Annotated in this window: 54 protein-coding genes, 1 tRNA gene and 1 pseudogene (1 of these 56 cut by a window edge); 28 read left to right on the top strand and 28 right to left on the bottom strand. The window is 68.6% G+C overall.

Features of this window, described 5'->3' with window-relative positions:
- Positions 1–443, top strand: a 443-nt coding sequence (locus tag DEO45_RS16745; RefSeq protein WP_223250895.1) for a hypothetical protein, incomplete at its 5' end; no start/stop codon positions are given.
- A 122-nt stretch (positions 444–565) separates the two neighbouring features.
- Here DEO45_RS16745 and DEO45_RS14935 read toward each other — a convergent pair.
- From DEO45_RS14935 to DEO45_RS14965, 7 genes are all read right to left on the bottom strand, one after another.
- Positions 566–1,294 (bottom strand): UDP-2,3-diacylglucosamine diphosphatase, encoded by a 729-nt coding sequence (locus tag DEO45_RS14935; RefSeq protein ID WP_114345469.1) that lies wholly within the window; start codon positions 1,292–1,294, stop codon positions 566–568.
- Between the two features lie 8 nt (positions 1,295–1,302).
- Positions 1,303–2,022 carry a peptidylprolyl isomerase gene (locus DEO45_RS14940; protein WP_114345246.1) on the bottom strand — a complete coding sequence of 240 codons (720 nt, stop codon included), beginning with the start codon at positions 2,020–2,022 and terminating at the stop codon, positions 1,303–1,305.
- A gap of 69 nt (positions 2,023–2,091) precedes the next feature.
- A complete protein-coding gene (locus DEO45_RS14945) occupies positions 2,092–3,609 on the bottom strand; it encodes a Ppx/GppA phosphatase family protein (protein WP_114345248.1) in 1,518 nt (505 codons plus the stop codon).
- A gap of 81 nt (positions 3,610–3,690) precedes the next feature.
- The gene (ppk1, locus tag DEO45_RS14950; RefSeq protein ID WP_114345250.1) at positions 3,691–5,784 is read right to left on the bottom strand and encodes a polyphosphate kinase 1; all 2,094 of its coding nucleotides are present in this window, start codon (positions 5,782–5,784) and stop codon (positions 3,691–3,693) included.
- 54 nt (positions 5,785–5,838) lie between these two features.
- A complete protein-coding gene (gene phoR / locus DEO45_RS14955) occupies positions 5,839–7,107 on the bottom strand; it encodes a phosphate regulon sensor histidine kinase PhoR (RefSeq protein ID WP_114345252.1) in 1,269 nt (422 codons plus the stop codon).
- Positions 7,108–7,183: 76 nt separating this feature from the next.
- Complete coding sequence (gene phoB, locus DEO45_RS14960) at positions 7,184–7,873, bottom strand: phosphate regulon transcriptional regulator PhoB (RefSeq protein ID WP_114345254.1); 690 nt, start codon at positions 7,871–7,873, stop codon at positions 7,184–7,186.
- Between the two features lie 89 nt (positions 7,874–7,962).
- Positions 7,963–9,666: a M48 family metalloprotease gene (locus DEO45_RS14965; RefSeq protein ID WP_114345256.1), complete on the bottom strand. Its 1,704-nt coding sequence runs from the start codon at positions 9,664–9,666 to the stop codon at positions 7,963–7,965.
- Positions 9,667–9,792: 126 nt separating this feature from the next.
- On the opposite strand from DEO45_RS14965, the gene grxC reads away from it, so the two are divergent.
- From grxC to DEO45_RS14980, 3 genes are all read left to right on the top strand, one after another.
- Positions 9,793–10,056, top strand: a complete 264-nt coding sequence (grxC, locus tag DEO45_RS14970; protein ID WP_114345258.1) for a glutaredoxin 3 — start codon at positions 9,793–9,795, stop codon at positions 10,054–10,056.
- The gene (locus tag DEO45_RS14975) at positions 10,053–10,439 is read left to right on the top strand and encodes a carboxymuconolactone decarboxylase family protein (protein ID WP_114345260.1); all 387 of its coding nucleotides are present in this window, start codon (positions 10,053–10,055) and stop codon (positions 10,437–10,439) included. Before grxC ends, DEO45_RS14975 begins: the two co-directional genes overlap by 4 nt.
- A 190-nt stretch (positions 10,440–10,629) precedes the next feature.
- On the top strand, positions 10,630–11,643 hold the full coding sequence (locus DEO45_RS14980; protein WP_114345264.1) for an isocitrate dehydrogenase: 1,014 nt from the start codon (positions 10,630–10,632) through the stop codon (positions 11,641–11,643).
- A gap of 83 nt (positions 11,644–11,726) precedes the next feature.
- On the opposite strand, the gene DEO45_RS14985 is transcribed toward DEO45_RS14980, so the two are convergent.
- The 8 genes from DEO45_RS14985 to DEO45_RS15020 all read right to left on the bottom strand — a co-directional run bounded on the left by DEO45_RS14985 (position 11,727) and on the right by DEO45_RS15020 (position 18,815).
- Positions 11,727–12,182 carry a carboxymuconolactone decarboxylase family protein gene (locus DEO45_RS14985; protein WP_114345268.1) on the bottom strand — a complete coding sequence of 152 codons (456 nt, stop codon included), beginning with the start codon at positions 12,180–12,182 and terminating at the stop codon, positions 11,727–11,729.
- Between the two features lie 37 nt (positions 12,183–12,219).
- Entirely contained in the window at positions 12,220–13,122 is a 903-nt protein-coding gene (gene sigJ / locus DEO45_RS14990; RefSeq protein ID WP_114345270.1) for an RNA polymerase sigma factor SigJ, read from the bottom strand.
- Between the two features lie 57 nt (positions 13,123–13,179).
- Complete coding sequence (locus DEO45_RS14995) at positions 13,180–14,136, bottom strand: aspartyl/asparaginyl beta-hydroxylase domain-containing protein (RefSeq protein WP_114345272.1); 957 nt, start codon at positions 14,134–14,136, stop codon at positions 13,180–13,182.
- Between the two features lie 63 nt (positions 14,137–14,199).
- Positions 14,200–15,306, bottom strand: coding sequence for a class I SAM-dependent methyltransferase (locus tag DEO45_RS15000; RefSeq protein ID WP_114345274.1), 1,107 nt, complete (start codon positions 15,304–15,306; stop codon positions 14,200–14,202).
- A gap of 38 nt (positions 15,307–15,344) precedes the next feature.
- Positions 15,345–16,115 carry a bifunctional hydroxymethylpyrimidine kinase/phosphomethylpyrimidine kinase gene (thiD, locus tag DEO45_RS15005; RefSeq protein ID WP_189339773.1) on the bottom strand — a complete coding sequence of 257 codons (771 nt, stop codon included), beginning with the start codon at positions 16,113–16,115 and terminating at the stop codon, positions 15,345–15,347.
- A gap of 32 nt (positions 16,116–16,147) precedes the next feature.
- Entirely contained in the window at positions 16,148–17,530 is a 1,383-nt protein-coding gene (locus DEO45_RS15010) for a PhoH family protein (protein WP_114345279.1), read from the bottom strand.
- A gap of 55 nt (positions 17,531–17,585) precedes the next feature.
- Positions 17,586–18,047, bottom strand: a complete 462-nt coding sequence (locus DEO45_RS15015; protein ID WP_114345282.1) for a peroxiredoxin — start codon at positions 18,045–18,047, stop codon at positions 17,586–17,588.
- Positions 18,048–18,296: 249 nt separating this feature from the next.
- Positions 18,297–18,815 carry a glycine cleavage system protein R gene (locus DEO45_RS15020; protein WP_114345471.1) on the bottom strand — a complete coding sequence of 173 codons (519 nt, stop codon included), beginning with the start codon at positions 18,813–18,815 and terminating at the stop codon, positions 18,297–18,299.
- Positions 18,816–18,989: 174 nt separating this feature from the next.
- Between DEO45_RS15020 and dapA the strand changes: the two genes are divergently transcribed.
- Together dapA and DEO45_RS15030 are read left to right on the top strand one after the other, a co-directional pair.
- Complete coding sequence (gene dapA, locus DEO45_RS15025; RefSeq protein ID WP_114345285.1) at positions 18,990–19,868, top strand: 4-hydroxy-tetrahydrodipicolinate synthase; 879 nt, start codon at positions 18,990–18,992, stop codon at positions 19,866–19,868.
- Between the two features lie 51 nt (positions 19,869–19,919).
- The gene (locus DEO45_RS15030; RefSeq protein WP_114345288.1) at positions 19,920–20,510 is read left to right on the top strand and encodes a hypothetical protein; all 591 of its coding nucleotides are present in this window, start codon (positions 19,920–19,922) and stop codon (positions 20,508–20,510) included.
- A gap of 66 nt (positions 20,511–20,576) precedes the next feature.
- On the opposite strand, the gene fdxA is transcribed toward DEO45_RS15030, so the two are convergent.
- Positions 20,577–20,900, bottom strand: coding sequence for a ferredoxin FdxA (fdxA, locus tag DEO45_RS15035; RefSeq protein WP_114345291.1), 324 nt, complete (start codon positions 20,898–20,900; stop codon positions 20,577–20,579).
- A gap of 243 nt (positions 20,901–21,143) precedes the next feature.
- Positions 21,144–21,219 (bottom strand) — tRNA-Glu (locus tag DEO45_RS15040).
- A 191-nt stretch (positions 21,220–21,410) separates the two neighbouring features.
- Here DEO45_RS15040 and pcnB point away from each other — a divergent pair.
- From pcnB to panD, 5 genes are all read left to right on the top strand, one after another.
- Complete coding sequence (gene pcnB, locus DEO45_RS15045; RefSeq protein ID WP_114345294.1) at positions 21,411–22,766, top strand: polynucleotide adenylyltransferase PcnB; 1,356 nt, start codon at positions 21,411–21,413, stop codon at positions 22,764–22,766.
- Complete coding sequence (gene folK, locus DEO45_RS15050; protein WP_114345296.1) at positions 22,763–23,242, top strand: 2-amino-4-hydroxy-6-hydroxymethyldihydropteridine diphosphokinase; 480 nt, start codon at positions 22,763–22,765, stop codon at positions 23,240–23,242. Before pcnB ends, folK begins: the two co-directional genes overlap by 4 nt.
- A gap of 56 nt (positions 23,243–23,298) precedes the next feature.
- A complete protein-coding gene (gene panB, locus DEO45_RS15055; protein WP_114345299.1) occupies positions 23,299–24,129 on the top strand; it encodes a 3-methyl-2-oxobutanoate hydroxymethyltransferase in 831 nt (276 codons plus the stop codon).
- 16 nt (positions 24,130–24,145) lie between these two features.
- A complete protein-coding gene (gene panC / locus DEO45_RS15060) occupies positions 24,146–24,991 on the top strand; it encodes a pantoate--beta-alanine ligase (protein ID WP_114345301.1) in 846 nt (281 codons plus the stop codon).
- Between the two features lie 101 nt (positions 24,992–25,092).
- Positions 25,093–25,485: an aspartate 1-decarboxylase gene (gene panD, locus DEO45_RS15065; protein ID WP_114345303.1), complete on the top strand. Its 393-nt coding sequence runs from the start codon at positions 25,093–25,095 to the stop codon at positions 25,483–25,485.
- Positions 25,486–25,501: 16 nt separating this feature from the next.
- On the opposite strand, the gene queG is transcribed toward panD, so the two are convergent.
- Positions 25,502–26,596 (bottom strand): tRNA epoxyqueuosine(34) reductase QueG, encoded by a 1,095-nt coding sequence (queG, locus tag DEO45_RS15070; RefSeq protein WP_114345305.1) that lies wholly within the window; start codon positions 26,594–26,596, stop codon positions 25,502–25,504.
- Positions 26,597–26,611: 15 nt separating this feature from the next.
- On the opposite strand from queG, the gene DEO45_RS15075 reads away from it, so the two are divergent.
- The 6 genes from DEO45_RS15075 to DEO45_RS16850 all read left to right on the top strand — a co-directional run bounded on the left by DEO45_RS15075 (position 26,612) and on the right by DEO45_RS16850 (position 33,453).
- The gene (locus DEO45_RS15075; RefSeq protein WP_114345307.1) at positions 26,612–28,111 is read left to right on the top strand and encodes an NAD(P)H-hydrate dehydratase; all 1,500 of its coding nucleotides are present in this window, start codon (positions 26,612–26,614) and stop codon (positions 28,109–28,111) included.
- Positions 28,104–28,577, top strand: a complete 474-nt coding sequence (gene tsaE / locus DEO45_RS15080; RefSeq protein ID WP_114345310.1) for a tRNA (adenosine(37)-N6)-threonylcarbamoyltransferase complex ATPase subunit type 1 TsaE — start codon at positions 28,104–28,106, stop codon at positions 28,575–28,577. Before DEO45_RS15075 ends, tsaE begins: the two co-directional genes overlap by 8 nt.
- A gap of 163 nt (positions 28,578–28,740) precedes the next feature.
- Positions 28,741–30,267 (top strand): N-acetylmuramoyl-L-alanine amidase, encoded by a 1,527-nt coding sequence (locus tag DEO45_RS15085; protein WP_114345313.1) that lies wholly within the window; start codon positions 28,741–28,743, stop codon positions 30,265–30,267.
- A 44-nt stretch (positions 30,268–30,311) separates the two neighbouring features.
- Complete coding sequence (gene mutL / locus DEO45_RS15090) at positions 30,312–32,114, top strand: DNA mismatch repair endonuclease MutL (protein WP_114345315.1); 1,803 nt, start codon at positions 30,312–30,314, stop codon at positions 32,112–32,114.
- A gap of 36 nt (positions 32,115–32,150) precedes the next feature.
- Positions 32,151–33,059, top strand: coding sequence for a DUF1684 domain-containing protein (locus tag DEO45_RS15095; protein ID WP_114345324.1), 909 nt, complete (start codon positions 32,151–32,153; stop codon positions 33,057–33,059).
- Positions 33,043–33,453, top strand: a complete 411-nt coding sequence (locus DEO45_RS16850; protein WP_428992453.1) for a DUF1684 domain-containing protein — start codon at positions 33,043–33,045, stop codon at positions 33,451–33,453. The genes DEO45_RS15095 and DEO45_RS16850 overlap by 17 nt, the downstream gene beginning before the upstream one ends.
- On the opposite strand, the gene DEO45_RS15105 is transcribed toward DEO45_RS16850, so the two are convergent.
- A complete protein-coding gene (locus tag DEO45_RS15105; RefSeq protein ID WP_114345326.1) occupies positions 33,440–34,222 on the bottom strand; it encodes an enoyl-CoA hydratase/isomerase family protein in 783 nt (260 codons plus the stop codon). The two genes, DEO45_RS16850 and DEO45_RS15105, sit on opposite strands and share 14 nt — an antisense overlap.
- Before the next feature lie 167 nt (positions 34,223–34,389).
- Between DEO45_RS15105 and DEO45_RS15110 the strand changes: the two genes are divergently transcribed.
- The 3 genes and pseudogenes from DEO45_RS15110 (at position 34,390) to DEO45_RS15125 (ending at position 36,775) form a co-directional block, all read left to right on the top strand.
- Positions 34,390–35,118 (top strand): FKBP-type peptidyl-prolyl cis-trans isomerase, encoded by a 729-nt coding sequence (locus tag DEO45_RS15110; RefSeq protein ID WP_114345477.1) that lies wholly within the window; start codon positions 34,390–34,392, stop codon positions 35,116–35,118.
- 27 nt (positions 35,119–35,145) lie between these two features.
- A pseudogene (locus tag DEO45_RS15120) lies at positions 35,146–35,930 on the top strand (NUDIX hydrolase).
- On the top strand, positions 35,927–36,775 hold the full coding sequence (locus DEO45_RS15125) for a sulfurtransferase (RefSeq protein ID WP_114345333.1): 849 nt from the start codon (positions 35,927–35,929) through the stop codon (positions 36,773–36,775). The pseudogene DEO45_RS15120 and the gene DEO45_RS15125 overlap by 4 nt, the downstream one beginning before the upstream one ends.
- Before the next feature lie 64 nt (positions 36,776–36,839).
- Here DEO45_RS15125 and DEO45_RS15130 read toward each other — a convergent pair whose 3' ends face one another.
- Together DEO45_RS15130 and DEO45_RS15135 are read right to left on the bottom strand one after the other, a co-directional pair.
- Positions 36,840–37,604 (bottom strand): enoyl-CoA hydratase/isomerase family protein, encoded by a 765-nt coding sequence (locus DEO45_RS15130; RefSeq protein WP_114345336.1) that lies wholly within the window; start codon positions 37,602–37,604, stop codon positions 36,840–36,842.
- An 18-nt stretch (positions 37,605–37,622) separates the two neighbouring features.
- A complete protein-coding gene (locus DEO45_RS15135) occupies positions 37,623–39,083 on the bottom strand; it encodes a DUF4139 domain-containing protein (RefSeq protein ID WP_114345479.1) in 1,461 nt (486 codons plus the stop codon).
- 191 nt (positions 39,084–39,274) lie between these two features.
- On the opposite strand from DEO45_RS15135, the gene DEO45_RS15140 reads away from it, so the two are divergent.
- Entirely contained in the window at positions 39,275–39,775 is a 501-nt protein-coding gene (locus DEO45_RS15140) for a GNAT family N-acetyltransferase (RefSeq protein WP_114345338.1), read from the top strand.
- Between the two features lie 13 nt (positions 39,776–39,788).
- On the opposite strand, the gene DEO45_RS15145 is transcribed toward DEO45_RS15140, so the two are convergent.
- Together DEO45_RS15145 and uvrA are read right to left on the bottom strand one after the other, a co-directional pair.
- Positions 39,789–40,241 (bottom strand): acyl-CoA thioesterase, encoded by a 453-nt coding sequence (locus DEO45_RS15145; RefSeq protein WP_114345341.1) that lies wholly within the window; start codon positions 40,239–40,241, stop codon positions 39,789–39,791.
- Positions 40,238–43,171, bottom strand: coding sequence for an excinuclease ABC subunit UvrA (gene uvrA / locus DEO45_RS15150; protein WP_114345343.1), 2,934 nt, complete (start codon positions 43,169–43,171; stop codon positions 40,238–40,240). Before uvrA ends, DEO45_RS15145 begins: the two co-directional genes overlap by 4 nt.
- 149 nt (positions 43,172–43,320) lie before the next feature.
- Between uvrA and DEO45_RS15155 the strand changes: the two genes are divergently transcribed.
- The 6 genes from DEO45_RS15155 (at position 43,321) to DEO45_RS15180 (ending at position 47,228) form a co-directional block, all read left to right on the top strand.
- Positions 43,321–43,947: a DUF2059 domain-containing protein gene (locus DEO45_RS15155; protein ID WP_114345346.1), complete on the top strand. Its 627-nt coding sequence runs from the start codon at positions 43,321–43,323 to the stop codon at positions 43,945–43,947.
- A gap of 110 nt (positions 43,948–44,057) precedes the next feature.
- Positions 44,058–44,372 carry a 50S ribosomal protein L21 gene (rplU, locus tag DEO45_RS15160; protein ID WP_114345348.1) on the top strand — a complete coding sequence of 105 codons (315 nt, stop codon included), beginning with the start codon at positions 44,058–44,060 and terminating at the stop codon, positions 44,370–44,372.
- Positions 44,373–44,391: 19 nt separating this feature from the next.
- Positions 44,392–44,649, top strand: a complete 258-nt coding sequence (rpmA, locus tag DEO45_RS15165) for a 50S ribosomal protein L27 (protein WP_068095676.1) — start codon at positions 44,392–44,394, stop codon at positions 44,647–44,649.
- 166 nt (positions 44,650–44,815) lie between these two features.
- A complete protein-coding gene (cgtA, locus tag DEO45_RS15170) occupies positions 44,816–45,895 on the top strand; it encodes an Obg family GTPase CgtA (RefSeq protein WP_114345351.1) in 1,080 nt (359 codons plus the stop codon).
- A 204-nt stretch (positions 45,896–46,099) separates the two neighbouring features.
- Complete coding sequence (locus DEO45_RS15175; RefSeq protein ID WP_114345354.1) at positions 46,100–46,423, top strand: cupredoxin domain-containing protein; 324 nt, start codon at positions 46,100–46,102, stop codon at positions 46,421–46,423.
- A 4-nt stretch (positions 46,424–46,427) separates the two neighbouring features.
- On the top strand, positions 46,428–47,228 hold the full coding sequence (locus DEO45_RS15180) for an FTR1 family iron permease (protein ID WP_114345357.1): 801 nt from the start codon (positions 46,428–46,430) through the stop codon (positions 47,226–47,228).
- 1 nt (position 47,229) lies between these two features.
- On the opposite strand, the gene DEO45_RS15185 is transcribed toward DEO45_RS15180, so the two are convergent.
- From DEO45_RS15185 to DEO45_RS15195, 3 genes are all read right to left on the bottom strand, one after another.
- Positions 47,230–48,837 (bottom strand): carboxyl transferase domain-containing protein, encoded by a 1,608-nt coding sequence (locus DEO45_RS15185; RefSeq protein ID WP_114345360.1) that lies wholly within the window; start codon positions 48,835–48,837, stop codon positions 47,230–47,232.
- 154 nt (positions 48,838–48,991) lie between these two features.
- Positions 48,992–49,363, bottom strand: coding sequence for a hypothetical protein (locus DEO45_RS15190; protein ID WP_114345363.1), 372 nt, complete (start codon positions 49,361–49,363; stop codon positions 48,992–48,994).
- A gap of 162 nt (positions 49,364–49,525) precedes the next feature.
- The gene (locus DEO45_RS15195) at positions 49,526–50,710 is read right to left on the bottom strand and encodes an acetyl-CoA C-acyltransferase (RefSeq protein ID WP_114345365.1); all 1,185 of its coding nucleotides are present in this window, start codon (positions 50,708–50,710) and stop codon (positions 49,526–49,528) included.
- A gap of 222 nt (positions 50,711–50,932) precedes the next feature.
- Here DEO45_RS15195 and DEO45_RS15200 point away from each other — a divergent pair, with 222 nt between their 5' ends.
- The gene (locus DEO45_RS15200; protein WP_114345367.1) at positions 50,933–53,794 is read left to right on the top strand and encodes an autotransporter serine protease; all 2,862 of its coding nucleotides are present in this window, start codon (positions 50,933–50,935) and stop codon (positions 53,792–53,794) included.
- A 66-nt stretch (positions 53,795–53,860) separates the two neighbouring features.
- Here DEO45_RS15200 and DEO45_RS15205 read toward each other — a convergent pair whose 3' ends face one another.
- Positions 53,861–55,018 (bottom strand): isovaleryl-CoA dehydrogenase, encoded by a 1,158-nt coding sequence (locus DEO45_RS15205; protein WP_114345370.1) that lies wholly within the window; start codon positions 55,016–55,018, stop codon positions 53,861–53,863.
- Between the two features lie 121 nt (positions 55,019–55,139).
- On the bottom strand, positions 55,140–55,666 hold the final stretch of the coding sequence (locus DEO45_RS15210; protein ID WP_114345373.1) for a Glu/Leu/Phe/Val dehydrogenase dimerization domain-containing protein. 577 nt of this gene lie beyond the right edge of the window; the window shows 527 of its 1,104 coding nt (coding positions 578–1,104); its start codon lies beyond the right edge, outside the window; the stop codon is at positions 55,140–55,142.

Here is a 55,666-nt window from a genome sequence, read left to right on the forward strand (position 1 = left end):
GGCAGCAACGATTCCACACATGGCAAAACTTCCTTCTGCTGAATGCGAAATTCGGGCGCTGTCGACGGGCAGCCCTTCCGGGGCGGCCGATCACGTCGAATTTTCGTGACGCGAGTCTGCTGTCGTGGCAACGCAGCGGTTGGATCAACCGCCTTGCTCATCCTGCGACCCGGTGGGTTCATCGAGTCGATGCGGGTAATCAGGCCGAGCCGTCTGCCGTTGGCCACGATGGCGGCATGCATGCGCCCGAGGCCGGTACGGTAGAGCCTCGGTCGTCCTGCAGGTCGGTCATCATGGCAGCGGAAACCGGCGCCGCGAAAATCCGCTCCAGCGGCATGCGGATGCATCATTCCGCCCGACTCGTCGGCGGTGACGGGGAGATCGTGGTCGCCTCGCCGACAGTCGCGATCCACGCTATAACCCGATGCGTGTATGTGTGGTGATAAACGGTTCTGCTCGATCACCACGGTGTCGCAGCGGGGTTCTGCCGGCCGCTGGGATACGCCCCGATATGCTTTTCGCCGCATTGGCCGAACGCCATCCTGCGCGTCATTCGGCGTTTCCTTCAGCCGGATGCAAGCCCGCGAAGCTCGACGCCGTCGTTGTCCACACGCAGCACCGAACCGTGCTCATACCAGTCGCCGAGCACGATCCGCTCGGCGGGATCGCCGTCCAGCTCGAATGAATGCACGGCTGGCCGGTGCGTATGTCCGTGGATCAGCCGGGTCACATGCGCCTTGCGCATGGTCTCGGCCACGGTTCCGGCATTGACGTCCATGATGCTTTCCATGGTGCTGCCGGTATGCGCCTTGCTGTCCGCGCGGGCCCGGGCGGCGAAGGCGCGGCGGGCCTCCAGCGGCATCGCCAGGATCTGCGCCTGCCATTCGGGCGTGCGCACCTGCCGGCGCACCGCCTGGTAGGCGAGATCGTCGGTGCACAGCACGTCGCCGTGCATCAGCAGGGTAGGGCGGCCGTGGATGTCGTGCACGGTGCCGTCGTCGAGCAGGGTCAGGCCGGCGCGTCCGGCGAACGCCGGGCCGAGCAGGAAGTCGCGGTTGCCGGCCATGAAGTACACCGGTACGCCGGCGTCGCGCACGGCGCGGCTGGCGGCGGCGATGCGCGCGGGCAGTTCGGCATCGTCGTCGTCGCCGATCCATGCCTCGACCAGGTCACCAAGGATGTACAGCGCGTCGGCGCCGCGGACCTCGGCGCCGGCCAGGTAGCGTTCGAACAGCGCGGTGATCTGCGGGCGGGCGGGGTCCAGGTGCAGGTCGGCGATGAACAGGGTGGCCATCGCGCCGGTCAACCGTTGCCGGCGTGCTTGCCGGCTTTCCCGCGCGGCTTCGGCGCGACCGGTGCGGCTGCGGCGGGTGCGGGTTTTGCCGGAGCGGCGTTGCTGGCGGCGGGTGCCGCAGGCTCCTCGCCGACGACGTGGGCGTTCTTGATCAGCACCAGCGGATCCGGCACGTCGGCGGCGAACGGACCGAGCGCCCGTGTGGGCAGGGCGGCGATCTTGTCGACCACGTCCATGCCCTTGAGCACCCTGCCGAACACGGTATAGCCCCAGGTCAGCCCGCTCTGCGTGCCGGCAAAGTCGAGCCGGCGGTTGTCGACCAGGTTGAAGAAGAATTGCGCGGTGCCGGAGTTCGGGTCGGCACCGCGGGCGACCGCCACCGTGCCGCGCAGGTTGGACAGGCCGTTGTCCGCCTCGCTGGGCACTGCCGAGCGGGTGCGCTTGGGCTGCAGGTCGCGGGTGTACAGGCCGCCCTGCACCAGGTAGCCGGGGATGGCCCGATGCAGCAAGGTACCGTCGTAAAAGCCGTCGCGGACGTACTGCAGGAAGTTGGCCACGCTCTTCGGCGCCTTGTCCGGGTACAGCTCCAGCGTGATGTCGCCCTGCGAGGTGCTGAGCACGACCTGCGGCGGTGGCGCGGCAGCGGCGCCGGTTGCCGGTTTGGCGGTCTGCGCCGCCAGCGTCGGCGGCAGGATCAGGAGCAGCGTGGCGAGCAGGAATTTCGACATGGCATCAAAAGACAAGGTCTGGGCGTCCGGGCATGATACGCGGCTGCGACGGAAGCTGGGCCGTCATGGTCAGTTGCTGGAGATGTCCAGCTTCACGCCCAGTTCGCTCATCGGTGACTGTTCCTGCTGCAGGTCGGCCTCGCTCAGCGGATGCTGTTCGAACCAGGTCAGCGGCAGGGTCAGGCGCAGCGACTTGCTGGTGGCGGCGAGCTTCATCTGCGGCAGCGACTCGGCCCGGCGCGCGCGGCGGAACAGCACGGCCAGGCGCAGCAATGCGGTGGTGTAGCGGGCGAGCTGGCGGTAGCGTTGCGGCAGTGCGGCCAATACCGCCTTGTCCGGTTTGCGCCGGTGCATCTCGACCACCGCCGCCAGCAGCTGCTGTTCCTGCCGCGAGAAGCCGGCCAGGTCGGCGTGACGCAGGATGTAGGCACCGTGGTGATGGTGCTGGCTGTGGGCGATGGCCAGGCCGATCTCATGTACGCGCGAAGCCCACGACAGCCATTCGCGGGCGTCGGCATCCAGTTTCCAGGCGCGGGCAACCTGGTCGAACAGCATCAGCGCGGTGGCCTCCACCCGCCGCGCCTGGGCGCGGTCGACGCCGTAGCGGTTGGCCAGGGCGTCGATGCTGGCGGTGCGCGGGTCGCTGCCGCCGGCGCGGCCGAGCAGGTCCCACAGCAGGCCTTCGCGCATCGAGCTTTCGCACACGCGCAGCCGCTCGATGCCGAGCGCGGCGAACGCCGCCTCGAAGATCACCACGCCGCCGGCAAGCACCGGCGCACGCTCCTCGACCAGGCCGGGCAGCTTGAGCGTGCCGATCTGGCCGTGGCCGATCAGCACGTCGCGCAGCGCGGCGAGCGATGCCGGGGTGATCCCGTCGTCGGAGAACTTCATCGCCTGCACCACCGCGCCGATCGACTTGGCGGTGCCGGACGAGCCGTAGGCGTCCTGCCAGCCCGACTCGCGGTAGTCCTCGGCGAACTGCTGCAGCAGCACGCCGATCTCGCCGAGCGCGCGTTGCCAGCGCTTGCGGTTGATCTTGCCGCCGGGGAAGAAGCGCATGGTCGAGGCGATGCAGCCGGCCTGCACGCTCTCGGTGTGCAGCGGCGCCAGCCCGCGGCCGATGATGAACTCGGTGCTGCCGCCGCCGACGTCGATGACCAGCCGCGGTTCGCGCGTGGCGGGCAGGTCGTGCGCCGCGCCGAGGAAGATCAGGCGGCCTTCCTCGCGGCCGGAGACCACCTCGATCGGGTGGCCGAGGGCCGCCTCGGCGGCGGTCAGGAAGGTTTGCGGCGAGGCCAGCCGGCGCACCGTGTTGGTCGCCACCGCACGCACCCGCATCGACGGCAGGCCGGCGATGCGCTGGCCGAAACGGGCCAGGCAGGCCAGCGCGCGGGCGCGCCGCTCGGCGTCCAGGGTGCCGTCGGCGCGCAGGCCGGCGGCCATCCGCACGGTGTCGCGCAGGCGGTCGATCACCCGCGGCTCGCCGTGCTCCATGCGGGCCACCACCAGGTGGAAGCTGTTCGAGCCCATGTCCACCGCGGCGAGCAGTTCGCCGTCGCGGATCGGTGTCTGTTCGGCTGGACTCACGCCCGGGCTCCCGCATCGGCCAGGCGCGGATTCTCGCACGGGCACGTGCCATGGGCGAAATGGTGCGTCATGCGGTGCAGCTCATTTGCAGTAGAGCTCGATCAGGCCCTGCTGCGCGCTGTAGGGCGGGTCATCGCCGGGTTCGGCGCGGGTGTAGCGGCCGTCGTCGCCGAGCAGCCACGCCTGGGTGTTGTCGGCCAGGCTGTTGGCCAGGGTTTCCTCGAACACGCGCGCGGCCAGTTCGGGGTCGAGGATCGGGAATGCCACCTCGATCCGCCGCCGCAGGTTGCGTTCCATCCAGTCCGCGCTGGCGCAGTAGATTTCCGCCTCGCCGTCGTTGGCGAACCAGTACACCCGGCTGTGCTCGAGGAAGCGGCCCACGATCGAGCGCACGCGGATGCGCTCGGAAATGCCCTGCAGGCATGGGCGCAGGGTGCACGCGCCGCGCACGATCAGGTCGATCTCCACACCTGCCTGCGAGGCGCGGTACAGCGCCTCGATCACGCGCGCGTCGTTCAGCGCGTTGAGCTTGGCGACGATGCGGGCGGGGCGGCCGGCCTCGGCGTGTGCGGTCTCGCGCTCGATCTTCGCCAGCACGCTGGGGTAGAGCGTGAACGGCGAATGCAGCAGCCGCTTCAGTTCGATGATCGGACCCAGCCCGGAAAGCTGCTGGAATACCTTGTGCAGGTCCTCGCCGATCTCCGGGTTCGCCGTCATCAGCCCGATGTCGGTGTACATCCGGCTGTTGGCCTGGTGGTAGTTGCCGGTGGACAGGTGCACGTAGCGGCGAAGCGTGTCGCCCTCGCGGCGCACGATCAGCATCATCTTGGCGTGGGTCTTGTAGCCGACCACGCCGTACACCACCTGCACGCCCGCCTCCTGCAGGCGCGTGGCGAGGCGGATGTTGGCCTCCTCGTCGAAACGCGCGCGCAGCTCGATCACCACGGTGACGTCCTTGCCGTTGCGTGCGGCCTCCACCAGCAGGTCGACCAGCGGGGTGTCCTCGCCGGCGCGGTACAGGGTCTGCTTGATCGCCAGCACCTGCGGGTCGGCGGCGGCCTGGCGCAGCAGGTCGATCACCGCGGCGAAGCTCTGGTACGGGTGGTGCAGCAGCACGTCGTGCTGGCCGATCAGCTCGAACTTGTTGCGGCCGCTCTCGAGTGCCGCCGGCAGCTGCGGGTTGAAGCGGGGGAATTTCAGCTCCGGCCGGTCCAGCCAGTCGTAGATCAATCCGGCGCGGATGATGTTGACCGGGCCGTCGCAGCGGTACACGTCGGTCTCTTCCAGCTGGAAGTTCTCGATCAGCATCGCGGTGATCGCCTTCGGGCAATCGTTGGCGATCTCCAGACGCACCGGCCGCGCATAGCCGCGGCCGACCAGCTCCTCGCTGAGCGCGAGGGCGAGGTTCTCCACCTCGGCCTCCTCGACGATCAGCTCGCTGTTGCGGGTGACCCGGAACTGGTATGCGCCGACCACCTTGAGGCCGGGGAACATCAGGTCGGCGAACGCCTGCAGCAGCTCGGCGAGGAACACGAAATGGTCGCCGGGTCCGCTGACCTCGGCCGGCACACGGATGATCCGCGGCAGCGAGCGCGGCGCGCGCACCAGCGCCATGTGGCCCTCGTGGCCGAACGCGTCACGGCCTTTCAGCACCACGGCGATGTTCAGCGTCTTGTTGAGGATGCGCGGGAACGGGTGCGCCGGGTCCAGCCCCAGCGGCGACAGCACCGGCAGCACCTCGTGCTCGAAGTAGCCGTGCAGCCAGCGGCGCTGGCGGGGACTCCATTGCTTGCGGGTGAGGATGTGGATCTGCTCGGCGTCCAGCTGCGGGGCGAGCTGCTCCTGCCATGCCGTGTACTGTTCGCTGACCAGGTCCAGCACGCGGCTGCGGATGCGCGCCAGCAGCTCGCCCGAAGCCAGCCCGTCCGGTCCCGGTGCGGCCGAGCCGTAGGCGTGGTGGCGCTTGAGCGTCGCCACCCGCACCTCGAAGAATTCGTCGAGGTTGTTCGCCACGATGCTCAGGTAGCGCAGCCGCTCCAGCAACGGCACGGAGTCGTCGCGCGCCATCGCCAGCACGCGGAAATTGAACTCCAGGGCAGCCAGCTCGCGGCTGAGGTACAGCCCGGGCGCGGTCAGGTCGGTGGCATCGGGCGGGACGGGGGCGGGCGGGCGCATGCCTCATTCTGGCGCATGGCGAGGGCCAAATGCATGCGTCGCCGCCGCAAGCCTTCAGGTTTCGTCGTTGTTGCCGGGGGGGAGAAGGCGCGCCATGCCGAAATGGCAGGAGAAGGTGGAGCCCACTCCCGGGGCGCTCTGGATTTGCAGCTGGGCCTGGTGCAGGTTCAGCACGTGCTTGACGATCGACAGGCCCAGTCCGGTGCCGCCGGTATCGCGCGAGCGGCTGGAGGAAACCCGATAGAAGCGCTCGGTGAGGCGGGCCAGGTGCGAGGCCGGGATGCCGAAGCCGGTGTCGCTGACCGAGTACACCGCGCCGGCGGGTTCGCGCTGCCAGCGGATGGTGATGCTGCCGCCCGCAGGGGTGTAGCGCACCGCGTTGCTGGCCAGGTTCGACAGCGCGCTGTGCAGATCTTTCGGCGAGCCGAGCAGGTCGACCCCGGCGGAGGATTCCAGCACGATGCGATGGCGGCCCTGGCTGAGCGCCTCGGCCTCCTTGCGCACGGTCGCCAGCAGGGCTTCCATCGGCACCCGCTCGTCGACGACCTCGTGCTGGGTCTCCAGCCGCGACAGGGTCAGCAGATCCTCGACGATCTGGCCCATCCGCTTCGACTGCGCGCGCATCTCGCCCAGCACCGGGGCCAGCTCGGGCACGTCTTCGGGGTCGAGCAGTTCCAGGTAGCCGTGGATCACCGTCAACGGCGTGCGCAATTCGTGCGACACGTTGGAGACAAAATCGCGGCGGGTCTGTTCGAGCCGGTTCAGGTGGCTGACGTCGTGCGCCAGCAGCAGTTGCTCATGGTCGCCGAGCGGCAGCAGGCTGAGGTTGATCTGGCTGTTCGCCTGCCCCGGCGCGCTGGCGTCGTTGAGCGGCTCGCGCGCTCCGTCGCGCAGCCAGTCGGCGAGTTCGGAGCCGGCCAGCCGCTGCGACAGGGATACCCCGCGGTCCTGCGGCCGGCGCAGCCCGAGCAGGTTCTCGGCAGCATGGTTGAACCAGCGGATCTGCTGCTGTTCGTCGAGCAGCACCACGGCGTCGGGCAACTTGCTTACGGCGTTGCGCAGGTCGCGCAGATTCGAGGCGAGGCGGCGGGATCGCGTCATGAAGCGGTCATGCTGGAGGGAGGTGGCGGTCGCGGATGCATCCATCATGATCTGGTCTTGATGACGGATCCGCGTCAGCAGCAAGACGACTTCGGCGATGGCGACCAGGGCGATGCCGGCCGCCGGGTGACCGCCGGCCAGCCAGCCCAGCAGCGCACCGCCGCCCAGGCCGGCAGCCAGCGTGGCGGGCAGTTTCCAGGGAGGCGTGGCGGACGGGCTCATGCGGCGCGGAGGCTCGGGGCGGCGGGGGCCCAGCATCGGCAAAAGGCGCCGCCGCCGCAAGCCGGCTCGCGCCGGCTCAAATGCTGGTCGAGAAACGGTAGCCGGTACCGCGCACGGTCTGCACCAGCTCGTCCAGCTTCCACGGCTCCAGCGTCTTGCGCAGGCGGCGGATGTGCACGTCGACGGTGCGCTCCTCCACGTACACGCTGCCGCCCCAGACGTGGTCGAGCAGCTGCGTGCGCGAGTAGACGCGCTCGGGATGGGTCATGAAGAAGTACAGCAGGCGGTATTCGGTGGGACCGATCGGCACCGGCTCGTCGCCGGCGAAGACCCGGTGCGCCGGACCGTCGATGCGCAGGCCGCCGAGTTCGACCACGCCGGAGCCGTCGTCGCCCTGGCTGCGCCGCAGCACGGCCTTGATCCGGGCGACCAGTTCGCGGGTGGAGAACGGCTTGACCACGTAGTCGTCGACACCGGCCTCGAGGCCGTTGACGCGGTCCATCTCCTCGCCGCGCGCGGTGAGCATGATGATCGGGACCTCGCGGCTGAGCTCCTCCTTGCGCAGGCGCCGTGCCAGCTCCAGTCCGCTGGTGCCGGGCAGCATCCAGTCGAGCAGGATCAGGTCTGGGACCTGTTCGGCGATCGCCATCTGGGCGGCGCGCGAGTCGGCCGCCTGCATCGCGTCCATGCCGGCCTTGCGCAGGGCAAAGGCGATCATTTCGCGGATCGAGGTCTCGTCTTCGACGATCAGGATGCGTTTGTGCACGCCGGGGTCCGCAGTGTCTTGTGACCGTGATATTGCAATGGATGAATGTTACGTGTCGATGACATGGGGCCGGCTCGAAGGGATCCGGGTTATCCCGGCGGCCGCACGGCGCCGTCCGGGCCGGCGCCGAGGCTGAAGCACAGCCGGCTGTCGCAGCCGCCGTCGGGCCGCAGCTGCTGCTGCCGCCCGTCAGGGTTGTCTTCGGTCTTGATCTTGCGCTTGTGCAGCTCCAGCACCAGCGGGGTCAGTTCGCTGATGCGCGCCTGGATGCGCGCCCGCGCGTAGTAGTCCAGGTCGTCGCGCTTGAGCAGCCGCTTGAGCTGTTCCATCGCGTCGAACGGCCGGCCGGAGTAGTAGCTGGCATCGGCGAACGCCTCGCCGGCGCGCACGCTGTCGCCGGCCTTCTCGCTGGCGCGGGCGTAGGCGCTGTAGACCTCGGGCTCGCTGGCATCGTCCAGCAGCGGACGCAGCAGGTTCGCGGCGAGGCTGGCCTGCGCCTTGTCGCCGCCGGCGGTAAGCGCCTTGGCGTAGGCGAGCGCGACGGCACGGTTGCGCGGCGACTGGGTATTGAGCTCGGTATACATCGCCAGCGCCGCGGCGTGCTGCCCGGCCTGCAGGCGGGCGTCGGCCAGCGCCAGCTTCAGGATCAGGTTGTCCGGATGGGACTGCAGCAGCGGCTGCAACTCCCCGGCCGCGATGGCGCCGCGCCCGCTGCGGGTAAGCGCCAGGGCGTAGCCGTAGCGGTTCGCCGGCGTGTCGAAATCGGGGCGGGACTGCAGGCTGGCGCTGTAGTAGGTGGCCAGCTTGGTCGCGTCGCCGGCCAGCACGCGCACGCGCTCGCGCATCAGCGCGTAGGTGTCGAGGCCGCCGCGCACCGACGGCCGCAGCAGGGTGGCGGGATCCTTCACGAACGCGATCGGAGCTGTGCTTTTCTCCCACTGCAGCTTGTCCATGGCGGTGCCGGACGGGCGCAGCTTCTGCGCCGCGGCCAGTGCGCCGGCGCGCGCCTTGGCATCGCTGATGCGCATCGTCGTCACCGGGTGCGTCTGCAGCAGGGCCGGCACGTCCTCGCCGCCGGCGCCGGCACTCATCGCGTCCTGCATGCGCTGGAAGAAGCCGGCCATCGCGTTCGGGTCGAAGCCGGCCTTGGCCAGCGTCTGGATACCCACGCGATCGGCCTCGATCTCGTCCTTGCGGGTGAAGTTGATCGACTTCTGCGCGATCAGCCCCTGGCCGCCGGCCAGCACCGCCATCGGCGCGTCGCCGCCGTGGCCGCCGGCGCCGGCGACGATCGCGCCCAGCAGCACCAGCGCCATCAGCGGCGCGTCCTTTCTGGAATCCTCGAACGCGCGCTGCAGGTGGTTCTGGGTGATGTGGCCGATCTCGTGGGCGATCACGCCGGCCAGCTCGCTCTCGTCCCGGGTGATCGTCATCAGCCCGGCGTTTACCGCGATGTAGCCGCCGGGCGCGGCGAACGCGTTGATCTCCTGGTCCTTGACGACGAAGAACGTGAAGTGCTCTTTCGGCTTGTCGCTGCTGGCGGCCAGCCGGTAGCCGAGGTCGTTGATGTAGTCGTCCAGCAGCGGGTCGTCCACCACCATGTCCAGGGCGCGCATCTGGCGCAGCATCGAGGCACCGTAGTCCTGCGCCTCCTGCGGCGAGATCAGCGCGTTGGCCGAGCTGCCCAGGTCGGGCAGGCGCACGTTGTCCTGGGCGCCGGCGGCGCAGGCCAGCGCGGCGGTGATCAGCGCCGTCAGCAGGCGCGGGATGGGGCGTCGTGGTGCCATGGTCATAGGTTGGGCGACAATAGCACTGTGACCGCGGTTCGCCGCATCGGTTCAGCCTGGCCCGGCCGCTTGAGCCGGCAGCGGCGCGGCCCCATGTTCTGTTGGTCTTTTCCCATGCAGCGGAGTGTCGTGATGTCCAAGATCGAGGTCTATTCCACCGCGGTATGCCCGTACTGCGTGGCGGCCAAGAACCTGCTCAAGTCCAAGGGGCTGGAGTGGACCGAGGTGCGCGTCGATACCGATCCGGCGCAACGCGACACGATGCTGGCGCGCAGCGGCGGTCGCCGCACCGTGCCGCAGATCTTCATCAACGACGAGCTCGTGGGTGGCTACGACGACCTGGTTGCCGCCGATCGAAGCGGCAGGCTGGCCGAGTTGCTGGAGCAGGCGGCATGAGCGACAAGCTTGCGGAATTCACCGCGTTCCGCCAGCGCATGAACGAGCGCATCCTGGCCGAGGACAACCAGGTCGTGCGGCGCTTCTTCGCGCTGGACACGCAGACCTACAAGGCCGGCGCGCTGGACGTGAAGACCAAGGAGATGCTGGGCCTGGTCGCCTCGATGGTGCTGCGCTGCGACGACTGCATCAGCTACCACGTTGCGCAGTGCAAGGACGCCGGCGTGCAGCGCGACGAATTCTTCGAGGTGTTCAGCGTGGGTCTGGTGGTAGGCGGCTCGATCGTCATCCCGCACCTGCGCCGCGCGGTGGACCTGCTCGACCAGCTCGAGTCGGGTGCCGGGAACGATCCCGCTGCCTGCAGCGATCACGCCGGAGCGTAGCCGCTGCGGTTGCAGGAAGCGCGGCTGGCTGCGGCTTTTTGCAATGCTGCGTGCGAGTATTTTCAACGCCTTGCAGGGCAATCGCCCTGTTCGCGCGGGGCCTTATCGGCGATAATCGACCGGTTTCGGCGCCTGCGCATCCCCATGTGCACGCGCTGCCTGCAGCATTCCGTTCCAAGGAGTTACCCCCATGAGCAAGACGATTGCCGTGATCCCCGGCGATGGCATCGGCCCGGAGATCATGACTGCCACGTTGCGCGTGCTCGACGCGCTGGACTGCGGCCTTTCCTATGACTTCGTCGACGCCGGCATGGTCGCGCTGGAGAAGCACGGTGATCTGCTGCCCAAGGCCACCCTGGACAGGATCGCCGAGCACAAGGTGGCGCTGAAGGGTCCGCTGACCACGCCGATCGGCGGCGGCTTCACCTCGGTCAACGTGACCCTGCGCCGCCATTTCGACCTGTACGCGAACGTGCGCCCGGCGGTGAGCTTCCCCGGCACCAGGTCGCGCTACGAGAACATCGACATCATCACCGTGCGCGAGAACACCGAGGGCGCCTACCGCTCCGAGGGGCAGACCCTGTCCGAGGACGGCGAGATCGCCGAGTCGGTCGCGCGCAACACCCGCAAGGGAAGCAGCCGGATCGTGCGCTACGCGTTCGAGCTGGCGGTGAAGAAGGGCCGCAAGAAGGTCACCGCGGTGCACAAGGCGAATATCCTGAAGACCAGTTCGGGCCTGTTCCTCAACGTGGCGCGCGAGATCGCCAGGGAATACCCGCAGATCGAGTTCAACGAGATGATCGTGGACAACACCTGCATGCAACTGGTGATGAATCCGTACCAGTTCGACGTGATCGTCACCACGAACCTGTTCGGCGACATCCTCTCGGACCTGTGCGCCGGTCTGGTCGGCGGCCTCGGCCTGGCGCCGGGCGACAACATCGGCGAGGGCGCGGCGATCTTCGAGGCGGTGCACGGCTCGGCGCCGGACATCGCGGGCAAGGGCATCGCCAACCCGTGCGCGCTGCTGCTGGCCGCGGCCGACATGCTCGACCACCTGGACATGGTGGCCAAGGGCGACCGGCTGCGCCAGGCGATCCGCGATACCATGACGAACGACCGCGACAGCGTGACGCCGGACCTGGGCGGCAAGGGCAGCACCAGCAGCTTCGCCGACGCGATCGTGAAGCGCCTCGCGGCCTGATCCGCGCAGCCGCTGCAGAAAAAGCCGCGGGCATGCCCGCGGCTTTTTCATTGGGCCGAGGTGAGCCGGCTGCTACCCGCGTTTCAATGCTTGGCCGGCTTGTAGCTGCCCACGTCGGCTTGCGACGGGATGGCGATGCGGTTCCAGCTATTGATCGCGATCACGGCCATGTTGAGGTCGATCAGTTCCTCCTCGCTGAAGTGGACGCGGGCCTCCGTGTAGACCTGATCGGGCACGCCGTGGATCGGGTCGAGCCGGGTCACCGCCTCGCACCAGGCCAGCGCGGCACGTTCGCGGGCGCTGTAGAACGGCGCTTCGCGCCAGGCCTGCAGCAGGTACAGGCGTTGCTCGGTCTCACCGGCGGCGCGGGCGTCCTTGCTGTGCATGTCCAGGCAGTAGGCGCAGCCGTTGAGCTGCGAGACGCGCATCTGCACCAGTTCGATCAGGTTTTGTCCGAGGCCGGAGTTCCTGACGTATTCGCCCAGGGCAAACAGTGGCTTCACGGCGTCGAGGCGTTTGTTGACGTTGAAACGGGGCATGGGGTTTTCCTTGCAGTGTGCGGCCGGGATTGGCCATTCAATGCACGGACGTGGGCGCTGCCGATTTCGTGACGGCCGCCAGCCGGGCCAGTTTGGCGGGGTGGCGCAGCGCGTGCACGGCGGTGATGCGTTCGCCGTCGTCGTCGATCCAGCTGGCCGAGATCAGCGTGTCGCCCTGCCAGCTGAGCAGGGCGGGCATGCCGTTGAGCTGGCGGATCTCGTGGCGCACGCCGTGGCGTTGTTGTTGCAACGCGATCTGCATGTACAGCCGGGCCAGCCGTTCGGCGCCATGCAGCGGGTGCAGGACGGCCCGCGCCAAGCCACCGCCATCGGAAACGCTCATGGCGTCCTCGGCGAAGAGGGCGCGCAGCGTGGGCATGTCGGGTTGCTGCAGCGCCCGCACGAAGCGTTCTAGCAGGCGGCGTTGCGTGCCGGTGTCCGGCAGCGGCTGGCGCGGCCTGTCCCCGCGCAACCGTTGCTTTGCGCGGTGCACGCGCTGGCGGCAGGCGTCCTCGGTGATCTCCAGCATCGCGGCCGCTTCGGCGTGGCTGTAGTCGAACACCTCGCGCAGCAGGAAGGCGGCGCGTTCCTCCGCGTTCAGACGCTCCAGCAGCAACAGGAAGGTGAGGGTGAGACTTTCGGCTCGCTCCAGTTGCGCCTCCGGTTGATCGGCGTCGACGGTCAGCGGCTCCGGCAGCCACGGACCGGAGTAGTGCGAGCGCTCGATCTTGGCGCGGCGCAGCCGATCCAGCGCGATGCGTGTGGTCACGGTGACCAGCCACGCCTCCGGGTCGTCCAGTGCGCCGGTGCCCTGTTTATGCCAGCGCAGCCACGCGTCGTGCAGCACGTCCTCGGCGTCGCTGGGCGTGCCCAGCATGCGGTAGGCCAGGCCGAACAGGCGCTGACGGTATTGCTGGAAAAGGGCGGTCTGCGCGTCCATGAAACGCTCCGGGAGTTGACCCAGCCAGGACGCGCTGCTGCCGCGAAACGTGACTGCCTAGCGGAAGATCGGCCACGGTGCCAGGAAGATCAGCCAGATCAACAGCAGGATGCCCAAGTACTTGCCGGCCTTGTACAGCTTCCTGTGACGGCTCTTGAACGCGGCCTTCCACGCGTGCCCGGCGCCCTTGCGGCGCCGGCTGAGCGCATACAGGCGGTTGACGAAACCGGTCTTCTCGGCGTTGCCTTCGGTGTTCGGCGAGGCGGTGATGCGGCCCATGAAGGCGCCGACGCGATGGTTGATCGCGCTCATCCAGCGCGTGCGCAGCGGGCGCTCCACGTCGGCGAACAGGATCACCCTGGTCTGGTCGGTCTTGTTCTCCACCCAGTGCACGTAGGTTTCGTCGAACACCACGTCCTTGCCGTCGCCCCAGGCGTGCTCCTCGCCGTCGACGAAGATGCGGCAGTCGCGCGAGTTCGGCGTGATCAGGCCCAGGTGGTAGCGCAGCGAGCCGGCGAACGGGTCGCGGTGCGGGTTGAGTTTGCTGTTCGGCGCCAGCGTGGCGAACATCGCCGCCTTGATGCTGGGGATGGATTTCAGGAGCGCCACCGTCTGCGGGCACAGCGCCTCGGCCGAGGCCAGCGGCTCGCCGTACCACTTGAGATAAAAGCGCTTCCAGCCCTGCTTGAAGAAGCTGTTGAAGCTGGCGTCGTCGTTCTTCGCCGCGGCGCGGATGTGGCCCTCGTCGAACAGCGACAGCGCTTCCGCGCGGATGGTCTGCCAGTTCGCCTGCAATAGATCCAGTTGCGGGAAGCCGCGGCGATCGAGGATCGGTCGGGCCGGCACCGCCGAGAACGCGTACATCAGCAGGTTATACGGCGCGAACACCGCCGAGTGGTCGACCAGCTGGCGGTCGAAGCGCAACCGCACGCGGCCACGCAGGTGCACCAGCAGCACGCACAGCGCGAAGAAGGCGAACAGGGCCAGCAGGATGAGGCGGGGGGCGAGGCTCATGGTCGGTGCGTGCAACCGTGGAATGACTGTCGGCCAGACATTCTACTCGCTTGGCCGCCGCCGCTATCGCGAGGCTGCCGCGGCCTTCATCTGCTGTTCCCGGGTCAACTCGACGTGGCGCTGCGGGCTGACCGGTTCGGATATGGGCACGGCGACCGCGCCCTTGTGGCGCAGCGCGGCGATCATGTTGGCGGCGGGATAGCGGCCGGCGGCGAGAGCGGCCGAATCGAGCGCCTGCACGTGGTCGATCCAGGCGCGGTCCGCGGCCTGCTGCGGGTCGAAGTTGAAACCGATCCGCCGTTCGACGAACGGCACGATGGCGCCGCCGAAACTGAAGAACAGCTCGAAATCGAACTCCGCCAGCAGGCAGCCCACGATGTCCTGCGCGCGCACGCCCTCGTTCGAATACGCGGCGTGGTTGACCGGTCGGTAGCGCTCCGGTGCGGTGTTGAAATGGCGGTCGTGGCGCTGGCCGGGCGGCAGGGTTGTCCACGCTTGCTGCACCAGGCGTTCCACGTCCGGCCACAGCTGGTGGCCGTTGCGGCCGACGATGTCGGAGCTGAGCAGCACGCCCCGCGTCGCGAGCGAGCGGCGCAGCGAGCGGCAGAACGTCTCCAGCTCGGTGACGTGGTGGAAGAACTGGTTGACGATGATCGCGTCCTGCCCGGGCAGGTCGAACGGCTGGTTGCAGTCGCGCACCTCGAACGCCATCGCCGCGGCAACGCCGTGCTCCTTCGCCATGGCCTCGGCGCGATGCAACAGGGCGCGGTTGAAGTCGAGGCAGGTGATCCGTGCCGGGATGCCGTCGGCCTGCAACCGGGCGGCCAGTTCGATCTCCATGCCGCAGGCGCCGGCACCGGCACTGAGCACGCGCACCGGCCGGCGTTCGTCGGCCGCTCGACGGCGCACATGGTCGAGAAAGAAGCCTTCCGGCGAACCGATGCCGAGCCGCTGCGCATCGGGCGCCAGGAAGCGTCCCGACCAGTAGCCGAAGATCGGCGGCAGCGTTTCGCCCTGGTATTGCGGGGTGGCGCTGAACGCGACGCGTTCGGCCATGGCGAGCAGCCGGCGGCTCGCCGGCGCCGGCAGCGAGCGCGCCAGCAGCGCAATGGCGCGCTTGGCGGGCAGCCGGTGGCGGTAGGCAAAATCTTTCAGCTGACGGGAAAGCATCGTCGGGGATGGCTCGGATGACGGGGCAGGCGGATAATTCAGTGCCGCAGCACGTGGACGTCGCCGCCGCCGGGTCGGTAGCTGCGCCGCAAGGCACGATCCACGTAGGCTACCGCACGCCGCACGGCCGAGCGCGGCGATCGGCCCTGCGCGAGTTCGGCGGCGATCGCCGCGGCCAGCGTGCAGCCGGTGCCGTGGCCCTCCAGCGGCAACCGTGGGTGGCGCAGTTCCAGCACGCCGCGCGCGTCGTAGTAACGGTCCACCACTTCGGCGCCATCGGCATGGCCGCCCTTGAGCAGCACGCCGGCGGCGCCCAGCCCGAGCAGGGCCGCGCCGGCGGCGTCGCACTCTGCCGGGGTCCTGATCGGGCGACCGAGCAGCGCCTCGGCCTCGGGCAGGTTCGGGGTGAGCACGTCGGCCAGCGGGATCAGTTCGCCGGCCAGAATGTCGACGGCCTGCTCGTCCAGCAGGCGGGCGCCGCTGGTGGCGATCATCACCGGGTCGACCACCAGCCAGGCCGGCTTGCGCGCGGCCATCTCTCGCGCCACCAGCCGGGTGACGGCGGCGCTGCCGAGCATGCCGGTCTTCACGGCGGCGACCGGAAAATCGCCGAACACGGCAGCGAGCTGGCTGCGCACGTGGGCCAGCGGCACCGCGTGCACGGCATTGACGCCGCAGGTATTTTGCGAGGTGATCGCGGTGATCGCGGAAAGCCCGTGCACGCCATGGGCGTGGAAGGTTTTCAGATCCGCCTGGATGCCCGCGCCGCCGCCGGAGTCGGAGCCGGCGATGGTGAGGGCGCAGGGCACCGACGCCGCTCCGGCGCCTTTTCGCGTTCCGTTCAAAGCGCCTCTGCCGCGAAATCCGCCAACCGCGAACGCTCGCCGCGGCGCAGGGTGATGTGCGCGGAGTGCTCCCAGCTCTTGAAGCGGTCGACCGCGTAGGTAAGGCCGGAGGTGGTCTCGGTGAGGTAGGGCGTGTCGATCTGCTCGACGTTGCCGAGGCAGACGATCTTGGTGCCGGGACCGGCGCGGGTGATCAGCGTCTTCATCTGCTTCGGGGTGAGGTTCTGTGCCTCGTCGATGATCAGGTAGCGGCTCAGGAAGGTGCGCCCGCGCATGAAGTTGAGCGAGCGGATCTTGATGCGCGAGGCGAGCAGGTCGTTGGTGGCCTGGCGGCCCCAGCTGCCGCCGTCCTCGGGGTTGGCCAGCACTTCTAGGTTGTCGGTGAGCGCGCCCATCCACGGCGTCATCTTCTCTTCCTCGGTGCCGGGCAGGAAGCCGATGTCCTCGCCCACCGAGACGGTGGCGCGGGTCATGATGATCTCGCGGTAGCGCTGCTGGTCCATCACCTGGGCCAGTCCGGCGGCCAGCGCCAGCAGGGTCTTGCCGGTGCCGGCGTTGCCGAGCAGGGTGACGAAGTCGATGTCCGGATCCATCAGCGCGTTGAGCGCGAAGTTCTGCTCGCGGTTGCGCGCGCCGATGCCCCACACGTGATGGTTGGCGTGCGAGTGGTCGTCCAGCAGCACCAGCGTGGCGCTGGCCTCGTCCAGGTGCAGCACGCGCAGCTCGATCGCGTTCTCGCCGGGCAGGTACAGGCATTCGTTCGGGTACCAGGTTTCCTCATCGCGCCGCTTCACCTCGTAGAACGTGCGGCCGCGCTCGGTCCACGAGCGCACCTCCGGATGCAGCTCCCAGAAATCCTCCGGCAACGCGGTCGAGCCGGTGTAAAGCAGGGAAAAATCGTCCAGCGCGCGATCGTTCTCGTAATCCTCGGCGACCAGTCCGTTGATGCTGGCCTTGATCCTGAGGTTGATGTCCTTGGTGACCAGGATCACGTCGCGGTCCGGGTTCTGGTCGCGCAGTTCGATCACTGCCGCCAGGATCTGGTTGTCCGCCTTGGCGTGGCCGTTGCTGCTGGTGCGATGCTGGAAATACAGCCGGCCGACCGAGGTGCCGCGCTTGAGCTTGACGCCCTGCGGGTTGCTCAGTTCCAGGCCGTCGGCGAGGTCGTGCTGCTTGCCGCGCTCGATCAGCTCGTTGAGGAAGCGGCTGGCCTGGCGGCCGTTGCGCGAGACTTCCGAGGCGCCTTTCTTCTTTTCGTCCAGTTCCTCCAGCACGGTCATCGGGATGAAGACGTCGTGTTCCTCGAAGCGGAACAGCGAGGTCGGGTCATGCAGCAGGACGTTGGTGTCGAGAGCGTAGATGCGCTTGCTTCCGGTCATGCGGAAGGGTCCTCGCTGTGGGGGTGGAGGGAACTGCGGGCGTCAGCCATGACGGTCAACGGGCGGGAATGGCGTCGAGCACGGCCTGGGCGTGGCCGGGCACCTTCACGCCGCGCCATTCGCGCGCCAGCTTGCCGTCGGGGTCGATCAGGAAGGTGCTGCGCACGATGCCCAGGTGGCGCTTGCCGTACAGCACCTTCTCGTGGATCACGTCGAAGGCGCGGCACCAGGTTTCGTCGGGATCGGATACCAGCGGGAACGGCAGTTCCTGCTTCGCGGCGAAGTTGGCGTGCGATTTCTGCGAATCGCGCGAGACGCCGACGATCTGCGCGTGGCGCTTGCGGAAGGCGGGATGGAGATCGCGGAAATCCTTCGCCTCGTTGGTGCAGCCGGGAGTGCTGTCCTTCGGGTAGAAATACACCACGATCCACTGACCCTTGAGGCTGGCGAGTTCAAGCTCGCCGCCGTCGCCGGTGGCGCCCGTCAGCGGGGGCAGTTTCTTGCCGATATCAGGCATGGAGAGTCCTGCACGGCGATGCCGTGCCGCGATGGAAGATGGAAAGGGAGGTGGAGCGGGGTGGCCCGGGCCGGCGGGGTGGCGGCGAGGCGTCTGGATGCGCCCGTGGCGATCGGCATGAATCGACGCGCTGATGGCAATGCACCGTCCCTCTGGGGGTCCACGGCGACAGACTAGCGCGGGCGAGGCGGCGCAGGACAGTCCTTGCCAGGAAAGCGCGATCGCGCGATGCTCGGCAGACTGCTGCGCTCAGAACTTGACCGGATCCATGATCGCGTCGAGGTTCAGGCCGTCGCACAGTTCCAGGAAGTCGTCGCGCAGCGCGGCGATGTGGATCTCCGCCGGGATACCGATGGTGAACTGGGCCTGGAACATGTCCGCCCCGGTCTGCATCGCCTGGTAGCGGGTGGAGTTCAGCTGCTCCACGCTGATGCCGTGCTGGCTGAAGAACTCCACGATGCGCGCCACGATCCCGGGCCGGTCGGCGGCCACCACTTCCACCAGGTAGGGCAGCAGGTGCGAACTGTTCGCGCGCGGACCGGTACGGTAATGCACCAGCCGCAGGCTCTCGTCGCGGGCCAGCTTGGTCAGCGCGGTTTCCAGCTTGGCCAGCGCGTCCCAGGCGCCGCTGGCCAGCAGCATCAGCGAGGTTTCCGTGCCGATCGTGGAGACGCGCGATTCGTAGAGGTTACAGCCGGCGTCGGCGATCCGCTTGGCCAGCGCCAGCAGTGGCGACTTGCCTGCCGTGGTGAGCGCCTGGATCAGCAACTGGTTGTCGTTGCCCGAGCGCGGAGGGACGGTGGAGGATTTCAAGAGGGCAGGCCTGTGGGCGACGGTCGTCCGCACGATGCGGAACCGTGAGACTACACCGGCTGAGCTTACTTGCCCGCCTCGCGAGGCGGCAAGTAACATGCGGGGCTTGCCTTGTAGCGGAATCGAGTCTTGAACATTCGCGGAAGCATCTGCGCGCTGGCCACCCCATTTGCAGCGGACGGCGCGCTCGACCTGGGCGCGTTCGGCCGGCTGCTCGACCATCAGCTGGCCGGCGGCACGCAGGCGCTGGTGGTGGCCGGATCCACCGGCGAAGCGCACATGCTGGAGCATGACGAGTTCGACCGGCTGCTGGTGTTCGCGCTCGAGCATGTGGCCGGGCGGGTGCCGGTGATCGCCGGCACCGGCGAAGCGGGCACCGCCAAGACGGTCGCGCTGACCCGCCGCGCGCGGGCGCTGGGTGCCAACGCGGCGCTGGTGGTGACGCCGTACTATGTGCGCCCCACCCAGGAAGGGCTGCGCCGCCATTTCCTCGAGGTGGCCGAGCACGGCGGCCTGCCGGTGCTGCTCTACAACGTGCCGACCCGCACCGGCTGCGACCTGCTGCCTGAAACCGTGGCCGGCCTGCGCGATCATCCGGCGATCGCGGGAATCAAGGAGGCGCGCGCCGATCGCGAGCGGATTTCGGCGCTGGCGGAACTTGTGCGCGAGGATTTCGTCTATCTGTCCGGCGACGACGGCAGCGCCGGCGAGGCGATGCTGGCCGGGGCGGCCGGCACCATCTCGGTGGTGGCGAATCTGGTGCCGCGGGCGTTCCGTGCCCTGTGCGACGCGGCGACCGGCGGCGACCGGGCGTCGACGGCGCATTGCCAGGACGCGCTCGAGCCGCTGCTGCAGGCATTGAACTGCGCTCCGAACCCGATCGCGGTCAAGGCGTGCCTGCACGCGCTGGGGTTGGGACTGGCCCTGCCGAGGTTGCCGCTGGTGGAGCTGAACGACGGTCCGGAACGCGCCCGATTGCACCAAGCGCTGTCCAGTCTGGCATCCTAGGCGACTGCGGCCGGTTGACGGTTGCCTGCCTTACTCACGGAATCTGATTACATGAAGAAAAGCTCGCTCCTCGTGGCCCTGCCGGCCCTGGCCCTCAGCGGCCTGCTGCTTTCCGGCTGCGGCGCGTTCCGCTCGCACAAGGCCTGGAACACCGCCCTGCAGGAATCGCCGCTGGAGATCCCCCCGGGTCTTGACCGGCCATCGACCACGGAGGCGCTGTCGATTCCGCCGCCGGGTGCGAACGTGCCGACCGCCAACGGCGCCACGGCGCGCACGAGCTCGGCCGGTGGCGAGATCTCCGACGGCTTCGTGCTGGCCGACAATGTCGACAACGCCTATCGCCGGATCGGCCAGGCGCTGGAGGGCGGCAGCCTGGGACAACTGGTCGGTCACGACGATGCTGCTCACAGCTACACGCTGAACGTTTCCGATGCGGTGGCACAGCAGAAGAAAAAAGGTTTCTTCGGCCGCATGTTCGGTCGCGACAAGGCTGATGCCGCGCTGGCGCCGGGTGCCGGTTCGCATCAGGTGGTGATCAGTGTCGGCAGCAGCGGCGAGAAAGCCAGCGAAGTACGCGCCGAAGGCAACGCCGCGGCGGTGGCCAAGGTGATCGATACGTTGAAGTCGCGCCTGGGCAGCTGATTCCCGCACCCGGCACCACGAAAAAACGCCGCCCCGGAGGGCGGCGTTTTTGCTTGCGGGGCAGGCTCAGCGCTGCAGCAGCTTGAGCTTGTCCGGCCGGCCTTCCCAATCCTTGGCGTCGGGCAGGGCGTCCTTGCGTTCGGTGATCACCGGCCAGCTCTTCGCCAGCTCGGCGTTCAGCGCCACGAACTCTTCCTGGCCGGCCGGCACGTCGTCCTCGGGATAGATCGCATTGATCGGGCATTCCGGTTCGCACAGCGTGCAGTCGATGCACTCGTCGGGATCGATCGCCAGGAAGTTCGGACCCTCATGGAAGGCGTCGACCGGGCAGACCTCGACGCAGTCGGTGTACTTGCACTTGATGCAATTGTCGATGACAACAAAGGTCATGAATTGGCCTGCTCTTCTCTCTCATGAGGAGTGCGGCTATGGATGGCCGCTTCTGATCCGCGCCAGACGCAGGAGAGGTGTGGGCTGGTAGCCACCTCTCCGATCGCGGCGATCACGGATGATCGCACAGGCGATGAAGAGTGCGGCCATGGATGGCCGCTTTTGATCCGACCGACGACCTGATGCCTCGGATCGCCAAGACCCTTCACGGCAGGGGCAATCATGGAAGATTGCACAAGCAATTGGCGCTCCCTACGAGGTTCGAACTCGTGTTCCCGCCTTGAGAGGGCGGTGTCCTAGGCCGCTAGACGAAGGGAGCGTTATGTCGCGAGGCGCGCTAGTATAGCGGAATTGTTTCGCCCGGCAATGCTTGGCATGCATCGGCATGCGCCGCGCGGAAACACGTCCTGCCGGCGCCAGCGCCCCCCGCGCCCCGGGACGATTCGCGGCGTTGCGCACCGCGATATATTGCAACCGAAGGGGCAACCGCCCTGCCAGGATCCCGACCGCTTGAATCCCGAATCAAGGACCGACCCCACGCTGGAGCTGCGGATCATTCCGCGCGATCAGCACATCATCTCGCGCAAGAACATCAGCAAGGCCGCGCTGCGTGTGCTGTACCGCCTGAACGAAGCCGGCTACGCGGCCTACCTGGTCGGCGGCGCAGTGCGCGACCTGCTGCTGGGGCTGCGGCCGAAGGACTTCGACGTCGCCACCGACGCCACCCCGGACGAGGTGAAGAAGCTGTTCCGCAACTGCCGCCTGATCGGCCGCCGTTTCCGGCTGGCGCACGTGGTGTTCGGTCCGGAGATCATCGAGGTGGCCACCTTCCGCGGCACCGGCGAGGAGGGCGGCGAGGGCGATCGCCACATCGTCGACGGCCGCATCGTGCGCGACAACATCTGGGGCACCATCGAGGAGGACGCGGTGCGCCGCGACTTCCGCGTCAACGCGATGTACTACGACATCAGCGATTTCTCGGTACGCGACTACGTCGGCGGCATGCGCGACCTCGAAGACCGCGTGTTGCGCCTGATCGGCGATCCCGACATCCGCTACCACGAGGATCCGGTGCGCATGCTGCGCGCCGCGCGGCTGGCGGCCAAGCTCGGCATGAGCATCGACGCCGCCGCGATGGCGCCGTTCGAGACGCTTGGGCCGCTGCTGGCCGACGCCGCACCGGCGCGGCTGTTCGACGAATCGCTGAAGATGTTCCTTGCCGGCAACGGCCTGAAGAGTTTCCGCATGCTGGAGCTGAGCGGCCTGCTGAAATTCCTGTTCCCTGCCACGGCGCGTGCGCTTCGACGCGGCGACGAGGCCCTGCGCTCGCTGATCGAGCAGGGGCTGGCGAACACCGATGCGCGGATCGCAGAGGGCAAGTCGGTGACTCCGGCGTTCCTGTTCGCGGTGCTGCTGTGGGGCGAAGTGCGCGACGTGGCGCAGCAGCTGATCGCGCGCGGCATCGAAGGCAACGAGGCATGGTCGCGCGCCGCCGCCCAGGTCGTTGGCGAGCAGTGCCAGCGCGTGGCGATCCCGCGCCGGTTCACCTTCACGATGGAAGAAATCTGGTCGCTGCAGCCGCGCTTCGAGCAGGTCCAGCGCAAGCGGGTGTTCCGCCTGATGGCGCATCCGCGCTTCCGCGCTGCGTTCGACTTCCTGCTGCTGCGCGCGGACGAGTCGCCGGCGCTGCGCGAGCTGGGGCAATGGTGGGCGCATGCGCAGCAGCTGCCGCCGGAGGTGCTGGCGGCGGCACTGCCGGCCGGCGGCGGGGCCGTCGAACACCATGCCCCGGCACCGGCGGCGGCCAAGCCGCCGCGCCCGCGCCGGCGGCGCCGCCGGCCGGGTAACAAATCGGGCTCCGCGTGACCCTGGCCTACGTCGCCCTGGGCAGCAACCTCGGCAACCCGCGGCAGCAATTGCTCGATGCGCTGGACGAGCTGGCACGGTTGCCGCAAACCCGCCTGCTGCAGCGTTCGCACCTGTACCGCACGCCGCCGTGGGGCGTGCTGCAGCAACCGCCGTTCATCAATGCTGCGGCGGAGCTGGATACCGCGTTGTCGCCGCATGCCCTGCTGGATGCCCTGCTGGCGATCGAGCGGCGCGCCGGCCGCGTGCGCGCCGAGCGCAACGGGCCGCGCACGCTGGACCTGGACCTGCTGCACGTCGATGGAGTGCAACTGCACGACGCGCGGCTGACCCTGCCGCACCCGCGCATGGCCGAACGCGCGTTCGTGCTGTTGCCGCTGCACGATATTGCGCCCACGCTGCGTCTGCCCGGGCAGGGCATGGTGGCCGAGCTGCTGCCGCTGCTCGACCAGGCAGGCTGCGAACGGGTGGCTTGAGCCTCCACGCTGCCGCGCCGGATAATCCGCGGTCTCCCCCACTTTCAGGAATTGCCGTGTACGTGCAGAACGCCAGTGCCCCCGAGCGCAAGCCAGTGACCGTACCCGGCCTGCGCGCGATGAAGGCGCAGGGACAGCGCATCGTCATGCTCACCGCCTATGACGCCAGTTTCGCCTGGCAACTGGAGGCGGCCGGCATTGACATCGCGCTGGTCGGCGATTCGCTCGGCATGGTGGTGCAGGGGCACCACAGCACGCTGCCGGTGACGCTGGAGCACATGGTCTACCACACCGCCGCGGTGGCGCGCGGGCTGTCGGCCACCTTGCTGGTGACCGACCTGCCGTTCATGGCCGACCGCGACGTGGCGCACGCGCTGGAAGCGGGCGCGCGGCTGGTGGGCGAGGCCGGCGCGGCGATGGTGAAGATCGAGGGCGCCGCGCCGCATATCCTGGAGGCGACCGCCGCGCTCACCGCACGCGCAATCCCGGTCTGCGCGCACCTGGGCCTCACCCCGCAGTCGGTGCACAAGTTCGGCGGCTTCAAGATCCAGGGCCGCGAGCAGGAGGCGGCCGATCGCGTGCTGGCCGAGGCGCTGGCGGTGCAGGCGGCCGGGGCGGATCTGCTGGTGATGGAGGGCGTGCCGGTCGAGCTGGGCCAGCGGGTGACCGCGGCGCTGAAGATCCCGGTGATCGGCATCGGCGCCGGCCCGCATTGCGACGGCCAGGTGCTGGTGATCCACGATCTGCTCGGCATCACCCCGGGCAAGCGTCCGAAGTTCAGCAAGGATTTCCTGGCCGGGCGTGATTCTGTCGCCGCGGCGATCGCCGCGTACGCCGAAGACGTGCGTAGCGGCGCATTTCCGGCCCCCGAACACTGCTTCAACTGACCAGCGAGTCCGCCGCATGCAGACCGTACAAGATGCCCCCTCCCTGCGCGCCGCGATCCGCGGCTGGCGCGAGAAGGGTCAGACGGTGGGCTTCGTGCCGACCATGGGCAACCTGCACGCCGGCCACCAGTCGCTGATCCGGCTGGCGCGGGCGCGCACCGAGCGGGTGGTGGCGAGCGTGTTCGTCAACCCCACCCAGTTCGGCCCGAACGAGGATTACGACCGCTATCCGCGCACCCTGGTGCAGGACCAGGCGGCGCTGGCCGAGCAGGATTGCGACCTGCTGTTCGCGCCGGATGTAGCCACGATGTATCCGTTCGGCCCGGAACACAGCGTCAGCGTGCGCGTGCCGCAGATCACCGACACGCTGGAGGGTGCACACCGCCCGGGCCACTTCGACGGCATGGCCACGGTGGTGTGCAAGCTGTTCAACCTGGTGCAGCCGGACGTGGCGGTGTTCGGCCAGAAGGATTTCCAGCAGCTCAAGGTGGTCGAGCGGATGGTGCGCGACCTGGGGCTGCCGGTGAAGGTGGTGGCGGCGCCGATCCTGCGCGCCGACGACGGCCTGGCGCTGAGCTCGCGCAACCAGTACCTGAGCGCCGAGGAGCGCGCGCGCGCGCCGCTGATCCACGACACCCTGCAGAAGATGCGCGGGCTGCTGGCGCAGGGGCACCCGTGGCAGGCAGTCGAGCAGACCGCCGCCGCGCGCCTGGCGCGGGCCGGCTTCGTGCCCGATTACGTGGTGATTCGCCGCGCGGAGGACCTGGCCGAGCCGGCCGACGGCGAGCGCGAAGGGCTGGTGGCACTGATTGCGGCCCGCCTGGGCAACACCCGGCTGATCGACAACTTGCGGTTCGACTGAGCCGGCCGCATATCGGGCCCGTGCCGCTTGATGTTGCAGCGCAGCGTCAACGGTTCGATAATCGCCGACTTTGCAGGCTGTACCTGCCGGAAAGTAACGCCATGCACCTGAACATGCTCAAGGCCAAGATCCACCGCGCCACGGTGACCCACGCCGAGCTGCACTACGAAGGCTCGATCGCGATCGACGGTCTGCTGCTGGATGCCTCGGGCATCCGCGAGTACGAGCAGATCCACGCCTGGAACGTCAACAGCGGCCAGCGCTTCGTCACCTACGCGCTGCGCGCCGAGGAAGGTTCCGGCATCATCTCGGTCAACGGCAGCGCCGCGCGCAGCGCGCAGGCGGGCGACATCGTCATCATCGCCGCGTTTGCGCAGCTGAGCGAGGCGGAGCTGGAGCAGTACCAGCCCACCTGCGTCTACATCGCGCCGGGTCCGGGCAACCGCATCAGCCACACCAACCATTCCATTCCGAAGCAGATGGCCGCGGCCTGAGGCTTCGGTCAGGCTCTTAGCCCTGCTGCTTCGCCAGCGCCCACGCCACGTGCTCGCGCACGACCGCCGAAGGGTGGTCGGCGCGCGCGTTGAGCGCCTCGATCGCTTCCGCTGACTTCGGCGCATTGCCCAGCGCCACCGCGATGTTGCGCAGCCAGCCTTCGTAGCCGGTGCGGCGGATCGCCATGCCTTCCGTGCGCTTGAGGAATTCGTCCTCGCTCCACGCAAACAGCTCGACCAGCCTGGCGCCGTCGAGACTGTGCCGCGGCGCGAAGTCCGGCTCGGCGGTGGCCTGCGCGAACTTGTTCCACGGGCATACCAGCTGGCAGTCGTCGCAGCCGAAGATGCGGTTGCCCATCGGCGTGCGCAGTTCTTCGGGGATGCTGCCCTTCAGCTCGATCGTGAGATAGGAAATGCAGCGTTTGGCGTCGAGCCGGTACGGCCCGAGGATCGCTTGCGTCGGGCACACCTCGATGCAGCGCGTGCACGTACCGCAGTGCGCGCTGGCCGGCTCGTCCGGCGGCAGGGGCAGGTCGGTGTACAGCTCGCCGAGGAAGAAGTACGAGCCGGCGTGGCGGTTGATCAGCACGGTGTGCTTGCCGATCCAGCCCAGCCCCGCGTTGCGCGCCAGCGCCTTCTCCAGCACCGGCGCGGAGTCCACGTAGGCGCGGTAGCCGAAGTCGCCGACCACGCCGTGGATGCGCTCCGCCAGTTTCTGCAGGCGCCCGCGCATCAGCTTGTGGTAGTCGCGCCCCAGCGCGTAGCGCGACACATAGCCGGCCTCGCCATCGCCGAGCACCGCCCAGGCGTTCGCGGTACCGGGCGGGATGTAGTCCATGCGCACCGAGATCACCCGCCGCGTGCCGGGCTCCAGCTCGGCCGGGCGGGTGCGCCGGGTGCCGTGGCGGGCCATGTATTCCATCTCGCCGTGGTGGCCGTGCTCGAGCCAGCGCAGCAGGTGTTGCTCGTCCTCGCCCAGTTCGGTGCCGCTGATGCCGGCCTCGGCGAAACCCAGCTCGATCGCCCAGCGCTTGATGTCGCGGGCGAGGGTGGCATAGTCGGGAGGGTGGATCTCGGTGCTGGACATCCGCCTATTGTAGGCGTGGCGCATGCCTATAATCCGCGCATGCCAGTCCACCCGTACAGCCGCAATCTCCATACCGTCGGGCAGTTGCGCGCGATGGAGCGCGCCGCGCTGGCGGCGCTGGGCATTTCCGGTCCCGAGCTGATGCGCCGCGCCGCCCTTGCCGCCCTCAACAGCCTGCGCCGACGCTGGCCGCAGGTGCGGCAGATCTGCATCCACTGCGGCCCCGGCAACAACGGCGGCGACGGCTTCCTGCTTGGCGTGCTGGCACGCGAGGCGGGACTGCAGGTCGAGGTGGTGGCATTGACCGGTGCCTCGCATGGCGACGCCGCGGCGGCGCGCGCCGCGTGGGAGGCAGGCGGTGGCCGGATACGGCAGTGGGATGCGCAGGGTCACTTGCCCGAGGCGGAACTGCACGTGGACGCGCTGTACGGCATCGGCCTCAACCGTGCTCCCGAAGCGGCGGCGGCGCAGCTGATCGAGGCGATCAACGGCAGCGGCCGTCCGGTGCTGGCGCTGGACGTGCCGAGCGGGCTGGATACGGACAGCGGCAGCTGTCCCGGCGCGGCGATCCGCGCGGATGCCACCGTCACCTTCATCGCCGGCAAGCGCGGGCTGTACACCGGCCGCGCGGTGGACCAGGCCGGTGCGGTCGAGCTGGCCACGCTGGGCGTGCCGGACAGCGTCTACGCCGACGTGTCGCCCGACGCGCAATTGCTGGCCGCCGAGGCCTTGCCGCCCCGCCATCGTCATGCGAACAAGGGCAACTACGGCCATGTGCTGGTGGTCGGCGGCGACCACGGCATGGCCGGTGCGGTGCGCCTGGCCGGTGAGTCGGCGCTGCGCGCCGGCGCCGGCCTGGTCAGCGTGGCGACCCGGGCGGGGCACGTGTCGGCGCTGAATGCCGCGAGGCCGGAGTTGATGGCGCACGGCATCGACGGGCCGCAGGCGCTGGCGTCGCTGCTCGAACGGGCCAGCGTGCTGGCCCTGGGGCCGGGCCTGGGGCAGGCCGCCTGGGGCCATGCGCTGTGGCTCACCGCGCTGGAGGCGGACAAGCCGCTGGTGCTCGACGCCGACGGCCTGAACCTGCTTGCCCGAGAGCCGCGCCGGTTCGGCGCAGCGGCCGTGCTGACGCCGCATCCGGGCGAGGCAGCGCGGCTGCTCGGGGTGGCCACCGCCGCGGTGGAGCAGGATCGTTTCGCCGCGGCGCGCGAGCTGGCGCGCAGGCATGGTGCGGTCGTCGTGCTGAAAGGCGCCGGCAGCCTGGTCGCCGATCCGGATGGACGTCTGGACGTCTGTCCGTGGGGCAATCCCGGCATGGCCTCGGGCGGCATGGGCGACCTGCTCACCGGCATCGTGGCCGCCTTGCTGGCGCAGGGTTGCAGTGCATGGCAGGCTGCCTGCCTCGGCGTGGGCCTGCACGCGCGCGCCGGCGATTGCGCCGCGCGTCACGGCGAGCGGGGCCTGCTGGCCGGTGACCTGCTGGTTCCGCTGCGGGCTCTGGGCAACGGCATGGCGGAAAGCGGGTTCGAGCATGAATGAGCAAGCCGACGGATCGTGGCCGCTGCCCGATGAGGCCGCCACCGCTGCGCTGGCCACGCGCCTGGCGCAGGTGCTGGACGACGGCCTGGTGCTCTACCTGCATGGTCCGCTGGGCGCCGGCAAGACCAGTTTCGCCCGCGCCCTGCTGACGGCCATGGAGGTGGGCGAGCGGGTCAAGAGCCCGACCTACAGCCTGATCGAGGGCTATGCGACGCGCGACCGGGCGGCCTGGCACCTGGACCTGTACCGGATCGCCGATCCCGCTGAACTGGAGTGGCTGGGGCTGGACGCGCTGGCCGACCCTGCCGCGCTGGTGCTGGTGGAGTGGCCCGAGCGCGGCGCGGGCGCGTTGCCGGCGGCGGATCTCGAACTGCACCTCGACTACGCCGGCGCGGGTCGGCAGGCCGCCTGGCGGGCCTTCACCGGCCGTGGCGAACGCCTGCTGGCGCGCCTGGCTAAGTGCTGATTTTTCCTTGAAATTGCCGGCCCGACGTCGACGCCAAGGAACTGCCGGGAGGATGCGGCTAGCGGCCATAACTTGACGTGACCTGACGAATAGCTTGCAGGTCATGGATATTCAAGGGAAAACCCTCTTGCATTCCATGCATGGCTGCGTTTCAATGCGGCCCATGAGCGGTTACCTGAACAACTGGGGTAGGGTCGTCCTCGTCGCGATCATGGCGGCCCTGCCGCTTTGCGCGGTGCGTGCCGCCGACGTGAAAGGGGCGCGGGTCTGGGCCGGCCCCGCATACACCCGCGTGGTAATCGACGCCACTGGCCCGCTTCGCTACACGATCGAGCGGAAGGATGGCCAGGTGGTGGTCGACCTGCCCGGCAGCCGCGTCGCCGCCGATTTTTCCAGCCCGGCTGCGCACGGCCTGTTTCGTGGCATCAGCCACACCCGCGTCGACGACAGCCTGCAGCTGATCGCGCAGGTCGCCCCCGCCAGCAAGCTGAAAAGCTTCGTGCTGAAGCCGACCAGTGGTTCGGATTACCGGCTGGTGCTGGATCTGTACCCCGGCAACGACGGTGCCACGGCCGCTGTTGCGGAGGCCGCGCCCAGGGCTGCCGACAAGGCCGCCCCAGCGGCGCCCGCAGCCGTTGCCGCACCGGCCGCGACACCGGTTCCGCAATACAGCAACCCGACGCACAGCCGCCGGGTGGCGGCCGAGCAGGCGGCGGCGATGCTCAATGGCCAGCGCCAGGTGGTGGTGGCGATCGACGCCGGCCACGGCGGCAAGGACCAGGGCGCGCACGGCCCCGGCGGTACCCTCGAAAAGAACGTCACGCTGTCGGTGGCCCGCAATCTGGCGGCGGAGATCAATCGCCAGCCCGGCATGAAGGCGGTGCTGACCCGCGACAGCGATTTCTTCATTCCGCTGAAACGGCGCTACCAGATCGCCCGCGAGCACAACGCCGACCTGTTCGTGTCGATCCACGCCGACTCCTTCGTCAACGACGACGCCCGCGGCTCGTCGGTCTGGGTACTGTCGCCGCGCGGCAAGACCAGCGAGGCCGCACGCTGGCTGGCCGATCGCGAGAACCGGGCCGACCTGATCGGCGGCACCACGCTGGACGACAAGGACGACAGCCTGGCCAAGGTGCTGCTGGACCTGCAGCAGGGCTGGGCGATGCAGGCCAGCGACGTGGTCGCCGGCAACGTGCTCAAGGCGCTGGGCCAGCTGGGGCCGACCCACCGCGGCTACGTCGAGCGCGCCAACTTCGTGGTGCTGCGTTCGCCCGACGTACCGTCGATCCTGGTCGAGACCGCGTTCATCAGCAATCCGGCCGAGGAGCGCAGGCTGCGCGATCCGACGCACCAGAAGAAACTGGCCGAGGCGGTGATGGACGGCGTGAAGAACTACTTCGAATCCACCCCGCCGCCGGGTACCTGGTTTGCCGCCGAGGCTGCCCGTCGCAGCGGCGTCCAGCTGGCATCCCGCGATGATGAGGGCCGCGATGATGCGGGCGCTGCGCGGGATGTCGCGCTGCGCGCCGGCTCGGCCGCGCGCGACGTGCACAAGGTCGGCCGCGGCGAAAGCCTGGGCAGCATCGCGCGCCAGTATGGCGTCAGCGTCAGCGCGCTGAAGAGTGCGAACCAGATCAACAGCAACGCGGTCCGCGCTGGCACCACGCTGACCATCCCGGCCGGCTGACCGTCGCTCGCGGCATGGCCCGCGTTCGCTGCTAAAGTTGGCGGATGGCAGTCATCCGTGCGCTTTCCCCCGAACTCGTCAACCAGATCGCCGCCGGCGAAGTCATCGATCGGCCATCCTCGGTAGTCAAGGAACTGGTCGAGAACAGCCTCGACGCCGGCGCCACGCGCATCGAGGTGGACATCGAGGCCGGCGGGGCGCGGCTGATCCGCGTGCGCGACGACGGCGGCGGCATCCACGCCGATGAGTTGCCGCTGGCGGTGGCGGCGCACGCCACCAGCAAGATCGGCAGCTTCGACGACCTCGAGCACGTCGCCAGCATGGGTTTTCGCGGCGAGGCGCTGGCCTCGATGTCGTCGGTGTCGCGCTTCGCGCTCACTTCGCGCGTGCGCGGCGATGACGGCGCGTTCCGCATTGAGGTCGATGGCGGCCGGCTGCATGCGGCGCGCCCCGCGCAGCATCCGCCGGGCAGCAGCGTCGAGGTGCGCGACCTGTTCTACAACGTGCCGGCGCGCAAGAAGTTCATGCGCGCCGAGCGCACCGAGTTCGCGCATATCGACGACCTGCTGAAGTCGCTGGCGCTGGCGCGCAGTTCGGTGGAGTTCCGGCTCGGCCACAACGGCAAGCCGGTGCGCGTGTGGAAGGCGGCGCGGGACGAGCAGGCGCAGTTGCAGCGGGTAGCCGAGGTGCTCGGCGAGGATTTCCCGGCGCAGAGCCTGCGCATCGACCACGCTTCGGCCGGGCTGCACCTGTCCGGCTGGGTCGGCCTGCCGACGGCGTCGCGGGCGCAGGCCGACGCGCAGTATTTCTACGTCAACGGCCGGCTGGTGCGCGACCGCATCGTCGCGCATGCGGTGCGCCAGGCGTACGCCGACGTGTTGTTCCATGGTCGTCATCCGGCCTTCGTGCTGTACCTGGAACTCGACCCGGCCGGTGTCGACGTGAACGTGCACCCAGCCAAGCATGAGGTGCGCTTCCGCGAGCAGCGGCTGGTGCACGACTTCCTGTTCCGCACCCTGCACGAGGCGCTGGCGCAGACGCGCGCGGGGCTGGGTGCGCCGTCGGCAGCGGAAGCTTCGCCGGCAGCGGCGGGTCATGCGTACGCGCCGTCCGGTCCGGCGGCCTGGCCCGGCCAGTTCAGCCAGAGCCGGCTCAGCCTGGGCACGCGTGAAAGTCCGATGGCCGAGTACGCCGCATTGCTTGGCGCCCCGTCGTCCGTCGCCATCGAGTCCGCGCCGATGCCTGCTGCGGAGGAGGGCGAGGCGCCGCCGCTGGGTTACGCCATCGCGCAGCTCAAGAGCATCTACGTGCTGGCCGAGAATGCGCACGGCCTGGTGCTGGTCGACATGCACGCGGCGCACGAGCGGATCACCTACGAGAAGCTGAAATCCGGCCGCGCCTGCAGCAACCTGCGCTCGCAGATGCTGCTGGTGCCGCTCTCGATCGCGGTCAGTGCGAAGGAAGCGGCGGCCGCTGAGGAACACGCCGAGGCGCTGGCCGAATGGGGCCTGGAACTGTCGCGCAGCGGTCCGACGACGATTGTGGTGCGGCGCATTCCGGCGCTGCTGGAGGGCGCCGACGTCAGCCAGCTCAGCCGCGATGTGCTGTCCGAGCTGGCCCAGCACGGCAGCTCGCGCCGCCTGCAGGAGCTGGAGAACGAACTGCTCTCCACCATGGCCTGTCACGGTTCCGTGCGCGCGGGGCGCCGCCTGACGCTTCCTGAAATGAATGCGCTGCTGCGCGAGATGGAAGCGACCGAGCGTTCCGGGCAATGCAATCATGGGCGTCCGACCTGGGTCCAGCTGAGCCTGGCCGAGCTCGACCGGTTGTTCATGCGCGGGCGCTGACGCATTTCGGGAAAACCGCTCCGCCGGAGATTATTGATGATACGTGCCAGCCTGTTTGTTGCCGCCGCCATCCTGGGAGTCGCTACCGTGCAAGCCGCCAACATCGACAACTACAAGCAAGGCATCGAGCAGTGGCGCGCCGGCCGGGTCGAGCGGCTCACCGCGGCAGACGGCTGGCTCAGCCTGATCGGCCTGGAGTGGCTGCGGCCGGGTAGCAACCGCATCGGCAGCGCGGCCGACAACGACATCGTGCTGAGCGTCGGCCCTGCGCACCTGGGCGTGGTCACGCTCGCCGCGGATGGTGGCCTGCATATCGCGTTGAACAAGGACAGCGGCGCGACGATCGACGACAAGGCCATCGCCGAAGCGCCGCTGCTGGACGATGCGCACGTCGCCGCCGATGCCGCTCCGACCAAGGTCGCGTTCGGCAGCGCGAGCTTCTACGTGATCGACCGCGATGGCCGCAAGGGGCTGCGGGTGAAGGACACGGAGGCGCCCTCGCGCAAGCATTTCGCCGGCATCGACGCGTTCCCGATCGACCCGTCGTGGCGGATCGAGGCGACCTGGGTGCCGGCGCCGCCGGGCGAGACGCTGGAGATGGGCACGGTGATCGGCACCATCGACAAGTACCCGGTGCCGGGCAAGCTGGAATTCAGCCGTGACGGCAAGCGCTTCGAGATCCTGCCGGTGATCGAGGTGCCGGGCGATGCGCAGTACTTCGTCGTGTTCGCCGATCGCACCAGCGGCAAGGAAACCTACGGTGCCGCGCGTTTCCTGTACGTCGATCCGCCGCAGCACGGCAAGGTGGTGCTGGACTTCAACAAGGCCTACAACCCGCCGTGCGCATTCACCCCGTTCGCCACCTGCCCGCTGGCGCCGCCGGAAAACCGGTTGGATCTGCGCGTCACCGCCGGCGAGAAGAACTACCGTGGTTCGCATCGTTGAGTGGTGCGCACTCGCCGCGCTGGGCCTGCTGGCCGCGTTTCCCGCCGCCGCCGCCGCGCCGGAGGATTACGCTACCGCGGTGGCGCAGGCGCGCATCGAGCGTATCGAACAGCTGAAGCAGGCGGATGGCTATCTGGCGTGGGCAGCGCCGCCGAAGGGTGGCAAGGTGCTGCTCGACTTCAACCTGGCGCAGAACCTGCCGTGCGCCATCACCTCGCACGTCGTCTGCCGGCTGGCGCCGCCGGAAAATCGCCTGAACTTGGCGGTGACCGCGGGCGCGAAAATTCGACGCAATCATGAAGTAGGGCGGGCACCGGCCGCCGCTTTGCTCGGGAACCGAAAAGCCGGCGGCCAGTGCCCGCCCTACGTTGCACTTCCTTTCAACGCCCCTTGAACTGCGCCTTGCGCTTCTCCAGGAACGCGCCGGTGCCCTCGCGCATGTCCTCGGTGGCGAACGCCAGCGCGAAGCCCTGGGTCTCGAACTCCAGTCCCTGGTCGATGGAGGCTTCGCCGCCCTGCAGTACAGCGTCGAGAATGCCGGCGGCAGCCAGCGGTGCGGCGGCGGCGAGCTGGTCGGCCAGCGCGTCCACGGCCCCGTCCAGCGCTTCGGGGGCGACCACGCGGTTGACGATGCCCAGCTCGTACGCCCGCGGCGCGCCGATCGGCGTGCCGGTGAGGCACAGCTCCAGCGCCGCGCCGCGGCCTGCCAGGCGCAGCAGGCGCTGGGTACCGCCAAAGCCGGGGATCAGGCCAAGGTTGATTTCCGGCTGGCCGAACTTCGCCTTCTCGCTGGCCACCCGCAGGTGGCACGCCATCGCCAGCTCCATGCCGCCGCCCAGCGCGAAGCCCTGGATGCGCGCGATCACCGGTTTGCCCAGCCGCTCGATCGAACTCATCAGGCGCTGGCCGGTGCGCGAGAAGCCCTGCGCCTGCACCGGCGTGTAGCCGTTCATCTCGGCGATGTCGGCGCCGGCCACGAAAGCCTTCTCGCCTGCGCCGGTCAGCACCACCACGCGCACGGCGTCGTCCTGTGCGGCCTGGACGAAGGCGAGGGTCAGCTCGTTGAGGGTGTCGCGGTTGAGCGCGTTGAGCTTGTCGGGGCGGTTGACAACGATCGTGCGCACCGCGCCGCGGTTGCCGATTTCCAGGTTGCGATAGGCCATGAACGGCTCCCGATGGATGCGAAGCCGCGATGGTAGCAGCGGGAACCTTTGTTGCCGCCGGGTTTCTCAAGCCGAGACGCCGTCGCTGCACGAAACCGGCGAACCGCTTAGGATGGCCCGGCGGGATCGAGACGGTCGCGATAGGGAAGGCATTGGTGGAGAAAGGCATGACACATCTGCGTTGCGGGCTGTTCGGCATGTTGCTGGTGCTGTGCGGCGCGGCGCATGCGCAGAACGGCGCCAGGGCGGCAACCGCGCCGCCGAAGCCCGACAAGGCCAAGCTGTCCTACGCGATCGGCTACCAGATCGGCAGCCAGTTCGCCAACGGCCGGCCGGAGGTGGACATCCCCGTGCTGGTGCGGGCGATCCAGGACGCCTACGCCAAGCGCCATCCCAGCGTGCCGATGCAGGAGATGCACCAGCAGCTGCAGCGCCTCGACCAGCAGATGCATGCCGAGGCGCTGGCCGAGTTCAAGCGGATCGCCGCCGCCAACGCGCGCAAGAGCGCCGAGTACATGGCGCGCAATCGCGGACAGCCGGGCGTAGTGCAACTGCCCTCGGGCATCCAGTACGCGGTGCTGAGCAAGGGCGACGGCGCGGTCAGCCCGACGGTCACCAGCGAGGTCACCGTGAACTACCGCGGCATGCTGGTCGACGGCACCGAATTCGACAGCACCTGGGCGCATGGCGCGCCGGTCACCTTCAGCGTCGACAAGGTGATCCGCGGCTGGCAGGACGTGATCCCGCGCATGCACGTGGGCGACCGCTGGAAGGTGGTGATACCTCCGCAGCTGGCCTACGGCGAAACCGGCGCGCTGCCGCGGATCGGGCCGAATGAGGCACTGGTGTTCGAGATCGAACTGCTTGCGATCAAGTCCGCGCCCGGCCAGCCGTAAGTTGCCCCGGTGGTAGCATGGCGGGGCATGCCGAACGCCCCTGATCATTCCGCACTCACCCTGCCATTGACGCCCTGCATCGGCATCTGCCGACTGGATGCGGACGGCTACTGCGTCGGCTGTCGCCGCACCGGCGAGGAAATCGGCCGCTGGCGCGGGATGAGCGACGCCGAGCGGCTGCGCATGATGCGCGACGTGCTGCCCCTGCGGCCGTCGCCGTGATCGACGAACTGGTGACCGCGCTGCGGCCGTTGTCGGCGCCGCCGAGCGGGCCCGGCTGGAACCACGCCGACATGACCGAACTTCTCGGCGACAGCCGGCGCCTGCCGGCCGCGGTGCTGGTGGGTTTTCGCGAAGGCGTGCAGCCGCGGCTGGTGCTTACCGTGCGCACCGACCACCTGCAGGCGCATGCTGGCCAGGTGGCCTTTCCCGGCGGTCGCAGCGAACCGGGTGACGACGGCGCGCTGGCCACCGCGCTGCGCGAGAGCGAGGAGGAGATAGGCCTCGACCGCAGGCTGGTGACGCCGCTGGGTTACCTTGACCGCTTCGAGACGATCAGTGGCTACTGCATCACGCCGGTGGTGGCACGGATCGCCGCCGAGGCCCGGCTGTATCCGGCACCGGACGAGGTGGCCGAAGTATTCGAGGTGCCGCTGGCGTTCCTGCTGGAGCCGGCGAACCTGCGCCGTTACACGATGGAGTTTCGCGGCCATCGCCGGTCGATGGTGGAGTTCGTCCACGGTGGCCACCGCATCTGGGGCGCCACCGCCGCCATGCTGCACAACCTGCTGGAGAGGATGGGACGGACATGACACTGAAGACCACCCTGATCGACGTCGCCGCGCTGGCCGCGTTGCCCGCGGACGAAGTGCTGATCGTCGACTGCCGCGTCGACCTGGCCGATCGCACGCAAGGCGAGCGCAGCTACCTGGCCGGGCATATTCCCGGCGCCGTGCATGCCGATCTCGAGCGGGATCTTTCCGACATGTCGCGCGTGCGCGAAGGACTGGGGCGTCATCCGCTGCCGGCGGCGGACGCGTTCAGCGCCGTAGTCGGCCGCTGGGGTTGGACGCCGCGGCAGCAGGTGGTCTGCTACGACGCCGGCCCAGGCGCGCTGGCGGCGGCGCGGCTGTGGTGGCTGCTGCGGCTGGCCGGTGTGCGCGCGGTGGCGGTGCTCGACGGTGGCTTCGCCGCGTGGCAGGCCGCCGGGCAATCGGTGGAAATCGCGGTGCCGGCGCGCACGCCGACGCAGGTGATGCTGCCCTACGACGCGCGGCAGGTGATCGTCGACCATGCCGCGCTGCATGCCGCGCGGCTGCTGCTCGACGCCCGCGCCGCCGCGCGCTATCGCGGCGAGGTCGAGCCGCTGGACCGCGCCGCCGGCCACGTGCCGGGCGCACGCAACCGGCCCTACCTCGACAACCTGCTCGCCGACGGCCGCTTCAAGCCGCCGGCGCAGTTGCGCGAGGAATTCGCCGCGGTGCTGGGCGACGCGCCGCCCGACCAAGTCGTGCACATGTGCGGCTCCGGCGTCACCGCCTGCTACAACCTGTTGGCGATGGAACACGCTGGCTTGCACGGCTCGCGGCTGTACGCGCCGTCATGGAGCGGCTGGGTCAGCGACCCGTCGCGGCCAGTAGCGACGGGCGAGGAGTGAGCGTGGATGTGCGGGAAGCGCGATGAAGCATCGGCTTTCGCACTCTTTCCTCATCACTCTCCACTCATTTCTCGCTCTTGCCCTTCAGCCGCGCCACCAGCGCCTGCAGCGTGGCCTGCGTCTGCGGATGGAAGAACGCGTCGACGAAATCGTCCAGCGGCAGCGCATCCGGGTCGGCGTACGCCCCGGCGAGGTCGGCCCGCGCGAGGGTGCGCGTGGCCAGCATCGCGTGTGACGGCAGCGCCAGCAGTTCACCCAGCCAGTGTCGTGCACGTACGGCGACCTGGTCGACGCCGGTGAGTTCGTCGACGAAGCCGCAGGCCAGCGCCTCGGACGATTCGATCATCGCGCCGGCGACCAGCAGGCGTTCGGCGCGGTAGGTGCCGACCACGCGGCGCAGCGCCAGCTGGATCGCCTCGGGCACGATCAGCCCGACCTGCACTTCGTTGAGGCCGATCCGGTAGGGGCCTTCGGCCATCACCCGGTAATCGCAGAACAGCGCCAGCACCGCGCCGCCGGCCGGGCTGTGGCCGGTGATGGCCGCGACCAACGGGATCGGCGCGCGGGCCAGGGCGCCGCACAGCGCGAAGAACTCGCGCCAGTATTCGCGCACGCCGTCGCGGTCGCGCTGCAGCAGGGCCGGCACGTCGACGCCGGCGGAGAACAGCCCCTGCGCACCGGACAGCACGATGCCGCGCACGCCGTCGCGCACGCTGTCGTCGATGGCGGCATGCAGCGCGCGCAGCAGCTCCAGGTTCAGCGCGTTGACCGGCGGGCGGGCGAGCTGGATCTCGCGGATGCCGAGGTCATGGTTGGTGAGGTTGAGCATGGAAAACTCCGGTCGGGATTACTGTGGTTGTTCGTCGGCGGTCCAGCTGTAGCGCACCGCATAGTCCAGCACGGCCTTGCCGTTGGCCGGCACTTCGACGCGGAATTCCAGCGTGTCCGGCGTCTGTTCGCTCGGCTTGCTGCTGGAGGAGAGCAGCGTCCACTGCCGCCAGCGGCCGGGATGCTCGCGCACGGTCACCGTGCGGGCGCTGTCGCCGGCATTGCCTAGGCTGATGCGGAACGTCTCGTCCAGCGTGCGGCCGGCCTTGTCGACGTGGAAGGCGGTGCGCTCGCGCGTCGCGCGCAGGTCGAAGGCGGTGCCCAGGGTGATAGTGGCGTCGCTGCCTTTCGGGGTGTCGTCGATGCGGCCTTCGCCGATGAATTGCGGCGTGCCGTTCCTGTCGACGGTGAGTACGCGCAGGTAGCCGGCCGGCAGGCTGTCGAACGCCTTCAGCTTCAGCGTGCTGACGATGGCGCTGTTGCTGCCGAGGTTGTAGTCGCGTTCCAGGATCGGCCGTGGCGGCAGGTAGCTGTTGCCGTTCTCGTACAGCGCGGTGCGTGTGCAGTCCAGCGTGCGCGTGGCGTACAGTGGCACCTGGCTGACGCTGCCGTCGGGCAGCTCGATGGCGCCGGGCAGCGTGTAGCTGCGGTAATCGCCGAGGCTGTCCTGCTGCGGCATGGCTTCGGCCTTGGCGCTGAAGCCGCGCGCCATCGACGCCATCGGCCGCGGTGCCGAAGCCTTGGCCATGTTCGGCTGGCCGGCGATCAAGGTGAGCTGTGCATCGTGCCAGTCGCGGCCGCTACGGTTGGCGATGCTGGCGCGCGACTCGAACTGCATGCGGCAGGCCGCGCCGGACTGCAGCGTGGCCACGTACGCGGCGCGCCAGCCGAGGCCGGCGGTGGGGTAGCTGAGCACGGCGCGGGTCGAGCCAGCGCGGGCGGCATCCACGCGCAGTCGCAGGCTGGAGCCGCTGGGAAACTCCGCGCCGGTGGCGCGGACGGCGGCGTAGTGCGTAACCAGGGTGCTGCGGCCGGAGGCGTCGCGCACCAGCAGGCCGTCGCCCGCGCGCAGCAGGTTGCCGCTGGCCAGCGACTCGCCATTGCCGCCGAGCACGGCCACCTCGCGTCCGACCAGGCCGGTCAGCGCGGCATTCGCGCCTTGCGCCAGCAGCAGGCGCTGCGACAGCACCTTCGCCCCGCCGTCGGGGAAGCCCAGCGCCAATGCCTCGGCGTCGAGCGAGTCCGGCAGGTCGCCGACCACCACGTCGTGCGTGCCGGCGGCGAGATCCAGCATGCGCTGTTCGCGCACCACTGCGTAGCCGTCCCCCACGCTGGCGCCATCGTTGCTGCTGGCGTACAGCGCCGGGCTGTCGCTGCGGTACAGGGTGAGCGCCGCAGTGTCGGCGGCCTTAGCCGCCGATGCGCCGGCGAGGGCGGCGAGGCAGGCGAGGGCAAGGGCGGGGCGATGTGCTGTCGTCATCAGGCGCATTCCATCGTGGGGACCGGACCGCCATCATAGCGACGGCACCTGCATGTCGTGCACCGATGGCATCACGCCTGCGTGGCGATGCCGGCATGGGCGCCGATTCCGCGCCACCGGTCAGGATTGTCCAGGCGCCGGCGGCATGGGTTCGCTATCGTGATGCAGCCGTTTCCCGCGGGTGACCGAACATGTCTGCATCCTCGACGATCGCCATCGCACCAGCCCGCCTGCCGGACGACATCGAGATCGTGCGAAGCTTGTTCGCGGAATACATCGACAGCCTCGGCATCGATCTTTCGTTCCAGGACGTCGGCGCGGAACTGGCGCAACTCCCCGGCAAATACGCGCCGCCCCGGGGCGTGATCCTGCTCGCGCGCGATGATGCGGGCGCAGCGCTCGGCTGCGTGGCGCTGCGGCCCTGGCCTGAGCCGGGCGTGTGCGAGATCAAGCGTCTCTACGTGAGGCCCGCGGCGCGCGGACGGGCGCTGGGGCGGCGGCTGGCCGAAGCGGCGATCGCGTGGGCCGCCGGGGCCAGCTATGCGCGTGTGCTGCTGGACACGCTGGCCTCGATGCAGGCGGCCCGGCAGCTCTATGTCGCACTGGGTTTTCGCCCGGTGGCGCCGTATTACGACAATCCGGTGCCGGGTACCTGGTACATGGCGCTGGAACTGGAGCCGGGCAGCTCCTAGCAGCGTGGGACGGTCATCCGACGGCGTTGCGGATCGCCTCCGGCAACGGCACCGGCTTGCCGCAGGCCGGGTCCATCCACACCATCACCACGTGGCCGTCGCAGTACAGCTGGTCGGGGCGTTCGGCATCGATCACGCGGTGCGCGATCGTCATCGAGCTGTTGCCCATGCGCTCGCAGAACAGCTGCACCTGCAATTGCGCGGGCCAGGCGATGGGGCGGCGGTAGTTGACCTGGCTGGCGGCCATCACCGGCATCGCGTGCTCGTCGAACCACGGCCCGGGCACGTGGCTCAGCCACTGCAGTCGCGCCTCTTCCAGGTAGGTGAGGTAGCTGGAGTTGTTGACGTGGTTGAACGCGTCGAGGTCGCGCCAGCGCACGCCGATCGATGCCACGTACAACGGCTCGCCGCTCGCGGCATTCGGTTCGCCCGCGCCGGTGGCGTCGACGGTCCTGGTGGGGCTCATGACGATTTTTTCCTTCCGCGCATCGGCTTGTACTTGTCGGCCGAGGCAATGTGTTTGGTGGCGGCCTTGATGCGTTTGGGGGCGCCGGACTGTTTCGGCTTGGCCGGCTTCAGGTGGGGCGCGAGGAAATGGCCGGTGTGCGATTCGGCAGTGGCGGCCACGGTCTCCGGCGTGCCGGCAACCAGGATGCGGCCACCGCCGGCACCGCCCTCGGGGCCGAGGTCGACGACCCAGTCGGCGGTCTTGATCACGTCCAGGTTGTGTTCGATCACCACCACGGTGTTGCCCTGGTCGACAAGCTGGTGCAGCACATCGAGCAACTGCTCGATGTCGTGGAAGTGCAGTCCGGTGGTGGGCTCGTCGAGGATGTACAAGGTGTTGCCGGTATCGCGCTTGGACAGCTCCTTGGACAGCTTCACGCGCTGCGCCTCGCCGCCGGACAGCGTGGTCGCGCTCTGCCCGAGCTTGATGTAATCGAGGCCCACGGCGCGCAGCGTGTCGAGCTTGCGCGCGATGGTCGGCACGTTCTCGAATAGCTTCAGCGCGTCCTCCACCGTCATGTCGAGCACGTCGGCGATGGTGTGGCCCTTGTACAGGATTTCCAGCGTCTCGCGGTTGTAGCGCTTGCCGTGGCAGACGTCGCACGGCACGTAGACGTCGGGCAGGAAGTGCATCTCCACCTTGAGCATGCCGTCGCCTTCGCACGCCTCGCAGCGGCCGCCGCGCACGTTGAAGCTGAAACGGCCGGGCGTGTAGCCGCGCGAGCGCGCTTCCGGCACCTGCGCGAACATCTCGCGCAGCGGGGTGAACAGGCCGGTGTAGGTGGCGGGATTGGAGCGCGGCGTGCGGCCGATCGGCGACTGGTCGATGTCGACCACCTTGTCGAACAGCTGCAGGCCCTGCACCGACTTGTACGGCGCTGCTTGCGTGCCGGCGCCGTTGAGTTCGGCGGCAGCGAGCCGGAACAAGGTGTCGTTGACCAGGGTCGACTTGCCGGAGCCGGAGACGCCGGTGACGCAGGTGAACAGCCCGGCAGGGATCGCCAGGTCGACGTGTTTGAGGTTGTTGCCGCTGGCACCTTTCAGCTGCAGCCATGAATCGTTGTCGATCGGCTGGCGGCGTTCCTTCGGCACTTCGATCGCACGCGCGCCGGAGAGGAACTGGCCGGTGACCGAGCGTGGCGAGTCGAGCATGTCCTGCACTGTGCCCTGCGCCACGATCTCGCCGCCGTGCACGCCGGCGCCGGGGCCGATGTCGAGCACGTGGTCGGCCATGCGGATCGCGTCCTCGTCGTGTTCGACCACGATCACCGTGTTGCCGAGGTCGCGAAGGCGGGTCAGCGTGCCCAGCAGGCGCTCGTTGTCGCGCTGGTGCAGGCCGATCGAGGGTTCGTCCAGCACGTACATCACGCCGACCAGGCCGGCGCCGATCTGCGAGGCGAGGCGGATGCGCTGCGCCTCGCCGCCGGAGAGCGAGTCGGCCTGGCGGTCCAGGGTTAAATAGTTCAGGCCGACGTCGTTGAGGAAGCTCAGCCGTTCGCGGATCTCCTTGACGATCTTCACCGCGATCTCGCCGCGCCAGCCGGTGAGCTTCAGCTCCTCGAAGAACGCCAGCGCGTCGTCGATCGAGCGGTGGGTGAGCGCGGGCAGCGCGTGGTCGGCGACGAACACGTTGCGGGCCGAGCGGTTCAGCCGCTGGCCTTCGCAGGCAGGGCAGGGCTGGTCGCTGATGTACTTGGCCAGCTCCTCGCGCACAGCGGCGGATTCGGTTTCCTTGTAGCGTCGTTCCAGGTTCGGCAGGATGCCCTCGAACGCGTGCTCGCGGGTGACCTTGCCGCCACGTTCGGTGATGTAGCGGAACGCGATCCGGTCCTTGCCGCTGCCGTACAGGACGGCCTTCTGGACGTCCGCAGGGAGTTTGTTCCACGGCGTGTCCACGTCGAAGCCGTAGTGCGCGGCCAGCGAGAGGATCAGCTGGAAGTAGTGCGCGTTGCGCCGGTCCCAGCCGCGCACCGCGCCGCTGGCCAGCGACAGCTCCGGATGGCTGACCACGCGCGCCGGATCGAACACCTGGGTCACGCCCAGTCCGTCGCAGGTGGGGCAGGCGCCCACCGGCGAGTTGAACGAGAACAGCCGCGGTTCCAGTTCCGGCAGCGAGTAGTCGCAGACCGGGCAGGAATAGCGCGAGGACAGCATCTGTTCGGGCGCGTCCGGGGCATCCATGTTGGCGACGATCACCAGGCCATCGCCCAGCCGCAATGCCGTCTCGAACGATTCGGCCAGCCGCTGCTTGATGTCCTCGCGCGGACGGAAGCGGTCGATCACCGCCTCGATGGTGTGCTTGATGCGCAGCCCCAGCGGCGGCACTGCGTCGAGGTCGAACACGGTGCCGTCGACGCGCGCGCGCACGAAGCCCTGCGCGCGCAATTGCTCGAACACCTGCACGTGCTCGCCCTTGCGTTCGCGGATCACCGGGGCGAGCAGCATGTAACGCTTCTCGGGGTCGAGCGCGAGCATGGCATCGACCATCTGGCTTACCGTCTGCGCCTCCAGCGGGATGCCGTGGTCCGGGCAGCGCGGCGTGCCGACGCGGGCGTACAGCAGGCGCAGGTAGTCGTACACCTCGGTGATCGTGCCGACGGTGGAGCGCGGGTTGTGCGAGGTGGATTTCTGCTCGATCGAGATCGCCGGCGAGAGGCCTTCGATGTGGTCGACGTCGGGCTTCTCCATCATCGACAGGAACTGCCGCGCGTAGGACGACAGCGATTCCACGTAGCGGCGCTGGCCCTCGGCGTAGATGGTGTCGAACGCCAGCGAGGACTTGCCGGAGCCGGACAGGCCGGTGATCACGATCAGCTGGTCGCGGGGCAGGTCGAGGTCGATGTTCTTGAGGTTGTGCGTGCGTGCGCCGCGGATGCGAATGGTGTCCATGGACGCCGGATATGGGGGGGAATGTGCACTATACCAACCTGGGCAGGTCAGTTATTGCCGCTTCAGCCGGAAAGTTCCGGTTGGCGACGGCGTATGGCCTAATGCATGGTTTCCCGGCCGCGAGGCCGTTCAGTCGGAGATCACCGCCCATGCGCAGCTGGATCCGGATCGGCGCCCTGTTGTGGCTGCTCGTTTTCTGCGGCTCGGCCGGGGCCGTCGTGGCGCCCAGCGAGCAGCAGGTGCGCGACCTGTTCAAGGTGATGCAGGTGGAACAGACCCTGGGCCAGATGAACACGCAGATGGCCGCGCAGATGCGGCAGAAGCTTCCCTGCGTGCCGGCGGAATACTGGCAGGGGTTCGTCGACGGCGACGGCGCCGCCGCCGTGGTTCAGCGCATGGTCCCGGTGTTCCAGCGCCATTTCAGCGGCGAGGAGATCGACGGGCTGCTCAAGTTCTACCGCTCGCCGCTGGGCCAGAAGGTGCTGACCGAGATGCCTGCGGCCATGGCCGAGGCGACCCAGGTGGGCCAGCAGTGGGGGCAGGAGCGCACCCGCACGATGCTGCAGGAGCTGGAGAAGAAGGGCAGCCTCGACGCGCAGGGCCGCTGCCCGGCTGCGCCGGAGGCTGCCGAGAGCGAAACCAGGCCGGCGACCCGGCCGGGGAAGAAGCACGTCCGGCACAAGCCCGTGCACCATCACAAGCCGGCGGCCAAGCCCAAGTCCAAGCCGGCAGCTGCGCCGGCTCCGGCAAAGTCCGCGGCGCCGGCCCAGTCCTAGCTGACTGGTCAGGAATTGACCAGCAGCCCGTGGCCTCGCTATACTCCCGCGTTCGTTCCGGCCGGTTCGGGGCGAAACACCCAAGAGAATAACGACAGAAGGGCATTTCCATGAGTTATGCAGTCATCAAGACCGGTGGCAAGCAGTACCGTGTGCAGCAGGGCGACGTGCTGCGCGTGGAGCTGTTGACCGCCGATGAAGGCGCCACCGTGAACTTCGACCAGGTGCTGCTGGTCGGTTCCGGCGAGTCGGTCACCGTCGGTGCGCCGGTCGTCGCGGGCGCCACCGTCAGCGCCACCGTCCGCAAGCACGGCCGCGCCGACAAGATCCGCATCATCAAGTTCCGCCGCCGCAAGCACTACAAGCGTCAGCAGGGCCATCGGCAGCATTTCACCGAAATCGAGATCACGGGCATCAACGCCTGAGCAACTGGAGCATTGAGTCATGGCACATAAAAAAGGCGTAGGTTCCAGCCGCAACGGTCGCGATTCGAACCCGAAGTACCTCGGCGTCAAGGTCTACGGTGGCCAGGCCATCGAAGCCGGCAACATCATCGTGCGCCAGCGCGGCACCCAGTTCCATCCGGGTACCGGCGTGGGCCTCGGTCGTGACCACACGCTGTTCGCGCTGGTCGACGGCAAGGTCGAGTTCAAGGTCGGCGGCGCCAAGAACCGCCGTTTCGTCAGCGTCGTGCAGGCATAAGCCTTCCGCGATGCGGCAGCGAAGGCCCCGCTTCGGCGGGGCTTTTGTTTTTGCAGGCCGAATTCGGGATTCGCAGGGGCAGCATCGCGCCGGCCTGTTACCGTATCGCCCTGAACCGCCCTCGCCCCCGCTTTTCCGCATCCCCAATTCCAAATTTGGCTCTCCCATGAAATTCGTCGACGAAGCTCAAATCCGTGTCCAGGCCGGTGACGGCGGCAATGGCTGCATCAGCTTCCGCCGCGAGAAGTTCATTCCCTTCGGTGGTCCCGACGGCGGCGACGGCGGCTTCGGCGGCTCGGTCTGGCTGGTGGCCGACGAGGGCCTCAATACCCTGATCGACTTCCGCCACCAGCGCAGCTTCAAGGCGCAGCGCGGCGAGAACGGCATGGGCAGCCAGATGTACGGCAAGGGCGGCGAGGACACCACGATCCGGGTGCCGGTGGGGACGATGGTCACCAACGTCGATACCGACGAGGTGATCGGCGACCTCACCGCCCACGGCCAGCGCATGCTGGTGGCGCAGGGCGGCAAGGGCGGCCTGGGCAACATCCACTTCAAGAGCTCGGTGAACCGGGCGCCGCGCAAGGCCACGCCGGGCACGCCGGGCGACGTGCGCGAGCTGAAGCTGGAGTTGCGCCTGCTGGCCGACGTCGGTCTGCTCGGCTTCCCCAATGCGGGAAAGTCCACCTTCATCCGCGCGGTGTCGGCAGCGACGCCGCGGGTGGCGGACTACCCGTTCACCACGCTGCATCCGAATCTGGGCGTCGTCAGTCTGGGCACCGACCAGAGTTTCGTGATCGCCGATATCCCCGGTCTGATCGAAGGCGCCTCCGAAGGCGCCGGGCTGGGCATCCAGTTCCTGCGCCATGTGGCACGCACCAGCCTGCTGCTGCACATCGTCGACATCGCGCCGATCGACGGCTCGGACGTGGCCGGCCAGGTACGCGCGATCGAGCAGGAGCTGGAGAAATTCAACCCGGAACTGCTGGAGCGCCCGCGCTGGCTGGTGCTGAACAAGGCTGACATGCTGGCCGCGGACGAGCGCCAGGCGGTGGCGGAGAAGGTCATCGCCGAGCTGGGCTGGACCCGGCCCTGGTTCCTCGTTTCGGCGATCGCGCGAGAGGGCACCATGGCCGTATGCCAGCAGGTGCAGCGCTTCTTCGAGTCGCAGCGCGAGGCCAGCGCGGAGCGCAGCGGCATGCCACCGAACGATGTGCGCCTGCGCGGCGAGCAACCGCAGGACTAGCTAGCGGCCCCTCCCGACGCCGGCAGGCAATTGCCGCCGACGGGCGCCGACCCGATCATGGGGCGGACGGTTCGCCCACCGCTGCCAGAAGACTGATCCCATGGCATGTTGCGGGGCGATCCACGGCATGCGCCGTTGGTGGGGCGGCTTGCCTTCTTCATATGAGAATGACTATTATTCATCAATGAGATGCCGGATCGACCCATGAAACGTGTGCTGCTTGCCCTCGCCATGCAGTTGCCCTTGCTGGCCAGCGCGGCCGATGCACCCAGCTACACCCTGACCCTGAAGGATCATCGCTACCAGCCCAGCGAGCTGCGCGTGCCTGCGGGAACCCGGATCAAGCTGGAACTGGTCAATCGGGATCCCTCGCCGGAGGAGTTCGAGAGCGATGACTTTCCGGCCGAGAAGATCGTTATGCCGAACAGTTCGACCAGCCTGTTCATCGGCCCGTTCAAGGCGGGGCGCTACCGCTTCTACGGTGATTTCCATCAGCCCACGGCGCAGGGCATGTTGATCGTGGAGTAGGCATATGTGGGCGGTGGCCTTGCTGGTGTTCCGGGAGGTACTGGAGGCGGCGCTGATCGTCAGCGTGGTGGCCGCAGCCACCCGCGGCGTGTCGCGGCGCGGCTGGTTCGTGGGCGGCGGCATCGCGCTGGGGGTCTGCGGCGCGATGCTGGTGGCGCTGTCGGCCGACCTGCTGGCTGCGGCCTTCAGCGGCGCCGGGCAGGAACTGTTCAATGCCGCCGTGCTGCTGGCCGCGGTGCTGATGATCGGCTGGCACGTGCTGTGGATGTCCAGCCACGGCCGCGAACTGAGCCGGCAGATGCGCGAGCTGGGCAGTGCGGTGCACAGCGGCGCCAGCTCGCTGGGACTGCTGCTGGCGGTGGTGGCGCTGGCGGTGCTGCGCGAGGGCTCGGAGGTGGTGCTGTTCCTGTACGGCATGCGCGCCGGCGGCGCGGAACACCTGTGGGCGGGCCTGGCGATCGGCGTAGTGGCTGGCGCGGCGCTGGGCTTCGCGCTGTACGCGGGCCTGTTGCGCATTCCGATGCGGCACTTTTTCGGCGTCACCAATGCCATGCTGGTGCTGCTTGCCGCGGGGCTGGCCTCGACGGCTGCGCGCTACCTGATCCAGGCCGACCTGCTGCCGGCATGGGGCAACCAGTTGTGGGACAGCTCCTGGCTGCTCGGCAACCGCTCGTTGCTGGGCCAGACGGCGCACGTCCTGGTCGGCTACGACGCGCAGCCGGCCGGCATGCAGATGGTGTTCTACGCGCTGACCCTGTTGGCGCTGTGGGCCGGCGCGCGGCTGGGCACCGGCAGGGCGCGCTGAACTACATGCGGAACACGCCGTAGCGCTGCGGTTCGATCGGTGCGTTGAGCGAGGCGGAGATCGCCAGGCCGAGCACGCGGCGAGTGTCGGCCGGATCGATGATGCCGTCGTCCCACAGCCGCGCGCTGGCGTAGTAGGGGTGGCCCTGGCGTTCGTATTGCTCGCGGATCGGCGCCTTGAAAGCTTCCTCGTCCTCCGCGCCCCATGATTTGCCGGCGGCCTCGATGCCGTCGCGCTTGACCGTGGCGAGCACGCTGGCGGCCTGTTCGCCGCCCATCACCGAGATGCGCGCGTTCGGCCACATCCACAGGAAGCGGGCGCCGTAGGCGCGGCCGCACATGGCGTAGTTGCCGGCGCCGAAGCTGCCGCCGATCACCACGGTGAATTTTGGCACGTGCGAACAGGCCACCGCGGTGACCATCTTCGCGCCGTCCTTCGCTATGCCCGCCTGCTCGTACTTCTTGCCGACCATGAAGCCGGTGATGTTCTGCAGGAACACCAGCGGCACGTTGCGCTGGTTGCACAGTTCGATGAAATGCGCGCCCTTGAGCGCGCTCTCGGCGAACAGGATGCCGTTGTTGGCGACGATGCCCACCGGATAGCCGTGGATATGCGCGAAACCGCAGACCAGGGTCTTGCCGTAGCGCGCCTTGAACTCGTGGAACTCGGAACCGTCGACGATGCGCGCGATCACCTCGCGGATGTCGAACGGACGACGGGTGTCCTGCGGGATCACGCCGTAGAGTTCCTCGGCCGGGTACTTCGGCTCGACCGGTGTGCGCAGCGCCAGCGGCATGTCCTTCTTCCGGTTGAGGCTGGCCACGATGCCGCGGGCGATCGCCAGCGCATGCGCGTCGTTCTCCGCAAAGTGGTCGGCCACGCCGGAGATCGACGTGTGCACGTCCGCGCCGCCCAGCGTTTCGGCATCCACCACTTCGCCGGTGGCGGCCTTCACCAGCGGCGGGCCGCCGAGGAAGATCGTGCCCTGTTCGCGCACGATGATCGTCTCGTCGCTCATCGCCGGCACGTAGGCGCCGCCGGCGGTGCACGAGCCCATCACCACCGCGATCTGCGGGATGTTGAGCGAGGACATCCGCGCCTGGTTGTAGAAGATCCGGCCGAAATGTTCCCTGTCCGGGAACACCTCGTCCTGCAGCGGCAGGAAGGCGCCGCCGGAGTCGACCAGATAGACGCAGGGCAGGCGGTTCTCCAGCGCCACTTCCTGCGCGCGCAGATGCTTCTTCACCGTCATCGGGAAATAGGTGCCGCCCTTGACCGTGGCGTCGTTGGCGACCACCACCACCTCGATCCCATTGACCCGGCCGATGCCGGTGATCAGGCCGGCGGCCGGTGCGGCATCGTCGTACATGCCGTGCGCGGCCAGCGGCGACAGTTCCAGGAACGGCGAGCCCGGATCGAGCAGGGCGCGGATACGTTCGCGCGGCAGCAGTTTGCCGCGGGCGACATGCCTTTCGCGCGCCTTGGCGCCGCCACCCTCCGCGCTACGTGCCAGTTCGCGCTGCAGATCGTCCACCACGGCGCGCAACTGATGGCTGCCGGCCTGGAATTCGGCGGAACGCGGATCGATCTGCGATGCAATGACGCTCATGGATGCGGGCTCACGGATAGGCTGCCATCAAAGGCCGAACCACGGATGATAGCGGGCGTGGGCCAGTGGCCAAAATCGGCTGGCGGAACGGCGAACCATGGGCGAAAAAAAACGGCCGCACGAGGCGGCCGTTTTTCTGGAAACCAGCAAGGGATCAATGACCCTTCATGGCGTCCTTGGCTTTGTCAGCTGCGTCCTTGGCGGCACCGGCAGCCTGCTTGGCAGCGTCGGCAGCCTTGGCGGCGGCGTCGACAGCGGTCGGAGCGGCAGCGGTGGAGGCCGGAGCGGCCGCCGGAGCGGCAGCGGTCGAGGCCGGTGCAGCCGCCGGAGCGGCAGCGGTCGAAGCCGGAGCAGCGGCCGGAGCCGTGGCCGGAGCTTCCGCCGCAGCCTTCTGCGCGGTATCGGCGGCCTGCTGGGCCGTGTCAGCCGACTTCTGTGCGTCTTGCGCGGAATCCTGCGCGCCGTTGCTGCATGCCGCCAACAGCGCGACGAGCGCGGCGGCGAGTAGGGTACGCGTAAACTTCATGGTGGATCTCCTTTGCCGTGGAATGCCGTTTGGCCGTGTATTAATAGCGCTTTCGCGGAAATTGCGCCACATCTTTATGACGACGTTTCAGGGCGCATTAAAAACTGATTTATCCGGCCGTCATCTGAATATCACGCGCCGGTCATGCTGGCGCCGTGTGCCTCAGTCGATGCGCTCCACCGCGATCGCCGTCGCTTCGCCGCCGCCGATGCACAGGGAGGCCACGCCGCGCTTGAGGCCTCGCGTCTTCAAGGCGTTGAGCAGGGTCACCACCAGGCGCGCACCGCTGGCGCCGATCGGGTGGCCAAGCGCGCAGGCGCCGCCGTTGACGTTGAGCTTGTCGTGCGGGATGCCGAGCTCCTTCATCGGGGTCATCGCGACCACCGCGAACGCCTCGTTGATCTCGAACAGGTCGACGTCGGCCACCTTCCAGCCGGCCTTGTCCAGCACCTTCTGGATCGCGCCGACCGGTGCGGTGGTGAACCACTCCGGCTCCTGCGAATGGGTGGCGTGCGCCACGATCCGCGCAAGCGGCTTCAGACCGCGCTTGCCGGCGTCGTCGGCCGACAGCAGCACCACCGCGGCGGCGCCGTCGGAGATGCTGGACGAACTGGCCGCAGTGATCGTGCCGTTCTCCTTGCGGAAGGCCGGCTTCAACGAGGGGACCTTGGCGATGTCGGAGCGGCCGGGCTGCTCGTCGGTGTCGACCACCACGTCGCCCTTGCGGCCGCTCACCGTGACCGGGACGATCTCGCCGGCGAAGGCGCCGTTCTGCTGCGCCGCCTGGGCACGCTTGACCGACTCGATCGCGAACGCGTCCTGCGCCTCGCGGGTGAAGTGGTACTTGTCGGCGCACAGTTCGCCGAACACACCCATCGCCTTGCCGTCGTAGGGGTTGGTCAGGCCGTCCCAGGCCATGTGGTCGACCAGCTGGCCGTCGCCGTAGCGGATGCCGGTGCGCGCCTGCACCATGTGCGGCGCGTTGGTCATCGACTCCATGCCGCCGGCGACCACGACGTCTGCCGAACCGGCCTTGATCAGGTCATGGCCCAGCATGATCGCCTTCATGCCCGAGCCGCACACCTTGTTGATCGTGGTGCAGCCAGTGCTGGCCGGCAGGCCGGCGCCGAGCGAGGCCTGGCGCGCCGGCGCCTGGCCCAGGTTGGCGGGCAACACGCAGCCCATGATCACCTCGCTGACGTCGGCGGGAGCCACGCCCGATTGCTCCAGCACCGCGCGAATCGCGGTGGCACCGAGCTTCGGGGTGGGCACGCCGGTGAACTGGCCGAGGAAGGAGCCGATGGCGGTGCGCTTGGCACCGACGATGACGACACTGACATCCGACATGGATAACTCCGCTTGCAAGACTTGAGGGGCGCGAGCGCCTGGCAGAAAACCCATGGATTATCGCAGCCCGCCGCGAAGCTCGGCAAACTGCGGCAATGTCCTTGCCGTGTAGCAACTTGCGAGCTGTTTCATTGGGATTTCGTTGTGCCAAGATGATGGCGGGGACCGGTAATCGCGCAGTGGCCGCGCCGGCGAGGCAAGGAGAAGAGGGTGGTGGGGAGCATGACGAAAACGTTCGATCCGGGTTGGCGACACCGCGAGCTGGCGTGGCTGGTAGCCGTGGCGCTGGGCCTGAGCGCCTGCGGCGGGGGCGGCGGCAGCAAGCCCACGCCGCCGCCAGCGGTGCCGTCATCCCCGCCGCCGTCGCCGCCACCGTCGCCGCCGCCCAGTACCCAACCACCGCTGGATGCCCAGCTCTCGATCACCCGGGCCAACGCCGCGCAAAGCTTGGGCTACACCGGTGTCGGCGTGACCATCGGCGTGGTCGACAGCGGCATCATGCGCAGCAACCCCACCGTGGCCGGGCGGGTCACGCAGGAACTGATCTACGTCGACCCCACGGTCAACAACACGGCAATCGACGACGTGGTCGGCCACGGCACCTGGGTGTCGGAGATCGCCGCGGGCCGGGCGTTCGACAAGTTTCCCGGTGGCATCGCGCCCGGTGCCAGCCTGGTTTCGGCACGCATCATCAGCGACGTGACGCCGAAGGATGACGGCTCCGGCCAGGGTAACGCGGTGACCGCCGCCGACGCGGCCTTCTTCGCACAGACGCTCAACCCGGCCCTGATCAGTGCCGGCGTGCAAGTGATGAACAATTCCTGGGGCGGCATCTACTGGGACACCACCAACGCCTCGATCAACCAGGCCTTCGGCCAGGCCTACCAGCCGTTCGTGGTGCAGCATGGCGGCCTGGTGGTGTTCGCGGCGGGCAACGACTCACGCACCAGTCCCAGCGACATCGCCAGCCTGCCCACGGTGGCGCCGGGCCTGGGGCTGGACAAGGGCTGGCTGGTCGCGGTGGCGCTGGACAGCAACCATCCCACCCAGCTGGCGAGCTACTCCAACGCCTGCGGGCAGGCCATGAACTATTGCCTGGCCGCGCCGGGTGACGTGATCGTGCTGGACAAGGACACCACGGCCAGCACCACCAATCCCTCCTACTGGGTGGTCAAGGGCACCTCGTTCGCGGCGCCGCAGGTGTCGGGCGCGGCAGCGCTGGTGTGGCAGGCTTTTCCGTATTTCAGCAACGACCTGGTGCGGCAGACCCTGCTCGGCACCGCGCGCGACCTCGGCGCCCCCGGTCCCGACCCCACCTTCGGCTACGGAGCCCTGGACGTGTTCGCGGCAGTCCAGGGACCGGCAAAGTTCGACTGGGGCGATGTCACGGTGAATTTCAGCGGCACCTCGACCTGGAGCAATCCGATCTCCGGTGCCGGCGGATTGATCAAGCAGGGGCCGGGCCGGCTCAACCTCTGGGGCGGCGAAAGCAGCTATACCGGCCTCACCCAGGTGCAGGGCGGCACGCTCGCCGTGGCGGGGTTGCACAGCCCGGTGGAGATTGGCGCGGCGGGCACGCTGATGTCCGCTTCCACGCAACTGAATCCCACCGGCTTCTCGGTCTACAACAACGTGACCAACGCCGGCGTGCTGGTGGTGAGCCAGGGCGACGTCCATCTGAGTGGCAACTACCTGCAGCAGGGCAGCGGGCGAATGGCGGTGTCGCTGGGTTCGCAACTGTACGTGAACGGTACGGCCACCTTGTCCGGCGGCGACCTTTACGTGTACGGCGCCAATGCCAACTACACGCTCAACTCGCACACGATGGTGTTGTCCGCTTATGGTGGCTTGACGGGCACTTTTTCGGCGCTGAACACGGCTCCCGGCGTGGCGCTGACCGCGACGCTGGGCTACGACGCCAGCAATGCCTGGCTCAACGTGCAACAGGTGAACCTGAGCCAGATCCAGGGCCTGCCGTACACCGCCGCCAGCTTCGGTGCCGCGCTGCGCACGCAGAGCGCGTTCCAGCAGATCAACAGCCAGTTGCAGGGTGTCGCCAGCGGCACACCCACCGGCGCGGGCTTTGTCGCCGGCGCCGCCAGCCTGCAGCACGCGGTGTCCACCGATGTCATGCAGCGTTCGCTGGAAAGCCTTTCCGGCCAGTTGCACGCGGCCAGCGCGGCGATGACCTTCGAGGCGATCGACGCCGGCACGCGGGCGCTGTCCGATCGTTTCGACAACCTGCTCGATGCACCCCAGATCGGTGCCTGGACGCAGAGTCTTGGTTATCACGGCGGCATGTCACGCAGCGGCTATGGAAACGTCGGCTACGACCTCAGCGGTGCACTGGTGGGGCAGGACCTGCGCGTCGGCAGCAACGGCATCGCCGGCTATGCGCTGAGTCAGAGTCAGGGCTTGGGGCGGCTGGCCGAAAGCGCGGACCAGGGTCGCAGCCGCGCGCTGGAAGGCATGCTGTACGGCGGCATGATCCACGGCTCGTGGTACGCCATGGGCCGCTTCGGCCTCGGCAACTATCGGGAAACCATGCGTCGCCAGTTGCAACTGGGTAACCAGTTCGCCGGGGTCGCCAGCGACGTCCGTGGCCGCTACGGCGTGGCCTATGGCGAAAGCGGTTACCGCTTCGACCTGGGCCGCACGCAGCTCACCCCGTACATGAACCTGCAGTACGCGCAGATCCGGCGCGATGGCTTCGACGAGCTGGGCGCCTACGGTTTCGGCCTGAAGTCGGCGGCGCAGAGCACGGCGCGCTGGCAGGCGGGCGCGGGTCTGCGTGCCAGCCGCGAATGGGCGCTGTCCGGTGGCGGAAGCCTGAGCCTGCAGGGGCGCATGCTGTGGCAGCAATCGTTCGGCCTGCGCGGCGAGGCCTTCGATGCCAGCTTTAGCGGGATCAACCAGTTCGCCCCGGTAGGTGGTATCGGCCTGTCACGTTACGGCGGCATGCTCGGCACCACGCTGGACTGGAAGATGACGCCGCGCGCCAGCCTGCAGTTCGGCTACGACCGTTACCTGGGGCAGGGCCGGCAGGCGCAGATGGCCAGCGCCAGTTTCAGCTGGGCGTTCTGAGCATATCGGTGCACACAAACGAAAGGCCCGCATGGTGCGGGCCTTTTGTTTTCCGATGTGGCGGACTCACGCCTTGCCGTGGAACAGCTCGCGGCCGATCAGCATGCGGCGGATCTCGTTGGTGCCGGCGCCGATCTCGTACAGCTTGGCGTCGCGCAGCAGGCGGCCGGCGGGGAACTCGTTGATGTAGCCGTTGCCGCCCAGCGACTGGATCGCCTCCAGCGCCACTTGCACCGCGTTGACCGAGGCGTTGAGCAGGCAGGCTGCCGGGTCGATGCGCGACTTCACGCCGTTGTCGAACTGCTGCGCCACCATGTAGGCGAAGCCGCGCGAGCTCTGCAGCGCGGTGTACATGTCGGCGACCTTGGCCTGCATGATCTCGAACGTGCCGATCGGCGCGTTGAACTGCTTGCGCTCGCGCACGTAGGGCAGGGTGATGTCGAGCGCGGCCTGCATCAGGCCGATCGGGCCGCCGGACAGCACCAGCCGTTCGGTGTCCAGCCCGCTCATCAGCACGCGCACGCCTTCGTTGACCTCGCCGACGACGTTCTCGGCGGGGATCTCGCAGTTGTCGAACACCAGTTCGCAGGTGTTGGAGCCGCGCATGCCGAGCTTGTCCAGCTTCTGCGCGGTCGAGAAACCCTTCATGCCCTTCTCGACGATGAAGGCGGTCATGCAGCGGCTGCCGGCCGGGCGCGGCGCGGTGCGCATGTAGACCAGCAGCACGTCGGCATCCGGCCCATTGGTGATCCACATCTTGTTGCCGTTGGCGACCCACACGTCGCCGCGCAGCTCGGCCTTGCAGCTCATCGAGCCGACCACGTCGGAGCCTGCGCCGGGCTCGCTCATCGCCAGCGCACCGACGTGTTCGCCGCTGCACAGCTTCGGCAGGTACTTCCGGCGCTGCGCCTCGTTGCCGTTGTGGTGGATGTTGTTGAGGCACAGGTTGGAGTGCGCGCCGTAGGACAGGCCGACCGAGCCGGACGCGCGCGAGATCTCCTCCATCGCCACCATGTGCGCGAGGAAACCCATGCCGCTGCCGCCATAGGTCTCGGGGACGGTCACCCCGAGCAGGCCCATCTCGCCGAACTTGCGCCACAGGTCGGCGGGGAACAGGTTGTCGCGGTCGATGCGGTCGGCGCGCGGGGCGATTTCCTTTTCCGCGAACGCATGCACGGACTCGCGCAGCAGGTCGATGTCTTCTCCGAGCGGGAACGGGCGCATCGCGAACTCCTTGGGTGTGCAGGCCGACGATTTTAGCCCACGGCGCGCCGGCCTGCGGCGAATGCCGGGCAAAAGAAAAGCCGCCGGTGGGCTGGCGGCTTTCGGTGGGTTGGCGCGTCGCTTACTGACCGCGCATGCGGCCCTGGAAGCGGGTGCCGCCGTTGCCCATGTGCGACAGCTTCAGCTTGCCGATCGCGCTGATGCGCTCCTCGGCCAGGCGGTCGGCCGCCTTGTAGGTCGGGATGCCCTCGGTCTTCGAGATCTCGAAGATGCGCCCCAGGTTGTAGTAGATCGTGCGCATCATGCGCATCGCGCGTTCGCGGTTGTAGCCGTCGATCTCCAGCGACACGTTCATCACGCCGCCGGCGTTCACCGCGTAGTCCGGTGCGTACAGCACGCCGCGGCGGTTCAGCTCGTCGCCGATCGCGTCGGTGGCCAGCTGGTTGTTGGCCGGCCCGCAGATGATCTTGGCCTTGATGCGGTCGATGGTCTGCTCGTTCAGCGTGCCGCCCAGCGCGCACGGCGAGTACACGTCGGCGTCGACGTCGTAGATCTCGTCCAGGCCCACCGCCTCGCAGCCCAGCTCGTCGACGCAGCGCTGCACCGCTTCCTTGTTGATGTCGGTGACGAACACCTTGGCGCCCTGTT

The organism is Rhodanobacter denitrificans (assembly GCF_003335105.1).
GTDB classification, from domain to species: Bacteria; Pseudomonadota; Gammaproteobacteria; order Xanthomonadales; family Rhodanobacteraceae; genus Rhodanobacter; species Rhodanobacter denitrificans_A.

Coding starts and splice junctions, on each gene's coding strand:
- DEO45_RS14935 (WP_114345469.1), bottom strand. CDS start 1,294: ATGGCCACCCTGTTCATCGCCGACCTGCACCTGGACCCCGCCCGCCCG.
- DEO45_RS14940 (WP_114345246.1), bottom strand. CDS start 2,022: ATGTCGAAATTCCTGCTCGCCACGCTGCTCCTGATCCTGCCGCCGACG.
- ppk1 (WP_114345250.1), bottom strand. CDS start 5,784: ATGCGCCCGCCCGCCCCCGTCCCGCCCGATGCCACCGACCTGACCGCG.
- phoR (WP_114345252.1), bottom strand. CDS start 7,107: ATGAGCCCGTCCGCCACGCCTCCCTGGAAACTGCCCGCCACGCTGGCT.
- DEO45_RS14965 (WP_114345256.1), bottom strand. CDS start 9,666: ATGACCATGGCACCACGACGCCCCATCCCGCGCCTGCTGACGGCGCTG.
- grxC (WP_114345258.1), top strand. CDS start 9,793: ATGTCCAAGATCGAGGTCTATTCCACCGCGGTATGCCCGTACTGCGTG.
- DEO45_RS14975 (WP_114345260.1), top strand. CDS start 10,053: ATGAGCGACAAGCTTGCGGAATTCACCGCGTTCCGCCAGCGCATGAAC.
- DEO45_RS14980 (WP_114345264.1), top strand. CDS start 10,630: ATGAGCAAGACGATTGCCGTGATCCCCGGCGATGGCATCGGCCCGGAG.
- DEO45_RS14985 (WP_114345268.1), bottom strand. CDS start 12,182: ATGCCCCGTTTCAACGTCAACAAACGCCTCGACGCCGTGAAGCCACTG.
- sigJ (WP_114345270.1), bottom strand. CDS start 13,122: ATGGACGCGCAGACCGCCCTTTTCCAGCAATACCGTCAGCGCCTGTTC.
- DEO45_RS14995 (WP_114345272.1), bottom strand. CDS start 14,136: ATGAGCCTCGCCCCCCGCCTCATCCTGCTGGCCCTGTTCGCCTTCTTC.
- DEO45_RS15000 (WP_114345274.1), bottom strand. CDS start 15,306: ATGCTTTCCCGTCAGCTGAAAGATTTTGCCTACCGCCACCGGCTGCCC.
- DEO45_RS15010 (WP_114345279.1), bottom strand. CDS start 17,530: ATGACCGGAAGCAAGCGCATCTACGCTCTCGACACCAACGTCCTGCTG.
- DEO45_RS15015 (WP_114345282.1), bottom strand. CDS start 18,047: ATGCCTGATATCGGCAAGAAACTGCCCCCGCTGACGGGCGCCACCGGC.
- DEO45_RS15030 (WP_114345288.1), top strand. CDS start 19,920: ATGAAGAAAAGCTCGCTCCTCGTGGCCCTGCCGGCCCTGGCCCTCAGC.
- fdxA (WP_114345291.1), bottom strand. CDS start 20,900: ATGACCTTTGTTGTCATCGACAATTGCATCAAGTGCAAGTACACCGAC.
- panC (WP_114345301.1), top strand. CDS start 24,146: ATGCAGACCGTACAAGATGCCCCCTCCCTGCGCGCCGCGATCCGCGGC.
- panD (WP_114345303.1), top strand. CDS start 25,093: ATGCACCTGAACATGCTCAAGGCCAAGATCCACCGCGCCACGGTGACC.
- queG (WP_114345305.1), bottom strand. CDS start 26,596: ATGCGCCACGCCTACAATAGGCGGATGTCCAGCACCGAGATCCACCCT.
- DEO45_RS15075 (WP_114345307.1), top strand. CDS start 26,612: ATGCCAGTCCACCCGTACAGCCGCAATCTCCATACCGTCGGGCAGTTG.
- tsaE (WP_114345310.1), top strand. CDS start 28,104: ATGAATGAGCAAGCCGACGGATCGTGGCCGCTGCCCGATGAGGCCGCC.
- DEO45_RS15085 (WP_114345313.1), top strand. CDS start 28,741: ATGAGCGGTTACCTGAACAACTGGGGTAGGGTCGTCCTCGTCGCGATC.
- mutL (WP_114345315.1), top strand. CDS start 30,312: ATGGCAGTCATCCGTGCGCTTTCCCCCGAACTCGTCAACCAGATCGCC.
- DEO45_RS15095 (WP_114345324.1), top strand. CDS start 32,151: ATGATACGTGCCAGCCTGTTTGTTGCCGCCGCCATCCTGGGAGTCGCT.
- DEO45_RS15105 (WP_114345326.1), bottom strand. CDS start 34,222: ATGGCCTATCGCAACCTGGAAATCGGCAACCGCGGCGCGGTGCGCACG.
- DEO45_RS15110 (WP_114345477.1), top strand. CDS start 34,390: ATGACACATCTGCGTTGCGGGCTGTTCGGCATGTTGCTGGTGCTGTGC.
- DEO45_RS15125 (WP_114345333.1), top strand. CDS start 35,927: ATGACACTGAAGACCACCCTGATCGACGTCGCCGCGCTGGCCGCGTTG.
- DEO45_RS15130 (WP_114345336.1), bottom strand. CDS start 37,604: ATGCTCAACCTCACCAACCATGACCTCGGCATCCGCGAGATCCAGCTC.
- DEO45_RS15135 (WP_114345479.1), bottom strand. CDS start 39,083: ATGACGACAGCACATCGCCCCGCCCTTGCCCTCGCCTGCCTCGCCGCC.
- DEO45_RS15140 (WP_114345338.1), top strand. CDS start 39,275: ATGTCTGCATCCTCGACGATCGCCATCGCACCAGCCCGCCTGCCGGAC.
- DEO45_RS15145 (WP_114345341.1), bottom strand. CDS start 40,241: ATGAGCCCCACCAGGACCGTCGACGCCACCGGCGCGGGCGAACCGAAT.
- uvrA (WP_114345343.1), bottom strand. CDS start 43,171: ATGGACACCATTCGCATCCGCGGCGCACGCACGCACAACCTCAAGAAC.
- DEO45_RS15155 (WP_114345346.1), top strand. CDS start 43,321: ATGCGCAGCTGGATCCGGATCGGCGCCCTGTTGTGGCTGCTCGTTTTC.
- rplU (WP_114345348.1), top strand. CDS start 44,058: ATGAGTTATGCAGTCATCAAGACCGGTGGCAAGCAGTACCGTGTGCAG.
- rpmA (WP_068095676.1), top strand. CDS start 44,392: ATGGCACATAAAAAAGGCGTAGGTTCCAGCCGCAACGGTCGCGATTCG.
- cgtA (WP_114345351.1), top strand. CDS start 44,816: ATGAAATTCGTCGACGAAGCTCAAATCCGTGTCCAGGCCGGTGACGGC.
- DEO45_RS15175 (WP_114345354.1), top strand. CDS start 46,100: ATGAAACGTGTGCTGCTTGCCCTCGCCATGCAGTTGCCCTTGCTGGCC.
- DEO45_RS15180 (WP_114345357.1), top strand. CDS start 46,428: ATGTGGGCGGTGGCCTTGCTGGTGTTCCGGGAGGTACTGGAGGCGGCG.
- DEO45_RS15185 (WP_114345360.1), bottom strand. CDS start 48,837: ATGAGCGTCATTGCATCGCAGATCGATCCGCGTTCCGCCGAATTCCAG.
- DEO45_RS15190 (WP_114345363.1), bottom strand. CDS start 49,363: ATGAAGTTTACGCGTACCCTACTCGCCGCCGCGCTCGTCGCGCTGTTG.
- DEO45_RS15195 (WP_114345365.1), bottom strand. CDS start 50,710: ATGTCGGATGTCAGTGTCGTCATCGTCGGTGCCAAGCGCACCGCCATC.
- DEO45_RS15200 (WP_114345367.1), top strand. CDS start 50,933: ATGACGAAAACGTTCGATCCGGGTTGGCGACACCGCGAGCTGGCGTGG.
- DEO45_RS15205 (WP_114345370.1), bottom strand. CDS start 55,018: ATGCGCCCGTTCCCGCTCGGAGAAGACATCGACCTGCTGCGCGAGTCC.